Genomic DNA, 57,671 nt, shown 5'->3' on the forward strand with positions numbered 1-57,671 from the left:
CACAAGAACAATAAAGATTGCAAGTTATTTAATTCTCATTCCTAAGAGCGCGTTCGGCTTCGCCTTCGCGGTTTATTCGATTTTAAGCTGTTGCGGCATTTAATTCTATATCAAAAAAAATTAAACAATGAGTAGGGTGTCCCGCCTGCGGAGAATATGCAGTTTAAATGCCGCAACAGCATAGTTTTTCCCAGGTTTTTATGTTTTGGTATTTTTCGGTCAATCTTCTTCGGCAAAAAAGCTTTTGTAAGCAATCAAAGCAATTACCCCAACTATCAGTGCAGTTGCTAACCAAGATGCGATGCGAACTGTAATTACAACAGTAATAACAATGCCTGTAAATTGAGCGGCGGCTAATATCTTTCGGCGACGCTGTTTGATTTGACTGTTAGGTTTGCTATCTTGTTCTTCGTCGTAGTTGCTGGTTAGATATGCTGGCACTGAACGGTCGATTTCTGCTGCTAATTCGCTGAGCAAAAACTCTTGTTGGCGCTTCCGCATTTCTTGTTTTTTGTGCCGGAGTTCTCGGGCTTTTTGGTCGGGGTAATTCATAAAATTTACCCGGTTTTCCAGGAGTTATTATTAATATTGTGCCGCTATAAGTGCGGTAGCATCTCAATTTGGGGCTGAAATTCAGAACTTTTGAGGTGCTTGCAAGACTCGCCAGCACCTCAAAAGTTCTTATGCTCGCACTCGGAAAAAATATGTTTTACCAAAATTAGATATTTCCATAGGTTATATACAACTGTAACTCACTTTTTCAGCGGTGTCGAGAGATGTTAAGAATATTTTAAAATGGCGGTTGCTGAAGAGGGATAGCTGTGCGGCGGGCACTAGCCGATCGCCCAACTGCGGCGCTGCGAGTCGTCAATATCCTTCGGGGCTGATGGTAGTGCGATCGCACTCAGCTTCCGACAAATCAGCCAAGCGCGATCGAAATAAGTTGCAGCCAGCTAATTGAGCTTTAGTTAACTTTGCTTTCTCCAAATTAGCTCTGCTCAAATCGGCATTGCTCAAATCGGCATTGCTCAAATCGGCATTGTACAAATCCGCACCTTGTAAATTAGCTTTTTGCAAATTAGCACCTTGCAAATTTGCGTGGCGCAAATTTGCTCTAGATAAATTTGCTCCTGACAAATTAGCTTCCGATAAGTTTGCTTGATAAAGTTGAATGTCGCCCAATTCAGCATCCTGCAACTGTGTTTTGTAAAGATTGGCTTGACTCAGATTTCCGTAGGGCAAATAAGCTTGCCTCAAAACGCTACCAGAAAGGTTTATTTCTGCCAAATCTGCTTGAAATAAATTATTTTCACTGAGGTCAACTGCGTCAAAATTTCGCTTGCCTTCAGCATACTGACCGAGCAATTGCTCAGCGCTTAGCTTTTGCATTTTCATCTTTTTATGAGGACAGCTATTGCAGCCAATCTAGAATAATAATTAATGACGATCGCATTTGCGTATTTATACCTAAGCATTTTCTCATGTTAAGCTTGTGTAACAGCGAGCGCATTTTTTCTAAGATTTTTTTTATATTTGTAAATTTCTGCCTTGCTCGGTCAGTAAGCCGTCAGTAATGTCAAGATCGATAAAGAAACCACAGCCAATCCTCTACTGAAATATGCCAGAACTTCCTGTTTCCATTGCTGAACACTACCACCAACAGACGAAATACGACCCTGAAACCATTGCTGCCAAAAGCAGACAGCTAGATTGGACAGAGCAGCCAGTGCCGTTCAAAGAATATAAAATTGGGGCGTATTTTGACCTTAAGCCTTATCTAAAAGACCCCTCGGACGATCGCGACAGCGCGGCTGATGCCGGTTGGTGGCACCGCTTGTCGAGCTTGTTGCTGTGCAGCTACGGGTTGACGGCGAAGGTGCAGACGGTAGATGAGAGCTATTTGTATTTGCGTGCGGCACCGTCGGCGGGCGGGCTCTACCCAGCCGAGGTTTATTTAATCTCCCGCGGCACACCGCATTTGCCTGCCGGACTCTACAATTATCAGTGCAGAACTCATTCACTTGTTCATTTTTGGGACAGTCAAGTTTGGTCGGCGCTCCAAGCTGCTTGTTTCGGCTCGCCGGCGCTAGAAAATACTCAACTGGCGATCGCCATTACCACTGTTTTCTTCCGTTCTTCTTGGCGTTACGAAGACCGAGCATACCGCAGGATTTTCCTCGACACAGGTCATTTATTGAGTAATATCGAGTTAGCTTGCGCCATCAACGATTACCGACCTCACTTGATTGGAGGATTCGCCGACGCAGCTATCAATGAATTACTGTACATCGACTCGGAGCAAGAAGGAGGGATTTGTGTAGTTGCGTTAGCCGACTTGCTAGATATCGACCAAAATTTACCCAAATTTAAAACAGCTTTGCCGGGAAAAACGACGACAGATTACCCGAAATTTTCGGAGGGTCAACTGTTGGGACACCTCCACAAAGCGACACAGTTAGAATCAGATCCCACCGCTGCGGATGGCTGGAAATTTGATGAAAATGAAGGTGATTTAGAGGATAAATACAACTTTCCATTTTGTACTAAAGTTTCTACGGTAACTCCTTCAATTCCTTGGGGAGTCAACCTGGAAACTTTAGAAACCACTATGCTCAAAAGGCGTTCTACTCGTGCTTATACAGGTGCTTCTTTGAGCTTTGGCGAACTGCTAGCCTTGCTGGATTTTACTTACCAGCCGCAGCACTATATCGACCAAGGATTAGACGGTTATCCGGATTATTTCGATCTGAGTTTAATCGAGACTTTTATTGCGGTTTCGGGCGTGAACGGGTTGGAAGAAGGCTGTTATTATTACGCTCCGAAAGCTCAAGAATTGCGGCAAATTCGGTTTAAAAATTTCCGCAGGGATCTGCATTTTTTGTGTTTGGGGCAAGATTTGGGCAGAGATGCGGGGGCGCTGTTGTTTCACACGGCGGATTTGAACAGGGCTGTAGCAAAATATGGCGATCGAGTTTACCGATATTTGCACATGGACGCGGGTCATTTGGGCCAGCGGTTGAATTTAGCAGCGATTCAACTGCGTTTGGGTGTCAGCGGTATTGCGGGCTTTTTTGACGATCGCGTCAATGACGTTCTCGGTATTCCTGCGAGCGAGGCCGTGCTTTATATTACAACTCTTGGAAGACCGCGATCGTGAGGATTAGTCAGTTGTTAGTTGTTATTTGTCAGTAGTATGGCTTCACTGAGTCTAGGCGCATCTAAATTTTACAGTCAAGTTTGATGAAATTAACATCTTGCACCATTTCCACAAGGAGTGAAATTATTGTGGGGTGTCGGGTGCGCCCTAAAAATACAACTTAAATGCGAGACAGCTTACCTATTCAATTTACTCTTTTTCCCATTGCTATTTCCCAATGCAAAATCTACTAAAAATTCTATCCAACACTGATTCTGTTACTTCTTCCCCCGTAACTTCTCCCAATGCTTGAATTGCACCGCGCAAATCTATTGTCCAAAAATCTAAGGGCAATTTGTTGCTAATAGTATCCGTGCACTGTTCCAGAGAAATTTTGGCTCTGGTTAAGGCTGCTGCTTGCCGCTGGTTGATTGCTAAATCGGAGTTTGCGGCTTGCAAATTTCCCCGGCTGACGGCGTCTAAGATGGCTGTTTCTAAGTCTTCTATGCCTCGTTCTAGGGCGGCGGATGCGGTGACTGTAGGGTAAATTTTCGAGGAAAAAGGTAGTTCGGGGATTGTTTTTACTAGGTCGATTTTGTTGATGATTATAATTAGTTGGCGGTGTTTTACTTGTTCGTGAATTTCCCAATCGCCTTCTGTCCAACCAGATTCTGCGTCTATTGTCAATAATACTAAATCGGCTTGTTTTGCTGCGGCGCGCGATCGCTCTACGCCAATTTTTTCTACCTTGTCTTCGGTTTCTCGAATTCCGGCAGTATCGAGCACTTGCACCGGAATGCCGCCCACAACTAGCTGCGATTCTACCACATCCCGGGTCGTTCCGGGCAAATCTGTGACGATCGCCCGATCGCTCTTACTCCACGCATTCAACAAACTCGACTTTCCCACATTCGGGCGACCCACTATCGCCACTTTCAAACCACTTCTCAACAATTCTCCGCGATCCGCCGTCGCCAAAATTGTTGACAAGTCCGCCAAAACATGATTTATTTCCAAGCAAGTTTTAGCTTCATCTAAAGGCGGCAAATCTTCCTCAAAATCAATTCTCGCCTCAATTTCTGCCAGCAAGTCCAAACAAGTTGTTCTTAATTTGCGAATCGGCTGAGCTAATTTTCCTTGCAACCCCGCCAAAGCACTTTGTGCAGCAGCCGGAGATTTGGCTCCTACCAAATCTGAAATGCTTTCAGCCTGAGTTAAATCGAGCCTCCCGTTTAAAAAAGCTCGCAGGGAAAACTCTCCCGGCTGTGCCAATCTCGCCCCGCTTTCCAAACACAACTGCAAGACTTGTTGGACTGCAATAATGCCGCCGTGACAGTGAAATTCCACTACATCTTCGCGAGTGAATGAACGAGGCGCTTTCATAATTAACAGCAAAGCTTCATCGACTAATTCTTGAGTTTTGGGGTGGCGGATGTGGCCGTAAATAATGCGGTGAGAGTCCCAAATTTGCTTTCCTGGACTGCGAAACAGAGTTTCGGCAATTTTTAAGGCTGCGGAACCGGAAACTCGTACAATGCCGACGCTGCCTTGTTGGGGAACTATGGCGGTGGCGATCGCTGCGATCGTTCCTCCTTTGGTTAGTGATTCTGACATTTTTATTGTTCACAGATTGAAAAGTTGTCTCAATTTCCTGTTTTTGAGTATCAGGCAATTGCTTCTCGGTGTTCGAGGGTATAAATCAATACGGTGCAAAACGGGCAGATCCTGCCGGATTTTTGCTGCATACTCCCATTAAAAAAAGGGAGGACAAAAAGTTTATCTGGCGTCAACCCCTACTGCCGGAGGGATCGGGGGATGAGAGGGGGATGAGAGGGGGAATAAACAATTTTAACAATCGTGTATTAGGATATAAATATCTCGTTTGTAATTCAAGAAATCAAAACTACGGCCCTTTAGGAGAAGCGGCACGAGTTGCTGACTTGAAGGGTAGGGAATATTTTTTAAAATTTTTCCGGCGCTTAATTCCTCGCCGACTTCGAGAGACGGGATAACTTGAATTAAGGATTCAACCAGTTGTAAGTTTGTGTTAGTCAATCTGCGACCAGGTTGTTAAATTATACATATCTCATTAACAGGATAAACAATTTCAGCGAGTTTTTGCCAAGATATTAGAAGAGGGCGGCCGTCGCCCTTGACGCCCGATCGCTAATCCGTTAGCGAATCTTGCAGAATACGATCGCCCGTTGACCCCCTGTCGGGGCGCGATCGAACTTAAATTACTTAGCCAAAAGTTTTGGCTATCCTGATTTCATGCGATAATCGAACATTAACAGGGTAGAGGGCAGAGCATGATTGGTCAACTTCTCGACAGACGTTACCGCATCATTAAAGTCACAGACTCAAGTGAGGTGGGAAACACTTATTTAGCAGCAGATACTCACCGTCCCGGGTATCCGCAATGCACGGTTAGAGAAATGCGGCTTGCCGGCACAAGTTCGCAAACTCCAGAATTAGTCAAAGTTATATTTCAAAGAAACGCAGAAATAATTGAAGAATTGGGTAAATACGACAAAATCCCCGAATTATTGGCGTATTTTGAGGAAAATCAAAGTTTATACTTAATTCAAGAATTTATTGCCGGCTCGCCTTTAAGTCAAGAACTGATCCCGGGTGAAGCTTGGGCAGAAGATGAAGTAATTCCTCTGCTATCATCCATATTAGAAATTTTGGTGTTGATTCACTCCCAGGGCTTCATTCACCGCAAAATTCAACCAGACAGAACTATTAGGCGCGAGTCAGACGGGAAATTTGTGTTGGTTGACTTTAGCCTAGACAAAGAAATTAACCCGGAAGTGGCTAATTGTGATTTGCTGCTGGCGCAAACTTCGCCGAACTCTGTTAAATCGTCTTTGGGAAAAAAAGAAAAGTTGGGGGTGCGGTCGCTATACGTGCCGATCGAACAATTGGAAGGCAACCCCCGTTACAATAGCGACATCTACGCTCTAGGTACGATCGCCCAGCTTGCAGTGACGGGACTTTCGCCCGAGGAACTCAGTGCCCTGAGAAAAAACAACACAGAAATTTCCTGGCGCAACCGGGCAAATTGTTCGGCGGCTCTAGCAGATACGATCGATCGCATGGTGCACTCCGACTGCGAAGAACGCTATCAGGAAGCAGCCGAAGTTTTGGCAGACATCAAACAAATTGCCGTAGAATTCGAGGCTGTTCCTTCGCCGGTCACCATCATCACTGACGCCTTGAGTAAACAGCCGAGACAGCGCCAAACCAGACTGCTGCTGTTGGCTGCAACGGCCGGGGCCTTAATTTTGACAGCAGGGATCGTTTACTTTTGGCAGAGTCAAAGTCCGGCGAGGGCAAAAGAATTGTTCGTCCGCGGCGTTGGAAAGGCGCAGCAAGGTGACAAAACAGGCGCGATCGCCGATTATACCCAAGCCATCGCCCTGAATGCCAGCGATGCCGAAACTTTCTACAAGCGCGCTAACGCTCGCTACGACACGGGCGCAACCGACCAAGCAATACAGGATTACACCGAAGCAATTAAAGTCAATCCCAGCCACGCCAAAGCCATCTACAATCGAGGTCTGGCGCGCCTCGAAACCGGCGACAAGCGGGGGGCTGCGGAGGATTTTACCCAAGTATTGCGGCTGAGCCCTAGCGACGGCGATGCCTACTATCAGCGGGGTTTAGCTTACTACGATTTGGCAGACTACCCCCTGGCAATTGAAGACTACACTCAAGCAATTCGGCTCAATCCCAAGGATGCTACAGCTTACAGCAATCGGGGTTTAGCTCGATCGGCATCAGGCGACAAAACCGGAGCAATGGCAGATTTTACCCAAGCGATTCAAATTAGCCCCGAACAAGCTAGCGTTTACTACAGTCGCGGTCGATCGCGGTTTAATTTGGCAGATTATCAAGGAGCGATGGAAGATTATAGTAAGGCGATCGAATTGGAACCAGAACAAGCCGATGCTTATACCAATCGGTGCAGCGCTTACTTAAATTTGGCAACCTACGACAAAGCGATTGAAGATTGTAGCCGAGCAATTCGCCTCGATCCCAAAGATGAAGCAGCTTACAACAACCGCTGCATTGCTTATCTGAATTTAAAACAATTTCAAAAGGCCGGTGAAGATTGCAGTTTGGCGATCGGACTTAACGCCAACAATCCCAAAGCATACAGCAATCGAGGCTTAGCTCGCGAGGCTTCGGGAGACAAACTCGGGGCTGTGGAAGATTTTACTCAAGCAATTCGGCTCAATCCCAGCGATTCCGTAGCTTACAGCAATCGCGCTACCCTCTACTCCGAACAAAAAAATTACCCTTTAGCGGTTGAAGATTTCGCTCAGTCGCTACGGCTCAACCCCAACAATGCTAGTGCTTTTTACAGCCGAGGCCTCGTCCGCCGCCAACTCAAAGATCCGGCTGGGGCGATCGAAGATTTTCAGAAAGCTGCAACGCTGTTTCTAGAACAAGGAAGAGCCGATGGTTACCAAAACGCACAAGCACAAATGAACGACCCTAAATAAACTATTAATCATCAGCGAGCAGTCATCAGTCATCAGCCATTATAAAAAATGAAAAAACCTGAAGGAAGAAGCAAGAAGCCAAAATTAAAACTTCCCCATTCCCCATTGCCCATTCCCCATTACCCATTCCCAATTATCGATATGAACATGGTTGGTCAACTTTTAGACAGGCGCTATCGCGTAGTGCAAATTCTAAGTTCAGGAGCTTTCGGACAAACTTATTTAGCTGTCGATACTCGCCGTCCCGGCCACCCTCAATGTGTAGTCAAACAACTGCGCCCTCCCAGCAACACTTCCTCAGTCCTCAAAACAGCTTACCGCTTATTTAAACAAGAAGCAGAAATATTAGAAAAACTGGGAAAACACAATCAGATTCCATTTTTGCTCGCTTATTTTGAAGAAGGAAATCAATTTTATTTGGTGGAAGAGTTTATTCCCGGACACGCCCTAAATCGGGAAATTATGGCGGGTCAACCTTGGCGGGAAGAACGAGTAGTGTCTTTGTTGGAAGAAGTGTTACAACTGCTCGCATTCGTACACTCTCAAGGAGTGATTCACCGCGATGTTAATCCCTCCAACTTAATCCGCCGCAAACCAGACGGTAAATTAGTTTTAATTGACTTCGGCTCGGTTAAAGAAGTTGCCAATCACGTTACCGAGTATGATACAGAATTTCCGCGTACCATTGCGACGGGAACTCCGGCTTATATGCCGATCGAACAATTTCAAGGCAACCCCCAATTTAGCAGCGATCTTTATGCAGTAGGGATGATGGCGATCCAAGCTATCACGGGTTTGCCCGGTACCGATTTGCCAAAATTGCAAGATCCGAATCCTTCTCACACGGGGGAAATTGTTTGGCGAAACCGATCTCAATGTTCTCCGGGACTGGCAAATATCATTGACAAAATGGTATGTCACCAATTTGGCAAACGCTATCAATCGGCTGACGAAGTTTTGGCAGCTCTCGGCAAGCTGACGCACCGCCAAGAGCCTCATACGGCTCAAAAGAAAAGTATGGCTCCTAGTTTACTCTTTGCTCATAGTTTTGCGTCACGTTTGGGAAGTCGGTTTTGGTGGGCGATCTTGGCTGGATTGGGGGCGATCGCTCTGGTATTTATGTTTAATTATTGCAGCCGCCCGAATCCAACTAAAGCTAAGGAATATTACGAACTGGGAGTAGAAAAATCTCGCAATCAAGATGCGGCGGCAGCTTTGGAGGCTTTTAATAGATCAATTAAATTAAATCCTAACAATCCTGATAGCTTTTATCGGCGGGGGAATGCTAATTACGATTTAAAAAAATATCAAGAAGCAATTGCCGATTATTCTCGGGCGATCGCTCTCGATCCTAAAAATTTTAAGGCTTATTTTAACCGGGGGCTAGCCCGTAACGATTTTAACGACAAGCGCGGGGCGATTGAGGATTACACTCAGGTACTGAATCTACAGCCCAACGATGTTGAGACATATTATGAAAGAGGAGTTACATATTTAGAACTGCAAGATTACAAAATGGCAATTCAGGATTTTACTGAAGTAATTCGGCTGCAGCCAAAGCTTGTTAAAGCTTATCATTCGCGGGGGTTGGCTCGCGCTGGTAACGCAGATTTGCAGGGGGCGATTGGAGATTATACTGAAGCAATTAAACTCGACGATCAAAATGTTGATGCTTTTTACAGTCGGGGGAGAGCTCGCTTTCACCTAGGAGATTATCAGGGAGCTTTGGCGGATTATTCTCAGGTAATTGCGATCGATCCCAAGAGTGGAGATGCTTACGCTAATCGTTGCAGCACGCAGTTGAATTTGGGAGCGCATCAAGCGGCAATTGACGATTGCACTCAGGCTATTTCGCTGAGCGAGGAAGATGGGATTCCTTACAACAATCGCTGCATTGCTTATTTAAATTTGAAGGATTATCCGAAAGCAATTGCCGATTGCACTCAAGCGGTGACAATAAATCCGAACAATTATAATGCTTTGAGCAATCGCGGTTTGGCTCGTAACGCAGGGGGAGATGCCCAGGGGGCGATCGCCGATTTTACCGCAGCAATCGGCCTCAATCCCAACGATGCAGAAGCTTACGCCAATCGGGCGAAGGTTTACCAACAGTTAAATAATTACAATAGTGCGATCGGCGATTACGTACAAGCAATTCGGCTCAATCCGAATTATGCAGCAGCTTACTACGGTAGAGGAATGGTTCGCCGCTCCTTGGGAGACAAAGCAGGAGCAATTAGCGACTTTGAAAAAGCGGGCAAAATTTTTCTCGATCAAGGACTTACCGGCGGTTACAAAGACGCACAATTTGAAATTGAAAAACTAAAATAATCATCAGTCATTAGTCATTAGTCATTAGTTGTTTGTTATTGGTTATTGGTTATTGGTTATTTGTTGTTTGTTACGAATTTCCAATTTCCAATTTCCAATTCTCAATTGCCAATAACAAATAACAGCTAACAGTCAACAGTCAACAATGCCCCATGCCCCATCCCTCCGCTTCGCGCTCGCCCAATTCCCTTTAAGAATTTTGAATTCGCTCAACCAAATCATAAAACGGTTGCCAATTATCCTCAAGGGCGATGGGTTCCCAAACAGCCTCAATCGTCGGCCTCAACAGCGATTGTTCGGGATTGTGCTGGCGCAACCTCTGGGCCATCTCATCCATATCGTCCGCCGACAAACTTTGCAAAACGTGACAATAAAACTGCCGCCAATGTGCTAACAAATCCGCAGGTTCCGCCTCGCTAAAAATTTGATTGACATCATCTCGCCAAGTGCGATCGAACTGTCGGCGCAATTCCCAAAAGAAATCGTGATAATCTACTTGAGACTCCGCCAGCATCTTAATTGTCAGCTTCAAAAGCTCATCGCCATCAGCTTCTGGCAAATCCTCAAATCCCAATCTATTCAGCATCAACTTGCGGTAAGCTGCATTATAATAATCGCCAAACTTTGCCAAACCAGCATCCATATCAGCTTGAGGAATCGCCGCTGCTAGCGGTTGCTGGAGCTTTTCTAAATTCCCCTTGCAAATAAACGGTTGATTCCCGTAACAATAAAGACCGTAATGGTCGAAATAAGCTGCTGTAAATTCCGGCTTGTAAGTTGGGATAAAAGCAAAAGGCCCGTAATCAAAACTTTCTCCCGTAATCGACATATTATCAGTATTCAGCACCGCATGGCAAAAACCTGCCGCCATCCACTGAGCGACTAATTCGGCTACACGGTTGACTAATTCTGCATAAAATAGCGCATACTTTTCCGCAGGCGCAACAGCCGCATTGCTTGCTGCTAAATGCAATTCAGGATAGTAATATTCAATTACAAAATCTAAAAGTTTTTTAGTTAAATCCGGGCGTCGGATATAATGCAGTCTTTCAAAAGTGCCAAACCGAATGTGAGAGTGACTGAAACGCACCATTACGGACGATCGCGTCGGAGAAGGTTCGTCGCCCCGCCACAAAGCATCGCCCGTTTCAACTAAACTAAAACAGCGAGATGTCCGAACTCCCAATCGGTGCAAAGCTTCGGCGGCTAAAACTTCGCGAACTCCCCCTTTGAGAGTGAGTCTACCATCAGCGTGCCGCGAGTAAGGAGTGCGGCCGGAACCTTTAGTACCGAAGTCATAAAGTCTGCCGTCAGTACCCCGAACTTGACCGTACAAAAAGCCTCTACCGTCGCCTAAATTCGGGTTGTATTCGTTGAATTGATAGCCGTGGTAGCGGAGTGCGAGAAAGGGACGGACACAGTGAAATTTGCCGAATGCTTCGATGAAATGTTGGTCGGTTACTTGTGCGGGATCTAAACCCAATGTCGGCAATAATTGGTCGTTGCGAAAGCGGAGTATGTGCTGCGGAAAATCTGCCGCCGGGACTTCATCAAAGTAGTCGCCACCGAGGGATTCGAGGGCGGGTTCGTAGTTGAGGGAAAGCAAAGGATTTGACATTGTTTGATTTTATCTTGCAATTGGCGATCGCTCTTAATATTTTAGTTATGGTAGGGTGCGTCAGTAAAAATTGTTAAGGAGCAACAGATCATCTGCGGCTGACGCACCCTAGGGTTAGTTATGGTAGGGTGCGTCAGTAAAAATTGTTAAGGATAAACAGATCATCTGCGGCTGACGCACCCTAGGGTTAGTTATGGTAGGGTGCGTCAGTAAAAATTGTTAAGGAGCAACAGATCATCTGCGGCTGACGCACCCTACGGACTCATTACTCGTGACCAATATCTGCCGGAATATATGGGATGTCATTTGAGCCCCAATCTTCAGGATAAATGCTTTCGGCAACAAATCGATGGAAGCTAGAATATTGCCAATCTTTGGGGGACTGGCATAAACCATGTTTGACTGGATTGTAATGAATATAATTGCAATGATTAGCATAGTCTGTTTCATCTCTAATTAAATGTTCCCAAAATCTGCGCTGCCAAAGATTTCTTTCTTTCCGTTTTTGTCTAGATTTGCTAATTTTGGCTTTAATTCCTAATTTATCAGCGCATTCATAGGTGACAAAGGTTTTAATGAATCGCCAGCGAGTTGCATAATCGCGATCGCCCTTTGGTAGTGTCCAAATACAATGTATGTGATTTGGCAATAAAACAATTGCATCAATTGAAAATGGGTAAAGTAGCTGGACTCGCCTCAGTGATTTTCTTAAAGATTCGCGAGCAATATCTCTACACAGCCAAGGAATTCTCTGATAAGTGACTTGGGTGAAAAAGTAGGTTGCTCCTGGTATGGTGGATCTCCGGTACTTCGACATAATCTTGAGTTAGTAGTCGTTAGTTATTGTCTGGTGCGTCTGGACTGAATCTTTTCTGACATTGCTGATTTTTTCGCCTGAGGCACCCTACGCATAATTTATTGTAGTTAGTCTGGTGCGTCAGGACTGAATCTTTTCTGACATTGCTGATTTTTTCGGCTGAGGCACCCTACGCATAATTTATTGTAGGGTGCGTTAGTTATTGTAGGGTGCGTCAGTAAAAATTATTAAGGATCAACAGATAATCTGCGGCTGACGCACCCTAGGGTTGGTTATTGTAGGGTGCGTCAGGCCTGAATCTTTTGACGACAGACAGATAGTTTTCGCCTGACGCACCCTACCCTGATTTTACTGCTTGCTATTTAAACTGCAACCACAGTCGGCTCCAAAGTTGCCACTAATTTGAGATTGTACTCATCTTCAAAACACGGTTTTTTATAATCCAAACTCCACATTTCCAGAGCGCAATCGTCTCCGGAATCGAGCGGTTGCAGCCGCATATGAAACTCTCGAATTTCTGGGCGGTGTTCGCATTTAAAATCAGCAATCGCGCCAATTTGCCTCCTGTCTAAAGCCACAGCTAACCGCAAAAAAGGATGGAGTTTACTCACGACTTCCCGGTATTTCTTGGGCAGATTTACGAAATTTTCATGTTTCTTTTTCGGAGGACTTTTACGGTGGTAGCGAGCTAAATTGGCGATTACTTCAATCTCAGTTTCAGTATATCCCAATAACTCACCATTGCGAATTAAATAGTAAGAATGTTTGTGGTGCGCTGAATGACTGATGTACAAACCGCAGTTGTGCAGAATCGCGGCGGCCCACAGCAACTCCCGTTCTTCGGTTCCCCAATTGTGCAACATTCCTTGGGTTTGGTCGAACAATTTGAGGGAAAATTCTGCGGTTCTTTCGCTTTCTTCTGTATTGACTTGATATTTGTCGGCCATCAGCCCAATGCTGCGCTGGCGGATTGAACCTTGATAGCGCAAGCGGTTTTCTATTAAACCGTGACTCAGCATCCAGTCAACAATGACGCCTTCTCTCAGAGATCGATCGCACACAGTGAGCGATTCCATTCCTAATAGTATCATCGCTTCCTGCAAAATCAAAGCGCCGGCGAGAATAATTTCCGCCCGCTTGTCCGACATTCCCGGAATTGCCAGTCTTTCGGCATAAGAAAGTTTGCGAAAGCGGTTGACTAAATCGCGCAAATCCTTTAAACTTAATTCATAGCCCGTCAGGGGACTCGGAACACTTCCAAAATTTTCGCGAGCGTTAATGGCAGCTAGAGTTTCGATGGTTCCAGCAGTACCAATTAAACGCAGAGTTTCGCCAGCCTTGAAGTGCGATCGCAATTCGTCGATCGGTCTTTCGAGGGAAATCCGAATATAAGCTTGCAAATAGGCAAATTCTTCCCGGCTAATCGGGTCAGTTTTGACAAATTCTCCTGTTAATCGTACAGCACCGATTTTGGTACTGGTGAGACAGCGCGGCTCAGAACTATCTCCTAAAATTAATTCGGTAGAACCGCCCCCAATGTCAATAATTACCTGGGATTGATTGTTGAATTCCATACCAGAAAGTACGCCGAGATAAATTCTGCGCGCCTCTTCCTGACCGGAAATTAAACTAACATTCAAGTCTAATTCGTCAGCAACTCGTTTGAGAAAATCCCGCCCGTTGGGGGCTTCTCGAACGGCACTGGTAGCTACAGCGATTACTTGTTCGGCATTGGAAGTTTTAGCAATATCTAGAAAACGGCTCAGAGTGGCGATCGCCCTTTCCATAACCTCAGACTTCAAGCAGCCTGTTTTAGCCTCCGAATCGCCCAACCGTACCGTATCTTTTTCTCTAGCAATAATCGCAAAGGCGGGCAATTTTGGATCGATCCGCGCCACCACCATGTGAAACGAGTTAGTACCCATATCAATGGCAGCAATAATGCGATTTGATTCCGTAGAAGCAATTGAATTAACCATTGGAGTGTCTCGGGGTTGACAGATATTTATAATTATTTCATAAATCCAGTTAGGCGCGATATTCGATCGGCAAAAATCGGGAATTAGGCCATAGGCCCGCGCCCAGCAGTCACTGAGCCGTTGAGTCGAAGTGTCCCAAGCATCTTGGCGGTTGTTATAGTAAGTGATTTTGCCTAAAATTTGATAAGATTAAATGTTAAAAATCTAAAATCTAGAATTAAAATGGTTACTCAGTCCGATCGCCCAACCGAATCTACACTACTTACTATCATCCGGCTTTTGAGATGGGACAAACCAGCAGGAAGGCTTATTTTAATGATTCCAGCCCTCTGGGCCGTGTTTTTAGCAGCAGACGGGAAACCGCCCTCGGCATTAGTTGGCGTAATAGTGTTAGGAACCTTAGCCACCAGTGCGGCGGGATGCGTCATCAACGACTTGTGGGATCGCGATATCGATCCCGAAGTAGAAAGAACGCGATCGCGCCCCCTAGCATCCCGCGCCCTGAAAGTGCAAACTGGCATCGGAGTTGCCTTAATTTCCTTTGCTTGCGCCGCCATTCTCGCCTTTTATCTCAATCCCTTAAGCTTCTGGCTGTGTGTCGCCGCCGTACCAGTAATTATCTGCTATCCCCTAGCAAAAAGATTCTTTCCAGTCCCGCAATTAGTGTTATCAATTGCGTGGGGATTTGCAGTTTTAATTAGTTGGAGCGCCGCCGTTGAAAAACTAGAATTAGCGACTTGGCTGCTGTGGGGGGCAGTCGTGTTTTGGACGATGGGATTTGATACAGTTTATGCGATGAGCGACAGAGAAGATGATTTGCGTTTGGGTGTTAATTCTAGTGCGATATTTTTCGGGAATTATGCGGCTAATGCTGTGGGTTTTTTCTTTGTTGGGACAGTGGGTTTGTTAGCAGCAATGGGAATTAATTTGCATTTGCATATTGGTTTTTGGATCGCAATTTGTGCGGCAGCGATTCTGTGGCTTTTGCAGTATAGTGAATTGCGAAAAGCGGATATTCCGAATCCCGTTTACGGTCAAATTTTCCGCCAAAATGTTTGGGTGGGGTTTGTGATATTGGCGGGGATGATTGCTGGGGAGATTTTTTAAGAGACATCTTCAATAATTTTTGTAAAACAGGCATCTTGCCTGTTCAAAAAGTGATATTAGTAATTAGGGGATGACTGTTGGGGAGATTTTTTAAGAGACATCTTCAATAATTATTGTAAAACAGGCATCTTGCCTGTTCAAAAAGCGATATTAGTAATTATCTGGTAAAAAACCCGGTTTCTTTGTCAGAGTGGGTAAGTCCTGACTTAAACAGGAACGCGCCAAATTTTGACAGTAGCATCGGCACTCCCGCTGACCAAAGTTTTGCCATCATAACTAAAAACAACAGACTGGACTGGGCCGAGATGTTCCAGAGTTTCCAACAACTCTCCTGTGTGAAAATTCCAAATCCGAATCGTGTTGTCAGCACCCCCGCTGGCAAGAGTTTCACCATCGGGGCTAAAGGCAAGAGTATAAACACTATCTGAGTGTTCTGTAAAAGTACGCAGCAGCCTCCCATTTTCAGTATTCCAAAGTTGAATTGGCTGTTGGGAACCGCTAGCGGCGACTGTTTTACCGTCCGGGCTAATCGCCACACACCAAATTATCCCAACAGAAGAATCGAACCAAGAGGCTACGGCACCGAAAAAATCTACTGGTCGAATGAGAGTGTGCAGCAACTCTTTTCTATGCCAATTCCAGATTTTAACTGCACCATCTAAACCGCCGCTAACTAAAATGCGCCCGTCTTTGCTAAAGGCTAGGCAATTAACTTCCCAAACGTGTCCCCAGAGAGTTTTTTCTATTCTACTTCTTTTCAGATTCCAGATATCAATTGTACCACCCATCAGTGTAGTACCAATGTGACCGTTTGCTAGGGTTTGTTCGTCTGGACTGAAAGCTAAACAGCTTGTCCGCAGGGCTAACAAGGTATTTCCCAGACTTTGTTTAAATTGCTTGTTTGCTACATCCCACAACTTGATACTGCCATCAAAAAATTCGTGGTTGCTGGCACTGGCAAGGGTTTTTCCGTCGGGGCTGAAAGCAACATCAATTACCCCACTACTATGTCCGGTGAAGGTGTGGAGTAATTCTCCTGTACAAAGGTTCCAAAGTTTGATGGTTTTGTCCAAACTGCCGCTGGCAATAATGTTTTGATTGGGACTAATGGCGACGGAATTAACAATATCTGCATGACCTTTGAGAGTGTGCAGGCATTTCCAATTGAGCAACTGTTTCCAGATTAGCGGTTCCACAGCGGGGTTTTGACAAATTACGGGCAGCCAGCTAATACCAGGAAATAGTTTATTTTTCGCATCTTCCAACTTTCGTCTCGCTTCTCGTACTGATGCGTACAAAGATTGGTTATTGGCAAATGCGGTGAGGAAATTCTGCAAAAAATTCTGTGCGGCTTCGTCTGCTACTACTTCCCGCATGACAATACTTTGAGGCAAGTACAATTTGGCTAGCTGGTTGGCTATCCCCAAGCCGTCGCAGGAGTTGAAAATTGCTAACTGCAACCCTTGGGCGATCGCAATTTTCATGGCATTTTTTAAATCGTCAATACTTATACTCTCAGCATCGCCGATCTCAAACTCACCAATTTGACCGTCGGGCAGGGTTGAACTGTGACCGGCAAAAAAGAAAATGTGCCACCCTTGTTCGTCCCGCAAACATTCCAGCAATGTGGATTTATTGGGCTTATTTAAAGGTGTAATTGCAGCACCGCGTTCGGCTAAACTATCCAACACTTGACGGTCAAAGCTAATATCAATTCCGTCATTTTTGCCAAATACGGCTAAAATTCTTACCGCTGATTTCCGACAGTCAGATTTTTTAAAGCTTGGCGGTTTAACAGTTAAGGTACTTAAAGAAATTTCCGAATAATCATAAGTTTCAGAAAAGAAATTCCATGCCGGCCAAGGTAGTCTCCGCAAGTTAGCATCGTCTGTTTGCAAAATAACTCGAATTTCATCGTTTGGCTGCAAGTGCTGCTGCAATCCATCCAGTATTTGTCTCCAGGATTTTTCGCTGGAACTCAGCCATTGATTGATGTTGGATGCCAGGTTTTCTGCCGCTTGTTCGTTAAATACTTTCGTTCCTTCCCCTTGAACTTTGATGCGCGATGTGCAGCCATCATTCTTCCTGGAAAAATTTGACTGCCAATCCTTCAAGGAATCAAGAATTTCAATATCGCCTAGGGCTGGCAGTCTGCCAACATTTCCCCAGATTAAGCTAAATGGCGTTACATCTTCTCGAATTTCTACGTTAACCGGAAATCCTTGCTCAAAACTTCCTTCCATGATGGTGAGGATGACTTGTTTTTTCATAGGTGGCGCGAGAATTTTTAATTCTTAAAAAGTTTCTGTGACGCTGGCATCTCCTAGAAGGAGTTTAACACTAAATTGTTCTCCAGGAGCGAGGCTAAAGGTTAGTAAAACAGCGTTATCTGTAGTGCCAGTTTGTTTTTGCAACTGAGGAACCGCATCTCCAAATTCATCTAAGACTGTTATTTGTAAACCAACTGGCAGGTAAACTGCCTCGCCGCATGGATCGATCCATATTTTAGTGTCACTTTCTTCGTCTTTTGGTGTGAGTTCAACCGTCAAATTAACCGATTGATTTGTACCAAAATTAATTTGTTTTGCTCTTGCTACAGATTCTGAGTTTTCTGGGTTCGGCCCTCGCGATCGGTTGCGTTGATTGCGAGTCAATATCAAGGCTACTGGCTGATAGCCTTCACCGAAGATACTTTCATACATTTGTCTCACATAAATTAGCAGCGAATCCTGCGGAATTTGCCCTAAATCGCTAACGGTGACTTTTAATAATTCGCCGAGGCGATCCGATCTGTAAAGTGCTTCTATGCGATCGTATTCGGAGCGATCGCTTTCAAAAACCAGCAATGTACTGCCTTGGTCTATTTTTTGTACTATCAAAGGTTTTTCTAGAACCGAGCCGAGGCGGTTGACAATTGCTTGTAATTGCAAGTTGTCTGGATTGTCAAGCTCGATCGTAATGCGCCACCAAACCCGATCGGTTTCTCTTGGTTGCTCAAGTGGGTTTATTCTGAAATTTCTATTAGCTAGTTCATCAGGAATATTGATAGATCGAATGTCTTGTACTTCACTATAGTTAAGCAGTTTCTTGATATAACGATATAAACGAGTTAGTTGATTTCTGACGTTGTTAGGATTTTTGTCGTAGATTTGCGCTATCTCTGCTGGATTTTTACGATCTAGAATCCCATATAAATACTTGACTTCTTCCCGCGTTAAAGTTCGGTAGCAGGTAATTACATCCTCTGCCATCAAAACAGCCATTTTCGCTTGATTTAAAGCTGACAATAGTTGGTCTAAATTCCAATTTTTTCCGGCTTTTTCTTTCAGTTCTTCAGGAGTCATATTTTTGTCATAAATTAAGTCACATTGATTGTCATATGGCTGTCTTTATAAGCTGACGAGCATAAATCTAGTTAGCTTGGAGACAAGAGTATGAATTGCAAAGTATTGATTTCACCCCTTTTGATTGGCTCGATCGCACTTAGCAACACCACATTGGTACTAGCAGCAGTTTCAGGCGCTTCAATCGCTCGGATAGAGCTTCAGTCAGCCACGAATAATCTAACCCGAATTTGTATTGACAGACATGGTAACGAATACCCCTGTCCTTGATTCCTAGCAAAAATCTGGGGAAAGGGCGATCGCACTTTCCCCTAAATCCCGCTTACTTGAGACGCTGACGTGCTTTACCAATGTAAAAATCTTCATCTCGCTCAGCGGAATTACCGTATTCGAGACAGTTTTTCCACGCTTCCAAAGCTTCTGCACGATTGCCGAGATTTTCTTGCACCTCTGCCATGATGCCATAGGTTAAACCGCGATCGCTATCTAGTTTAACAGACTTTTGCAGCATTTCCAAAGCTTCTTCAAAACGTCCTTGTTCCTTCCAAGCCAAAGCCAGGTAAATTAACAAAGCTGCTTTGACTATTTTGTCATCCTCAACTTTCTCCGTTTCAACCAGCTTTAAACCGTACCCGATTTTTTGAACAGCTTTCGGCAAATCTTTATATTCAATGATGAACAAACGGGCTAAATTGCAGTAAGCAGCAGCAAAACCCCGGAATGCCGCTTGCTGATAATGTTCGATCGCCCGATCGACATTTCCGGCTTCTTCGTACATCAATGCCATATTGTAATAACTTGCTGCATTATCAGGGTTGATTTTAATAGCTATATCAAATTGTTTCCTAGCTGCCACTAATTCCCCCGCTTCTTTGAATCTCGACCCCCGATTGTTTGCTACTATCTCCAAATTGAGAGAAGTTTCTGCATCTTGAATTTCGCTCAATTCGGGAACATCGGGCAGTTTTAGTCTGCGACGCTCCCATTCTCCTTGTTTGTCTCCTTTACCAAACAGCCACTCCAAATTTTCTTCCTTGATTGGATTCGGAAACTTCAATAAAAAACTCCACTTGTCCGAGCCTGTCTTTGTTTTGGCGCTCGTTACCTCCCGCTGATCTTCCATAATTTTCAATCTTTCTAAGCAAAGAAGGGCATTGCGGATTTGCTCTTTCTCTAAAGATTTGCCGTATTTCTGTGTCAGATAAACCAGATCCTGCAACCTTGTTTGTTTCACCCACAGGTTAGTTCCTTGCCAACGGCTATCAATAATTTTTTTGAGGCTGTCATAGGGATTAATTGTTTCCAAATCCGCATCAGTGAAGGAGTACAACGCCTCAATTAATATTTTTGCAGCATCTTTACCTTTTTTCCAGGTAAGGTTCCGACGACTATTATTCCCCATGAGCAAGTCCCGAAAATTGTTGAAAAAACCTTGGGAATCCCGAGGTTTTTGTTTTCCCAAGCTGGTAAACGCGATTATAGCAAGTTTTCAGCCACCTTGTGCAAATTTGCTTGGGCTAATTTAATCCTTTATTTTAGTGGGTAAGTCAAAAAACTGACCCAAGACGAGTTTGTTGCCAGATTTTTTATTGATTTCGACTTGCATACACTTCTTTGAGGAGGGCGATGATGAAGCACGTAGATAAATTGAAATTGGTACTTCAACGATATTCCGATCGCACTCCTCAAGACGAATTGTTATGCAGGCTAATTTTAGGAATTTGCTCGGAATCGCTGGATAGCCCGCAGCGTCGAAAATTGCTCAATCGGTTATTGCGGCAACTGCAACTCTTACCCAAACTGTCAAAAGTTGCTCATCCCTATTATTGGGAAGCGCTGAATAAAACTTGGGAATGGTTAGACAGTAACCTTCACGAGTTTGAACCTCGACGTTCTCCTATTCAAGACAGTCTCACTTATTGGATCAACGGTCATCTCAGGTATCGAATTATAGATTTATATGCCAAAAAAAACCAAAAAAATGGTTGCTTAGAGTATTTAGAAAATCGCAGATACGAGATTGAGTGTTTGGATGGTTTGGAGGCGGAGATTGAACGGATCGATCGCGAAAAAAACCAAGCTTTGGCAAGGGCGATCGCACAATACATCGATCGCGATCCCGACAAAAAACTTCGCAACTGCCATCCTCGCAACCGTCCCGACTGCAACTGTCAGTCGATCGTGCAAAAACTGTTCTTGGAGGAGTCGCCCCAAAAAATGTCCGCCATCGCCCGACAGTTGAATATCAATACACAGACTATTAACTCTTTTTGGAAAAGGAAGGGATTTACCAAAGTGCAAGAAATAGCCAGACAAATTGCTCAAAAAAACTCTGAGGTGACAGCAGATTGCTGATTGTCTGCGGTGCCGCCCGCAGCGTCTTTCCCAGCGGGATCATCTGGGGCTTGTTGGCAAAAAACATTTTTTATTCAGCGGGCGATCGCCCATTAATGCAAAACAGAGATGCTCCGTTACTTAAGCTGTGCTTGATTTAAATTGTATATTTTCGGTAAAAAGGGGACGAGCGATCGCTTGTTCCTCTTTTTTGGGTTCAATACAACTACATATATTTAGAAATAAGCCAATTGGCCTAGACGTTCTAGACATATTGCTGATGTGCTGGTTTATGAAAAATAATATTATTCTTGTGAATCAAACAAAATTTGACTAAATAAATGAGTATCAAAAACTACGCCACTGTGCAAGGGATCTAGAAAATTGAGCGGTGTAAATTTTATAGGGCCAAAATAAAATTGCCACAGTGCCTCGTGCTACGGGCGATCGCAGCCTTTGTGTAAAGTTATATTACAAAAACAGAAACTTTGCATAAAAACTCCGACGCACTCCAGATAGATAGCGGCGGAAATTTCAGCGAGTTTAACCCAGACCCTGTGTGAAGTTATATTACAAAACGCATAAAAACTCCGACGCACTTCAGATAGATACATATCAGCCCAAATTTATCGAATTAATCAAGGTGTAAAATGTCTACTACTTCTATCGGCAATCTAAGCGACAACTATATCTCGATCGACTTCGCGGGTAAAACTGACCCCACAGACACCTATCGTTTCGATCGGCTAAATCCAGGCAGCTTTCGAGTTACGGCTGAAGGATTTAGTTCCGGTATCGGGATGCAGCTTCTCGACACTCAGGGAAAAGTCGTCAAAGACATCGCCACCGACGGCACAAATTCAGGAACATTTAGCATCGATAACTTGGGCGCAACAAATTATGCACTCAAAATTTCTGCCCCAGCGCGCGATACAAATTATCAAGTTAGTTTAACACCAGACGGCAAAGTTGACCCGCTGACAGGTTTAGGCGTTACATCCGGTTTCTTCACAACCGATTCAACCGGTCAAGTTGGCTTTGACTGGCTGCACGACGGCGGCAATTATCAAGGTGAAGTTGCCGTTTTCAGCGTGCAGGGAATGGAGGATTTCGATCCTAGTTCCGAGGACTTTATCAAAGAATCAGCAAGACGAGCTTTGAGCAATTCTTTATTCGGTCACGTCGTAATTTCTGACCCCATAGAAGGTGCAAATCCGCTATTTAACGGCAGTTTAGGAGAAGACAATTATAACGGAGGACAGTACAGCGGGCCGAAAACATTTTTCATGAAACCGGGAGAAGCTTTTGCGGTGATGCTGGTGCCGAACGGTACGGTGCAAGATGTGTTTAACAATCCCGGTGCTGGGGGTGACAAACGCCCGCTGCTGTCCTTATCTAGCTTGAATCCAGATGATGCTTTTTTGTCCGGTCAAATAGCAGATGTCACTGGCAAAGGTAAGGCTTTTGCGATGGAAGATCAGCGCGTCGATCAGGGTTCTGATAAAGATTACAACGATTTGGTTTTCAATTTAACAGGTGCGACGGGCAAGGCAGTGTCGATCGACAAAGTGATCGATCCGAATAAAGATTGGACTAAACTTGATGGCGGCAAAAAACTCATCGATTATGTCGCATCAAAGCAGCCGGTGCCAGAACCGCCGGTTGCTGTAACGCCGCCAGTTGAGACAACTCCGCCTGCTGCAACAATTCCGCCTGTACCAACAACTCCGCCAGTGACTGTGGAACCGCCTGCTGCAACAATTCCGCCAGTTAAGACAACTCCGCCAGTGGCTGTGGAACCGCCTGCTGCAACAATTCCGCCAGTTGAGACAATTCCGCCAGTGACTGTGGAACCGCCTGCTGCAACAATTCCGCCAGTTGAGACAATTCCGCCAGTGGCGACAATTCCACCAATTGAGCAAAAATTCCCTGTAGAACGCCCGATCGCCCTTGCACCCCCGATCGAATCAAAATTGCCTGTAGAACCGCCTGCGATCGAGGATATGCCACAGCCGATCGCCCCGGAATCACCTGTTGAACCCGATTTACCGATTATTCCGCCGCCAGAAAAACGCGCATTTATCGGCATCATCGATACTGGGTTTGCGCCGAACAATCCCGATTTGGATTACTCTCAAGTGACGTTGGGGCGCGATCGTATTGACAAAGACAGCAATCCGTTGTTTGCTGCGGGAGAAGGTAACGAACACGGCACATTTAGCTGGGGTTTGGTGAGTGCAATTCAAGGCAACGATAAAGGCATTGATGGCTATAACGATAAGGCGAATGTTTATCTAAGTCGGGCAATTGGTTCTGGGGAATGGGATTTAGCTTTAACTGATTTTGTGGGTGAGGCGAAGGCACAAAAGAAAAAGAATGCGATCGCCCTTTTACCCCTCGATTTAACTCAAAAGAATGCTGACGGCAGCATTACCACTCGTTACGAGTTTACACCCCGAGAACGGGCAGCTTTAGAAAATGCGCGGCAGAGTGGAGTGCTGTTAGTTGTAGCGGCGGGAAATGACGGCGGTGTGATGTCTGTTTTGGGTCAATCTTCGCAAGAGTTTGAGAATATTCTCACGGTTGGTTCGTCTGATGGATTTGGGCGATCGGATTATTCCAGCTATGGCTATGGTTTGGATATTTTAGTGCCCGGAGGTGCGATCGAGAATCCGACTTTATCGACAGTTGGCGATGATATTGGTCAGATGGCGGGTACTTCGGCATCGGCGGCGATTGCTGCGGGGATGGCATCTAAGGTTTGGGAAAGTAACCCGGATTTGAATCCTACTCAAATCATTGATATTTTGACTGGAAGTGCGATCGATTTGAAGGAGCCCGGATGGGATCAGGAAACGGGTTTTGGGGTGGTGAATTTGAATAAAGCTGTGCAAGTGGCGAAGGAAACAGCACCGCAAGCTTATATTCCGACACCTTTCTCGAATCCGACAACTTGGGGTTTAGAAGGACAAGTTACTCCTGCGGAACGAGAGGCGCAAACTTTAAATACTTCTGGTTCGGGACGGATCAAGTATGTAGGATGGTTAGATAGTTCTAATTCTTCGGATCGTTTCGAGTTTACGGTCAATCAAACGGTTCCCAACTTTCAATTTTCTCTAAAATTTCCTCAAGGAAATGCGGCATTGTATGACAGTAATACAATTCTCTACAACAGCAATGGAACTGCGATATCTACTCTCAGCTATAACCCGGCATTATTATATGACGGGCTATTCGCTTCAACTCCCTTAAGCCCTGGTAATTACTACGTGGTAGTGAATAAGGGAAATCAAGCTACTATAGACCCTTATGAGATGGTTTTGAATTTTACGGGTTTAAGTGGGGAGGTACAAGAACTCAATGACACGATTACTCTGCCACGTCAAATTATTCAGCCTCCGGCTGACACTCAGAATCCGCCACCAATTAGCATTGTAGTTCAAGGAGAGATTGGCAAGAAATATAATAGTATGGGTGGTGAAACCAGTTGGTTAGGAAAGCCTTTGAACAATGCTATTTCATTAGGCAATGGAGTGATTCAACAAAATTTTGCCGATGGCTACATTATCTACAATGGAAAAACTGCTGTAGCTTACTTAGTTGGGAATGGTAAACCGAATGTAACTGCCCCTTCATCCCAACCTACTGCTAATTTTGTTTCGCCTCAGAACTGGAAGGCAGAATTTATCAACCGCACTCCAAGTAATGCAGGAGATATCAACTTTAATCTTGACCGAAAAGATGGTCAAAAAGGAGTTTTTGCTGACATTCCTAGTCGTGTTGATGTGAAAGATTTAGGTTCTCAAGCTGCTCAATGGCCCGTTAAGGCAAAATTAAATGTGGATTTTGGCTTGAATAGTCCTACTAACACGGGCAAAGTTCAAGCGGATAATTTTGGAATGTTGGCATCAACTGAAGTACCTTTAGAATCTGGTAAAACTTACAAGTTAACGACTAAATCTGATGATGGTAGCGCCTTCAATTTAAAGAATCTCACAACAGGTCAATGGATAGAACCAAAAGATATTCTAGTCGATCCAACGTTTACAGATAATACGGATTGGCGCAATCGCAGTTATGAAGAGCCGTCAAAAACTGTGTTATTCACTGTGCCACAGTCAGGCAAATATCAGCTAATGTTTAAACTCTACGATGGGACTGGATCAGCCCGAATTGATGCCAAAGTTGAGGAAGTGTTCCAAGATAAGATTAACGACATTTCCAAAGAATGGCAACTAGAGGTTTATAAGTGGGATCAAGGCCAAACTACTCAACCCTCTCCCGATATTCAGACTGCAACTACAGCAGGAAACGGCTTAGAATACATTGGTCGTGTCAGTGCTGGTTCTAATACTCGTCCTGATGGCACAAAAGGCACTCTCCAAGATGGAGCATGGAATTGGGGTAAAGGCAGTCCTAATCACAATGACCCGCGTTTTCCGAATGATAAGTTTGTGATGAAAGGCGTTACAGAGGCTGATTTTAAGGCGAATCAAACTTACAAATTTACAGTCCGTGCGGATGATGGGTATCAGCTATATGCTCGGTATCAGGATGGAACGAAAGAACCTATCACTCCTGACAATCAATGGATGAATGCTTATAGTTCCCAGACTATTGATTTCATTCCGAAAAAAACTGGAACGTACAAAGTTGTTGCCTATATGTTTGAAAACACGGGTGACGCTTTATTTGACTTGTCTTGGAAGGAAGTTTTGCCACCGATTTCTTCAGGAAATTACTATCCCGAGCTTTCATCATTAACAAATGACCGATGGAATCAAGAAACTGCTGATAATACTCGATTTGATTACGGCTGGCCAGATTACAGAGATGAGCGTTATCTAACACTAGATTCCATTGAGCAAATTTACACCGAACTGTCCAATACAATTTTTGGAAGACGAGTCCCAGTAACGGCAGGCTACCTCCTCGATCCAGGCTATCGTCAAGGGATAGGAAAATGGCACTCTGGCATTGATATGAGTACCCCAATCGAAGAGACGGTTAAAGTTCCTGTGGGAGGAACTATTGTTCGAGGAATACAAGAGACATCAGGCAACTACTTCATTGGTGTTCGATCTGATGACGGTAAACTTTGGATATATGGTCATCTTGGCAGTGTGTCTGTTCCTTCAGGAAGGATAGAAGCTGGGCAGATAATCGGTCGTGTAGGCTCTCTCAAGCACTTGCACCTTGAGGTTCAAGCAGGCCCCAACTACCTCTCTTCTCAAAGTTCCAATCAAAATACTGTCAGGAATGCAACACTTAATCCCATCAAATCATTTTGGGAATTGAGAAACCGCTGATTTTATCCTCTGACCGAGAAGTCGATCGCCCTTTTCCCCCTATCCGAAAATAGCGATCGCCCTTCTTGCATCCGCGTTAATCTGCGTCCATCTGCGGTCAAAAAAGAGCGATCGCCCTTTCTAATAATTCAGAAGGGCGATCGCTCCTCATACAATGATCCTGCTGTGATCTTGTATATCTTTTAGTAAGAAAGCCTAAATTATGACATAATCAATATGTTTTATATCCGCTCAATTTATGACCGGAATCAACCGCGAACTAAGCATCGACACCAAACACGTTGCTAAACATCTACCCGACACTCCTCAAATGCAAAAGCTACTCAAACAAGAAGGTAGCGTTCATGTCTTTAACGATCGAGCTACAATGGAAATGGTAGCTGAAGCTATTATTGCCAATGGAGAGTTTATAGGCATAATTCGCGGTCACGATCGTTATGGTCTATATTTTGCTGACCCCATTGGCTACAGACTTGACAGCAACAATAGTAAAATACCACTTAAATATGGAGAAATTAAAATCAAAGGAGATAAATACCATGTCATCCCCAGAACTAAACCTAGCCGATAACTGGGAATTCACAGAATTATGGGTAGATCCGACAGCCTCACCACCTTACGTTCTAATTTTACTCGGTGATGGTTCAGGTAATAGCTGTGTCTACGATCCTGCTCAAAATTATCAGATTGTATTTTCCAGTTCAGATTATGAAGAAGCTAAACTTTGGTTGCTAGAAGATGAATACGAACGAGTAGAACGTCGGTTGCAATTGGAAGCAGCATGACCCCTATTTTTCAGAAAATGGGGAAGATCGATCGCCTTTCTCAGGATAATCCAGAAAGGCGATCGCTATTTGGAATGAATTCGCGATCGGTTTTTTGTTAAAAGGGCGATCGCTTCTACTTGTAGGATGGAATAACCGCTTCCATCTCCCAATTTCCATGACCAACCCCATCCAGCAAGAAGCCCGCCAAATTCTCGACACTCTCGCCTTTACCCCCTTCGATCAGTGCCATCCCCTCAGCCACGACTTCGACACAATTCCTGGTAAAGTTGGTTTATACGCCTTTCGACATCGCATTCAAGGATTGCTCTACATCGGCAAAGCCAAGAACCTCCGCGATCGACTGCGAGGCGGTCACAAAGCCTTTCTCTGGGGCTGGCTCGCTCGCTACGATCCTGATGATGTGAGGATCGCCTTCGTTACCCTCAACCAATGGCAAAAACCAGGGTTATCATGTCACTGACCCAGGGCTGAAGCCACTGGGCTTGCAAGAGAAAGACTAACCGCCTTTCAAATGTGGGACTAAAACAGTGTCTAGCCATTAACTGAACTGTCTGAGCGTGGTAGCTCGATAGACGTTAAGAATGCCTCCCTAGTTTTCAACCTCTCTGACAGTCAGTGGCGAAGGGATATACACACTTCTAGCAATAGGAGATTTACGATCAAATGTTCGTACCAGTAGTTGACCAAAATAACTATCCTCTGATGCCAACCACCCCAAGTAGGGCAAGAGGTTGGATTAAATCAGGCAAGGCTACACCATTTTTTAAAAAAGGAGTTTTTTGTGTTCGATTAAATCAAGAACCATCGAGGAGAAATATTCAACCAGTTGCTGTTGGAATTGACCCAGGAAGCAAACGTGAAGGTTATACAGTAAAGTCAAAAGCATACACTTACCTAAACATCCAAGCTCACGCGGTTGATTGGGTAAAAGACCATGTATAAGTTAGGCGCAATATGCGACGTGCCAGAAGATTTCGCAATACTCCGTGCCGTCAAAACCGGAAAAACCGACTGGTAAATCAACAAAAATTACCGCCATCGACTAAAGCTAGATGGCAATGGAAACTACGTATTTGCAAGTGGTTGACGCTGATGTTCCCTGTATCTACTTTTGTGGTTGAAGACATAAAAGCAAAAACCTGGAAAGGTGCAAAAAAGTGGAATGTAATGTTTAGCCCATTAGAAGTTGGTAAAAAGTGGTTCTATTGCGAGCTAGAAAAACTTGCTAACTTAGAAACGAGGACAGGCAACGATACTTATTCTGGGCGTCAGAAGCTGGGGTTGAAAAAATCTAAAAACAAGCTATCTAACAAGTTTGAAGCACATTGTGTTGACTCTTGGGTGCTAGCAAACTGGTTTGTAGGTGGGCATAAAAAGCCAGACAATATACAGCTAATTGAGGTGATCCCACTAGAGTTTCATCGCCGTCAGTTGCACCGATTACAGCACTCGGCTGGACATATTAGGTCTAGATATGGTGGAACAATTAGCGCCGGATTTAAGCGCGGTTCAGTAGTAAAACATCCTAAGCTCGGGTTTTGTTATGTGGGTGGTTGGCAAGAATCACCAACCAAAAAAGACCCAAGCCGAAAAACAATTAGCTTGCACAATCTAATCACAGGTAAGCGATTAACTCAAAATGCAATTCCTAAAGATTGTCAATTCAAAACTTACGGTTCATGGAGGATATCCACGGCGACTTTAGTCGCTTGAGTCTTGTTTCCTCTCAGCGCTGAAGCGACTAAGTTTCCACACATCCCATGAGGTTTTATGAATTAGAAACCCTCATCCTTCAAGCTACAAATCCTCCCTACAACGTTAAAATTCCCAGAGAACAATGAATCATACCCTCAACATCCAACACTTGCCACCATCCGCTATTCATTCGCTGATGACCCATTTGCCGGACTATGTGAAAGTCGCCCTGATGGAAAAAGCAACGCAGCTAGAATGTTCTCTGGAAGCTGCGATCGAAATGGCGATCGCTAGTTTTCTAGACTCAGAAGCTTTCAGCTTTGAAGATTGCCTATTATCGCAACGTCTTCAGGAATCAGAACTGGTAGAATCTCCCTAAAGGAAATAGGGTGCGATCGCCCATAATTCATCAAAAGAGCGATCGCCCTTCTTGCATCCGCGTTAATCTGCGTCCATCTGCGGTTAAAAAAGAGCGAGATCCCTTTCTAATAATTCATAAGGGCGATCGCCCTTATTTTGCATTCAACTAACAAAAAACAGAAATACGCAAAATCCAACCTATATTAGTGATTTCTGGTACGCTGTTAGTCTAAAATCTATAGCGTACATCTCACACAAGTAGACATGGCAAAACTGCCCATCGAAATTGCCGAAACCATCGATCGCTTAAAACGGCAATTATTGGATATTATCGATGATGCTACAAAAGCTGAATACACTCTCTTTGAGCAATTTGGAGAAACCGACAGAACAATTGACTATTTAGATCAGCTAAAAAATGTAGCACAGCAAGCAGATGAGCGGTTTTCCCAATTTTCTCTATTGCAACGACGCTTGGCTAATGCACAACCCATAGCAAGTTCTGATATGCTAAGCTTGATGACAGAAGTAATTACTTATACCCAAGCCAGACTTCCAGCATGGGAACGCAGCATTGAAGAAATTAAAATTGAGTGGAGATTATGATGAACGAACCAGGATATATGCCACCTCCAGATGTCGATTTACGACTCCTTGCAAACTTACGTCGCAGTCGCTTGGAAATGGAAGAACTAGGTTGTAAATTAGAAGAAGTTATTGCTAAATTAGACGAAGATCATCGACAAGTTAAACAAAAACGGTTACAAATACATCTCAACAGTCAGTAGTTATCATGTCATCCCCAGAACTAAACCTAGCCGATAACTGGGAATTCACAGAATTATGGGTAGATCCGACAGCTTCACCACCTTACGTCCTAATTTTACTCGGTGATGGTTCAGGTAATAGCTGTGTCTACGATCCTGCTCAAAATTATCAGATTGTATTTTCCAGTTCAGATTATCAAGAAGCTAAACTTTGGTTGCTAGAAGATGAATACGAACGAGTAGAACGTCGGTTGCAATTGGAAGCAGCATGACCCCTATTTTTCAGAAAATGGGGAATATCGAGATCCCTTTCTAATAATTCAGAAGGGAGCTCGCTCTTCAACTTCCCACCTCAAGAGTAAAGATTTATTCATTCTCATCAACATTATCAAAAATATCTTCGATGTCCCGTGCTCCGTGAATCACGCGCAAAATTTATACCTCTGAGTCTATGAGACGGTAGAAAATCAGATATCTTCTAAAACCTTTAATAGCTTGTTGTCGCACATCGATTAAATTCGGATGAGCAAATTGACAGCGTTTTCCCATTTTCGGCGTTTGTGCCAATTGTTTAAAGGTTGCTTCCGCCGCGACAAGAAAGCGATCGGAAGCATCCATATTATCTTCCGCAATGTAAGTTGCTAATTCAATTAAATCGCGGATAACTTGCGGACGTTTTTGGATCGAGGTCATTTTTCTTCCTGCAACCCCTGATTCTGGGAAATACGCGATCGCACAGCTTGACGAATCTCCATCCAATTTTCCTCCGTCATCGCCGTAGGATTTCCCGATTCCAAACCCTCTAATAACATCGCTTCCAAACGTTCTGAAGCTTTGCGTTTTTGGTCTTGGCGAATTAACTCACGAAAATACTCGCTAGCTGTACTATAACCACCTTGAGCTACCTGTGCTTCTATATAAGTTCGCATTGAGTCAGGTAGAGAAATATTCATGCTTGTCACGTGTATTACTTACCTCATTTAACTCGTTATCTTATTATGGCAGATTTTGCCATTATTTGTCAAGCCTCACACAACCTGTAATTTTGTAATCAAAAATTGGGAAGGGCGAGATCCCTTCCTGCATCTGCGTTAATCTGCGTCCATCTGCGGTTAAAAAAAGATCGAGATCCCTTTCTAATAATCCAGAAGGGATCTCGCTTCTGCTGAATTTATGATACGATTACCTATAAGTTACAGCTACACTTGCCCACTTCTTTTGATATAAAGGAGTAAAGCCCGTGAAAATAGAAGAATTACTGCAAAGAAAAGGAATTATTCACCGCGATCCAGAAATTATGAGCGGTGTCCCCGTATTTGTCGGCAGCCGCGTCCCTTTAAAGACTTTTTTTGACTACCTGGAAGGTGAAAGCGGTTTCGCAGAATTTATTAATGATTTTCCTTACCTAGAAAGTCAGGCAATTAAAGTGCTAGAAAATCTCACTAAGATGATGCTCTCGCTAGAAAATCATTCAAATGCTTATACTGCTTGATGAAAATCTGTTGAGTCAAAAAATCAAGCAGCCTTTCTTAGACAAGGGTCATTCAATCAGCAATGTGTATGACATGGGGTGGAGAGGGCTAAAAGACAGGGAAATTCTGGATCGATCGGAGAATCATCCTTTTGATGTTTTTATCACGGCTGATAAAAATCTTCCCTATCAACAAAATCTAGCAAATCGTGTTATTAGAATTGTGGTCTTAGATTCTAGCAGTACGAGACCAGACCATCTTGTACCTTTGATGAGACAAGTTAGCACTATGATATCGTCGCTACCAGCAGGTTCCGCAGTTCGGATTAATGATGCTGGGGATGTTGTTTCCATTAGTCCTTGATCGATCGCCCTTCTTGCATCCGCGTTAATCTGCGTCCATCTGCGGTCAAAAAAGATCGAGATCCCTTTCTAATAATTCAGAAGGGATCTCGCCCGTTTTATAATCATGAAGGGCGATCGATCTCTCAGTATTCCCGCACCCAAAATCCAATTTCCATGAACTATGTCATCAGGTAACATCCTAACTGTCACAGATGTTCTTAATTTCCTTGTCAGTGGAATCGATAAAATCACCCTCGAAACAGAACTTACTGCTTCGGGTTGGATATCCACTCCAGCTAGAGGAGGCTCAAAAAGCGGTGCTGGTACAATTTGGACAAGCCCAAACACTCAATACAGTGTCAGAATTATGACTCAACCTGATGGTTCATCCTATGCTCGCGTTTACAATGGCCCAGGAGGTGGCGCACCCGCAGAACAACCCCTAAACGCATCAGGAAAACCCGGAAGTCGTGGAGACACACACTTTATTCTCCTTCCTTAACCCCATTTATTCATCAGACTATGAACTTTGAAGAAATTTGGCAACAATACGATTTTACCGAATCAGAACTGCTATCGATGGGGTGGCAATTTCCCTATGATTATGTCCTCAATCTCAATTACTATTGGCAACTCAATTCAACTAATTCTACTTCTGAAGTTGCTACCAATGACCAATTTTTAAACATTATTCTCAAAACCTGCATTCGACTGGATGTACAACTCAACCCCAATTCTGATGAGTTAAATGAAAAACCGGCGAACCTCGGTACAATCGTCGGCTGGGAGCAAGTTACTCCCTCTCCTTGGTTAGAAAATCTATCCCTTTCTCCTAATGAGTGGCTGCATCTGTTATTTGAAATTGGTGGAAATAATAAAATTGAAGCTGTTTGTCGATCGCTAGTTGTCGAACAATTGGTCAAACAACCCTTAGCACTCAGTTCATAAGTACCAAAAATACCGATCGCCTCTTAACCTATTGATTATTTCTTCTTTAAAAAGCTTGAAAATTACAAAGCAAACACGATTCTGAGAGCTAGATCAATTTTGACAATCGCCTCTGGTTCAAGTTCACCTCGGATATCTACTCCACGAGAACTATAATCAATAGGCCGCGTTTGCAAACAATCAGCAATAGATTTTTTTGTTAATCCATTTCTTTCAGATGGTTCAATCTCCACATTACTTTTAATCTTGGCTTTTTTTTCACTCCAAGCAGTAATTGGAACAACCTGGATTACAGGAACTCGCTCATTATAAGTATTGTTGGTCACCACAACACAAGGTCTAATTTTTCCCGTTTCAGAACCCTTTGTTGGAGCGAGATTAACTTCAATAATTAAACCGCGTTTCAATTTTATAGCTTCAGCCATTCTTCTAAACCTAATTCCGTCAATTCTTGCAAGTCTGTATCTTCCTTATAGATTTCTGCATAGAGAGCCGCAGATTCTTCCAATTGCTCGTCATATTCCGTGTCCTCTGGGTTGTCCCAAATTTTAGCAAAAGCTGGTTCTGAGAGTTTAGTCGCAGTATCAACCAGAACATCAGCTTCACTGCGCGTTAATAGGAAGTCGATAAAATCTTCTAATACCGTGATTTTATCGGGCGGTAAACTGCGGATTTTTTCGATCAGCTTTGTTTCAGGGTTTTGGGCGCTACTCATTTTATTTGACCTGTTTAATAAAAAAATAACACACATTCTTCCCAACCAGATACTCATCCATAAAATATGAAAAAAACCATCATTGGCATCATGGGCCCCGGCGAAAGTGCCACGTCAACTGACTTAGAAAACGCCTATCAACTCGGACAACTCATCGCCGAAGCAGGATGGATATTGCTAACTGGCGGCAGAAATGTCGGCGTGATGGATGCCGCCAACAAAGGTGCAAAATCAGCTAACGGTTTAACAATCGGCATCCTTCCGGGAAACGATACTCGCGGCATTTCTGAAGCTGTAGATATTGCGATCGTCACCGATATGGGAAACGCCAGAAATAACATTAACATTCTTTCTTCCGATGTCATCATTGCCTGCGGTATGGGTGCGGGCACAGCGTCGGAAATTGCCCTCGCTCTGAAAGCTAACAAACAAGTTATATTGTTAAATAACAGCGCCGAAAGTCAAGTTTTCTTTAAAAATTTAGCACAATTTAACATCTTTGTGGTAAACAATGCTGTAGAGGCTATGAATCAAGCTCGCGAAATCCTAGTAAATTAAAGATGAAATCCAAGATGAGACTAAGTAAATTCAATTTTTGTGCGATCGGCATTTTCCTAACTTTGGGCATTTTCGGCAGTACGAAAGCAGATGGAGGAATTGCACAGTTCAGTTTCAGCAATAAATCGACTCAAACTTTAGCACAAACCCTCCCTCCACCTCCTCCGCCCCCTTCGGTACAGCCTGTTACCGAACCAGAAGCGCCACCGATTCTTAGCGAATCCGTACCCGATCAAATAGCTTTAGCAACCCATTTGCAGATGATCAAAGCTAGAATGTACGGTGCTTACTGGTGTCCTCACTGTCACACCCAACAAGAACTTTTCGGCAAAGAAGCATTTACCGCGATTACTTACATTGAGTGCGATCCCAGGGGGAAAGATGCTCAACCGGATTTGTGCAAAGCTGCCAATATTAAAGCTTATCCCACTTGGGAAATTAGGGGAAAATATTATACGGGTAGGCAATCTTTGGAAAAACTTGCTCTCTTATCCGGTTATAAAGGTAGCAGCAATTTTGTGCCACCACTTCCCTCTCCTTAAATATATCTAAATTAGTTCGATCGCACTCGCGGACTAAGAAACCGGGTTTTTGAACCGAGATTGACGGTTGTGAGCAATTATTTTGCTTGAAAACCCGGTTTCTGGCCGCCCGTGCGTCTAGGAGTCTCAATGTAAGGTGCAGAAGCACCTTACATTTATGACTTTTATGAATCCAACTTCTGAATAATATGAATTGACGCGAGAGCAAGCTGGTTATTTAATTGTAATTAGGCGGACATATCTATTGAAATTTTTGATTGGCAATTATTCAGGAGACTGAAACGATGCAATTACAATCTAGCAAAAAACAAATAATTTTTACCAGTTTGCTGTGCTTCTCGGCAATTGCCTTTCCGGTAGCGAGTCAAGCTATAACAGTACAAGAAGTACCGAATCCCCGACAAGTAAATAACACTTGGGTAACAGATAAAGCGAATATTCTCAGTGACAGCACAGAAACTCAGCTAAATCAGATGATTGCAGAGTTGGAGGCAAAAAATGGCTCGGAAATTGCTGTTGTGACAGTGCCGGATACTAAACCATCTGCAACACCAAAAGCATTTGCTACAGAATTATTTAACTTTTGGGGGATTGGCAAAAAAAATACAAATAACGGAGTTTTGTTGTTGATTTCGTCGGGTGAACGCCGCGTTCAAATTGAGACTGGTTCGGGGATTCAAAGTATTTTACCCGATGCACGGGTAGTGAGTATTATTCAAACTGAAATTACGCCCAGATTTAAACAGCAGGACTTTGACGGGGGGACATTGGCGGGGACAAAGGCGTTAGTTAATGTTTTACAAACTCCGATCGCAAATGTGGAATATCAAACCGCACTGCCTTTGGCTCCCATAGTACCACGGCAAGGAGTACAACCCTCTGCAACTCAATCTCAAAATACGCCACTTGTGCCTCCAACAGTACAAAGTCTAGGGGTAATACCGTCGCCAATACCTGCTCAATCGCCAGTTGTTGTGCATGATAATTCCCCTGTTGGCTGGTTAATATTTTTATTAATCCTTGCCTTGCCTGTGTTATTGATAGGATGGATAATTCGGTCTATTATTTCTAGTTTGCGTTCCTCTCCTAATAGTAGCAGTCGCAATCACAATAATCGCAGGCATAATTACGATAGTAGTGGCAGCACCGATTACAGTAGCGGCAGTAGCGATTACAGTAGCAGCAGTAGCGACTCCGGCGGTAGCTTTGGTGGTGGTGACTCTGGGGGTGGTGGTGGCGGTGGAGATTACTGATAGTTGTAAGGTACTCTTTGGCGCACCCTATTCGCTCGTGAATTATCTAATTTTCCCTAGAATGACCACAATCATATTGGTTTGTAGTGAGGACTTTAGTCCTATGATGGATGCGGACTAAAGTCCTCACTACAAACCAATTTTATGATTACTTTTTAGTCATAAAAATACTCTTCAACTATTTTCAAAATCCGCGAGGCTGCCAAACCGTCCCCAAAGGGATTAATTGCCATTGCCATTGCGTCGTAAGCCACAGAATTGCTCAGCAATTCTGTGGCTGCTGCGGTAATTATATCAGAATTTGTACCGACAAGTTTAGCGGTTCCGGCAGAAATTGCTTCTGGTCTTTCTGTGGTTTCTCGTAATACTAAAACTGGCTTGCCCAAACTAGGTGCTTCCTCTTGCAAGCCACCGGAATCTGTGAGGATTAAATGACATCTCTGAATCGCTCCTACTAATTCTGCGTAATCTAACGGTTCTGTTAAAAATATTCTCGGATGGTCGCCCAAAAGAGATTTTAAGGGTTCCCGAACTGTCGGATTTCTGTGCAGCGGTAAGAGCAAGGCTGTATCGGGAAATTTATCGATAATTTGGATGAATGCTCTGGCAATTCCTGCTAGTGGTTTTCCCCAATTTTCCCGGCGGTGAACTGTTGCTAAAATAGTGCGGTGTTTGCTCCAGTCTAAGTTGGGAATGTTGCATTCTGGTTGGCGTTTGGCGACGGAAAGCAAAGCGTCGATTACTGTGTTGCCCGTACAGTGAATTTCTCCTAAAATGCCCGATCGCCCTAAATTCTCAGCAGCCAGCGCTGTCGGGGCAAAATGCAGCCTTGTGAGCTGAGATATCAACCGTCGGTTAGCTTCTTCGGGATAGGGATTGAACAAATCGTCCGTCCTCAATCCGGCTTCTACGTGACCTACTGGTATTTTTTGGTAAAATGCTGCCAAAGCTGCTGCAAATGCTGTTGTTGTATCGCCCTGCACTAATACGATTTCTGGCTGCAAATCTTTAAAGCAGGCTTCCAAACCCTGCAAACTGCGGGATGTAATATCCGTCAGGGTTTGCTGGTGCTGCATAATTTCTAAATCGCGATCGGCTTTGAGGTCGAACATTCGCATTACTTGCTCGACCATTTCTCGGTGCTGACCTGTTAAAATTACTTGGGTGTCAAAAGATGGCGAGTTTTTGAACTGTTGAATTACTGGGGCTAGTTTAATTGCTTCTGGGCGTGTTCCTAAGACGATGCAAATGCGGTGTGTAGCTTGGGGCATGGTAAAGTTGGGTAGTTGAGATTTGTGAGGTTTTTAAAGGATGAAGATTTTATGGCAGGTTTGAATCGTTGGTTGATAAGATTTATTTTTTTGTGAACCGCAGAGGGCGCAGAGGGCGCGGAGGACAGAGGAGAGATAGAAGGTGTTTTTTGGGGGAGTTATATGGTTTCTGCTTGCACTGTTGGTACATTTTTATTTTTTAATTGGTCATGCCCTATCGCTACATTCTATTTTACAAACCTTACGATGTTTTAACTCAGTTTACTGACAATTCCAGCGAGACTAAACGCAGTACCCTGAAAGATTATATTCCGATTCCTGATGTTTATGCGGTGGGAAGGCTCGATCGCGATAGTGAAGGTTTGTTGCTGTTAACCGATGACGGACAAATGCAGCACCGCTTCAGTCACCCGAAATTTGCTCATCCCCGTACTTACTTGGTTCAGGTGGAAGGGGTTCCCGATGCAGGCGCGATCGCCCTTTTGCAAACTGGTGTCACAATTCAAGATTATCGGACTCGATCGGCAAAAGTGCAATTATTATCAGCAGAACCCCAATTGGCGCCCCGCGAACCCCCGATTCGATTTCGCAAAAACATTCCCACAGCTTGGCTGCAAATGACTCTCACAGAAGGCCGCAACCGTCAAGTGCGCCGGATGACTGCAGCAGTAGGGTTTCCGACGCTGCGGCTGGTGAGAAGCGCGATCGGGCATTTGCAACTAAATGACTTGAAACCGGGTGAATGGCGCGAACTAACTCAATCTGATTTGAGATTTGAGATTTGAGATTGCAGAATTACAGTCAACAGTCAACAGTTAACAGTTAACAATCAATAATCAACTACTTTCTGGGCGGCAAAATAAAACTTTCTTTTCCATCTTTATCTTTTTGCACCTGAACTCCCAACTTGACAAGAGCTTGTTTCGCCCTTTGTCGCACCAACTTATCGGTTGTTTGATAATAAACCGTACTCCAAGCGTTAAACCGCACCTGCACGCTATCGGGATCTCGGCGCAAATAGTCAGCAGTTGCTCGAAAAATTGGCGCTAATTTCGGCCCGTCGGGCGTTTTTTCTACCCACTCAGCGGCCATTTCGTGAGAGCGAATTGACTCGGGAATATCTCCCAACAGCAGCAATTCATCAATACCTTTGGTTCGCCACACTATCCACGCTTGGGGATGAGTTTGCCGCGAAAGGGCGTTAGTACCGCGCTCGATCAATTTAACGGCAGTTTCCGGCTTTCCTTGATAAAAAGAAACGGCAGTGGACAGAAACAGATAAATGTCAGCCCACTTGGGGTCGCGCCGCGTAATTATGTCAAAATAATCTTCGCTGAGATTGTAGCCTGTCACGTCTCGCGCTTCGTCGTCGCCAAAATACTCCAAAAATTTGAGAAATGTCCAGTCGGAAATTAAATTGTCAAACCCAAAACTAGGAACTGTTTTGAGCATTTTCAGCCTCCGGCCTTCTTGCTGGGCGGCTTGCTTGAAACTGGCAGCGGACATTGCAGAGAGCGGCCCGGGCCCCTGAACGCTAGCTGGGGGCATTCCGCCCAACTGCTCGATCGACTGCATGGCAATCACGGACGCCAGCGCTGCTGTACCGATAACTCCATTGACGAGCAGGCTTAACCACTTATTACGGGAAAATTGTTCGATTTTAGCTTCCACGGCACATTCAAATCCAAGTTTTAAATTAAGTTTATTAAAATACAGTAATAATTGGTTGGCGATCGGCTGTGAATCTCGTTAAACTATCCACAGGGATTGTGGAGCCTCCACACAATAGTTTAAATGGTAGTTTGAGATTTTTTAGCAATATAAAATCTCAAATCAAAAATCTAAAATCGAATTGAGCCAAATTCAATGAATCAAGCCCGCAGACGCTTTTCTAAGTTACAGGCAGCCCTGTTCACTGGGGCGATGGCCACAACCGCTTCGATATCTTTACTCGTTCCAGGCCTGAGTCAATCAGTCCGCGCCGAGCTTCAAGATAGCCCCAAAGCTGTCTTAGACGAAGCTTGGCAAATTGTCAACCGGGAGTACGTCGATGGCAGCTTTAACAAGACTGATTGGCAAGTGGCCCGCCAAGAGTTGCTCAGCACAAATTATACCTCTCGCGAAGCTGCCTACACCGCCCTCCGCAAAGCCCTAGAGAAATTAAATGACCCCTACACGCGCTTCATGGACCCGAAGCAGTACGAAGCGCTGACGAATCAAACCTCCGGGGAACTCACAGGAGTGGGGATGCGGCTGGAACAAGACGAGAAAACTAAGGCGATTAGAGTCGTCGAACCGATGGAAAATTCCCCTGCCCTCAAAGCAGGGATTCAAGCGGGCGATACGATTTTGGCGATTGATGGCAAAACTACCACAGGCATGACTGTCTCGGATGCGGCTCAGATAATTCGGGGCGACGAAGGCACGAAAGTCTCGCTGCGGATGGCTCGTCAGGGCAAAAGTGAGTTTGAGATCACTCTGACTAGGGCGAGAATTGAGGTAGCTGCGGTTCGCTACAGCCTCAAGAATGAGGGGGGCGAGAAAGTTGGTTACATCCGCTTGCAAGAGTTTAGTTCCCACGCGGGCGAACAAATGGAGGCGGCGATTAAAAAGCTCTCGGCTCAAAAAGCTGATGCTTTTGTGTTGGATTTGCGGGGGAATCCCGGCGGGCTGCTGCGGGTGAGCATTGATATTGCCCGGATGTGGATGAATACTGGGGCGATCGTCCGTACAGTCGATCGCGTTGGGGATTCTCAGGAAATGAAGGCAAACCGCACTGCAATCACTGACAAGCCTTTGGTAGTCCTCGTGGACGACAACTCGGCCAGCGCCAGCGAGATTTTGGCCGGTGCTCTCAAGGACAACAAGCGCGCAACTGTGATGGGCGGCCAAACTTTTGGCAAAGCTTTGGTGCAGTCGGTGCATTCCTTGGCTGATGGTTCGGGATTAGCGGTGACGATCGCACACTACTATACTCCCAACGGTACTGATATCAGCCACAAGGGCGTTACTCCCGATGTTAAAGTCCTAGTAAGCGACGCAGAAAAGCTGAAATTAGCTAACAAACCGATGTTGGTTGCGACTAAGGACGATCCTGTTTACGCGCAGGCGATCGCACTTTTGAAAACTACCGCTTCGTCAACTCGTCCCGTTGCTGCTAACGAGGTCCTTGTTCCTAAGAAGTAGTTGAAACCGTAAGTTATTAACAATTAGCTTTAAGATGAAACCCGCGCCGGCGGGTTTTATTTTGTGACAAGGCTGGATTGCTATATGTGCCACTTTGATGTTTAATCACTAATGTCAACTATTCGAGCGAGTAAAGCGACGCAATGTTTCAAGAATTACTGTCAGAAATTGCCATTTTTAATGAGAATAGTTTTGTTCTAGTCGATATCGGTGCATCAGGCGAACCTCACCGCATCTGGCAGGAAATTGCTTTGTTTTCCTACTACATTGGCTTCGACCCAGATTCAAGAGAATTGAATGAGGAAAATTCTTGGAATTTCCAAAAATTCACTATTATCAAAAAAATCGTAACAGATGATTCCTCTAGTCAGGTCAAGTTTGTCCTAACCTCCTATCCCTACTGTTCGAGTACGCTTCAACCCAAATTCGAGAATTGCCAGCAGTATAGCTTTACAGAAACATTTGACGTTGAGAGCTACGTAGAATTACCCGCGACGCGCCTAGATGAAGTTATTAGAGAGCTGAAAATTCATGGAATTGATTGGTTGAAACTCGATTCCCAAGGTCGGGACTTAGATCTATTTTTGAGTATCGATAAATCGGTCAGAGATCGGATATTGGCGATCGATGTTGAACCAGGAATCCTCGCTTTCTATGAAGGAGAAAACACGTTCGATCTAGTTCACAAATCTTTAATTGAGGAAGGGTTTTGGCTGTCGAGTGTCAACTTTCAGAGTTTTCCTAGGGTCATGCAGAGTACGCGGAAAGCCCTCTCTAGTCAACTCGATCGGCAACAGATCGAACGATTACCGGGGAGTCCGACAGCCGCTGAAGCCAGATACTTCAGAACCCTCGATCATCTTAAATTAGTTGATTCTAGTTTGCGCGACTACGTGAGTCTTTGGGCTTTTGCGCTTTTGGATGGCAAGGTGGGTTTTGCCCTGGATATCGCCTTACACATCGCAGACTCCTATGGGACAGATTCTGTGGGTGATGCATTGCTGGATAAAACGATCGAACTGGCGAAAGATCATAAATAGGCAATAGGGAACAGGCGATCCGCAAGAAAATATAGCACAATTCATGTAAACTGCCTATACTAAGCAATCTATTAACAATCTTGAGTTAAGATTAAATCAACCTTAAATTGATAGGAAATTTCAAGAATCATGTTTTCTCAGCTTCAGTGGAAACCTCAACTAATTCACAATGACGTATCAAGTCGAGTCGCGGTCTTTCCGTCATCGCTGACCTGGCATCAGACCACCTTTACTGGAATTTGGTTTGGTTGCTTTGAGTCCGACAATCGCGTTCAAGATCATCCTGTCACCATGCTGACTCGCTTCGATCCGGGTGGCTTTTTCCCGCTACACGGACATCCGGGTGGAGAAGAAATTTTGGTACTCCAGGGTAACTTCGCTGATGAAACTGGTGTCTATCCTCCAGGATCTTATATGCTCAATCCGGAAGGGTTTATCCATCGTCCTTATAGCGATGAAGGTTGCCTGACATTTGTTAAATTACGGCAACATGGTGGAGCCACTCGCCAGCGGGTGAAAACAAATATTTACGAGTTGTCTTGGCAGCCCGGTGCTATTCCCCAAATAGAGGTAAAGCCACTTTATGAGCAAGACAGTTTTGCTGAAAAAGTGTGGGTGGAACGCTGGCAACCGGGCGCAGCTTTGTCGAACGTCGTTGAATCTGAAGTGAAAGAAATCTTTGTCATCGAAGGCTCTTGGAGTGATGAGTTAGGAGATTACCCAACAGGCTCTTGGCTGCGGTATTCACCCAATTCTCCCTATAGTCCGTCGTCAGCAACCGGTTGTCTGCTGTATGTTAAGACTTATCCTTCAGATTCAACGCGATTTATTGTTGGAAAAGACTTCCGACAACCTTTTGAGATCGCTGAGTCTTCTAGCTAAGGATTAGCGGTGTGAATTCAAAGAATATAAATGACTAATGACTACTGAACCTCATTAGTCATTCATCCGCCGGATAAACTCTAGAGGCAAACCATCAGTATCGGCAATAAAAGCTACTTCGTAAACATTATTTCCGATCGCCTGTTGAGTCGGTTCTAATAAAACTTTCAGCGGTAGAAACTGACTTTGTTCCTCGGAGGCTGCTTCCTGAAACCGTTCTTTTAGAGACTGCAACCAACTAGGCAAGTCAGTTGTCGCCTCAGTTAAATCGAAGGATAGATGATAGTATCCAACATAATGCTCGTCACCGAAAGCATCAGGTGCGGGTTTTGGTTCCGGGATTTGAATGAGTTCGATGCGTCCGTTGAGACCTTCCATCCAACAGGCTAGGGTGTAACCTGTGGTAAAGCGATCGCTGACAGTAAATCCTAACTGTTCGTAAAAGGCGATCGCCCGGTGAATGTTAGCAGTGCGAATCGAGGCGTGGTGCATTCAATTTTGGCAGTTGGCAGTTGGCAGTTGACAGTTGGCAGATGGCAGTTGGCAGTTGATAGTTGGCAGTAGGCAGTAGTTAACAGTCAACAGTTAACAGTTAACAGTAGGCAGTAGTTAACTGTCAACAGTTAACAGCTAACAATTCCCTAATAACCAACAACAAATAACCAATAACCAATAACTACTGATTATTCAAACAACCGAAAATAGGGATATCTAGTAGGAACTCCCGGCTCTTTTTCCAAATCAAAATTAATCACTTCCCAGCAAGGTACCTCTTGGGGATCGGGGCTAAAATCCACCGGCAAACCGTACAGTTTCGGGCGCGACGACGATTCCGACTGGCCCCGCCAAGGCGTGCTGCGTTCCAAATAAGTGCTGATTAAGTCCCGATAGCGTTGGGCAACGATCACGCGAGTTGCTCGATAGCCTTGAGTATAAAGTCGATCGAGCGCTTCGTGAATTTCAAACCGAATCCCGTCGGGGTGGGTGTGCTGGCGATACCATTCAGCCTCCCAGCGGCGCCAGTGCCGCCCTGACTGAAGGTGAACCAGTTCCCCGGTTTTTGGATCTGCCTCAAATGCCCCGTGACGCGGACACAAATAGGTATCCGTCAGCGTTAGAGCCGGAATTGTTTGGCGACAGTGGGGACACTGAATTTCCGGGCCAAACATCGGGTATTGCAAGGCAACTTCAATCATTTATTGCATCCCAGCATATTTATCTGCAAAAGTGGCAAATAGTCTTATTATATCCCGTATCAACAACCAGCTAATCTGCTAGAAGTATAACGATCGACCAACAAATGAGCAATCTCAACGAACCTCTGCCTGCACTTCCTGCTTATTGGCCAGCGCCGGATCTTTCCCAAGCTGCTTTTGTCGCTTTTGGTGCTGTTGTCATCGGCAGGGTAGAGGTGGCAGCCGGTGCTAGTATCTGGTACGGGGCGGTGGTGCGGGGGGATGTCGAGCGAATTGCGATCGGTAAAAGTACCAATATCCAAGATGGAGCAATTCTGCACGGCGATCCGGGAAAACCGACTGTTTTGGAAGATTTCGTGACTGTCGGACACCGAGCGGTGATTCATTCAGCTTACATTGAACGGGGGTGTTTGATCGGGATTGGGGCGATCGTCCTGGACGGAGTCAGGGTGGGCACAGGCTCGATCGTCGGTGCGGGGGCGGTTGTGACGAAGGACGTTCCCCCTCACACGCTGGTTGCGGGAGTGCCTGCCAAGCCGCTGCGAGATGTCTCACAGGAGGAATCTGCGGAGTTGGTGGAACACGCTAAGCGTTACGAAAAGTTGGCTTTGGTTCACGCGGGGAAAGGTTCTGATTTGGGATTTGCGTAAGGAAGGGCGATCGGGTTTTCCTTAAAACTGTCACATATCATATTGAAATATAGAATTAACGCTGTCCCGAAAAATGGGATAAAGCGCGATCAATTCTTCTGTTATGTGAAAACAATGCTTGTCTAAAGGCAAAACGATAATTTTGTCTTCTACTAAAATCGCCAAAAAATATTGTAATAAGGAAATACTACGAGGAATTTGCCTGCTTGGTGTTGAATTAACTTTTTTTCTGATAGATTTAATAACTTCTTGAACTTTGTCCTCTTTGTTAGCGCTCACAATGACACCATATAAGTTATCGCAAAAACGAGTTATATCTTTTGGTTGAAGTTCTTGGGGAATTTTTTGTTGAGCAAATAGCTCTTGAGTAGCAACAGCTATTTGACACTTTCTTTTGATTTCAGGATAATCATTATCTTGCATAGTAAGAGCTATTTGGTCAAATGCCATAATTACTGTATCTAGTTGTTCAACAGTAGCTTTAATTTGTGCAGCTAAGCGAACTCTTTTCCAATCAACTTTAGAACCTTTATAAACTAAATCATGGGTTGAAACTGCCCAAGCGTGTTCAAAAGCACTTTTTATTTGAATTTCAAATACAATGTCAAATATACTTAAAAACTTATCTAAATCTGTATCTTCTGCTCTTCTTAACTGAACATAGATTCTGGTTGAATCAAATATAAAAGTATCTGGAGATTTTTTATTCTGTCCTCTTTTTACTATTTTCTTGAGATTAAAAGTATTTTGACAAAATTCAATCACTTCTTGTTCTTGTGATAGACTTGGTATAATGACTGTACAAGCAAATAAATCATTTAATTCAGACCATTTCTTGAATCTACCTGTCTCAATTTTCTCCGCTAGAGATTCAATAGTTTTAATTCTAGAAGTCAGTGCATATCCTTTATGATCGCAAAAATTCAGCATCGTTGATTTGACTCGCTTTGCAACTTCTTCAACCAGGGGATGATATTGTTGATACTGGCGGTCTAAGATAGGAGGATAAATCATAAGTTTGATAATTTACCAGTTAATTATAGATTGATAGTTCCTGAAAGCACTGATTTTAAAATATTAATTCTGGCTTTATTTTTCTCAATTCCTGCTGAACCTAATAATGAGGTTGAAATGGCATCACAATAATCTTGAACTGCGGAAATAGTTATCCTTGTTTCAGGAGAATCTAATGATTTCAAAAAAACATCTATTCTATTACAAACCTCTGAAGTAATTTGTAATTGTGAGTCAGTATTTAATTCTGATACTGCACCAAACAATGAATAAAAATCTGCTTGATTTTTTAGTCGTGTTTTACATAGATTTATATTGGAAGGACATTGATTTAAAAGCTCTTTTATTAATTCAATGACTTTTTTAAATTGAGCTTCTATTTCATCTCGTTCTTCCCACACTAAATCTCTTTCATTGAAAGCTTTATCCAAATCGTCTTGACGATATGATTTGACTCCTTCCTCTAAGAAAAGTAAAAGTAGAGTTACAAATTCTACATCTTTCATTTGTTGTCTTGCTTTAAGAGGAATTGAAGGAAAATTTTGTGGTAGAACGGAAATCATCCAGTCAGTTAAATCTTCTGCCGTAGTAATAAATACTCCACTAAACTTGGCGTGACGAAGTTCTTGAGGTGTTAATTTACTAACATTACGATTAATACGATCAAATATATTATTGATAATTACTTCATCGTCGGATTGGACATATTCAACAGCAAATTGATATTTCCAAAATTTTTGCTTGAACTCATTCTCTAAATCTGTGAAATATTTTCCTCTGATTCGTGTTATAGTTGCTGTTTCACTTACTGGAAACTTTTTTTCAGCAAAGCTAAATAAAGTGGATAACCTTTGCTTTCCATCGACCACACCATACTTAGAGACGCCTTCGGGAGTTATTTCTTGATACAAAAAAATTGCGGGAGCAGGATACTCATTAAGTACAGTATCAATAAAAAAGTCTTTGTATTCTTGATTCCAAACACTGCGTCTTTGATAAGGTGGCTCAAGATCGAGCAGATGTCTTGTATAAAGATCCCAAAACCAAGAAACTGTCTGAAAATTAATGGTTCTACTCATCTAATTTTTTTGTAATAGGCTGAACTGATAATTTGTATTATACACTATATTCATTGAGCACAAGAGCAGATTTGGCTAAAAAGCTAAATTTATTAACAATTAGGATTGTTAAGCCCGATCGCGCTAAGATTAATCCCATGAATAACGATCGCACATTTAACCCAAACATCCCTCCACACACCTGGAAACGCCCGATCGGACTCGGTTGGGACAATCCCTACACAGTCCGCTACGCCAGCAATCTCGACGACGGCCCCTGGCACGGAATGCCCCTAGGCGGGTTCGGTGCAGGCTGCATCGGGCGATCGCCCCGAGGGGATTTCAACCTGTGGCACATCGACGGCGGCGAACACATTTTTCGCAATTTGCCCGCTTGTCAATTCAGCGTTTTTGAAGAATATGGCGGCAAAAAACAAGCTTTTGCACTGTGTACTGAAGCGCCGACAGATGGCAGCTTATCTAGTTGGAAATGGTATCCAAAAGAAGGAAGAAGGAAGAAGGAAGAAGGAAGAAGGGAAGAGAAGGAAGAAGGGATAGGAGAAAAGTCTAATTCGGGGACTTATCATGCTTTGTATCCGCGCAGTTGGTTTGTTTACGAAAATGTGTTTCAGACTCAATTAAGCTGCGAGCAATTTTCGCCAATTTTGCCCAACAATTATCAGGAAAGCAGTTATCCAGTTGCCATGTTTGAATGGGTAGCGCACAATCCTACAGATGCGCCGATTACTCTTAGCATCATGTTAACTTGGGAAAATATTGTTGGTTGGTTTACTAATGCTAACAAGTCGCCGGAAGTGATGGTGCGAGATGATGGCAGTCCATTTTATGATTATCAATCCCGGTGGGGAGAAAGTGCCGACAATTTGAACTTATTGGTGGAAGATTTTCACCGGATCGGTTGCGTGATGACGCGGTTGACTGCTGATGACGAACCGCAAGAGGGAGATGGACAATGGGCGATCGCAACTATTACTAATCCGGCGGTAGAAGTATTCTATCAAACTCGCTGGAACCCGGCGGGGAACGGCGAAGATATTTGGCGCAACTTTTCGGCTGAAGGTTTCTTGTTGGATGACAGAGACGAGACAGCCGCAGCCTCTGGAGAAAGATCGGCTTGTGCGATCGCCGTTCGGTTTACAATTCGACCGGGTAAAACTCGCAAAATCCCCTTTATCATAGCTTGGGATTTGCCCGTTACTGAATTTGCATCGGGAATTTCTTACTACCGCCGTTATACCGATTTCTTCGGGCGCAATGGCAAAAATGTTTGGCCGATGATTCGTACCGCGATGAAGCATTCCGATACTTGGCGCGAAAGTATTGAAGCTTGGCAAAAACCGATTTTAGAACGGACAGATTTGTCAGATAGTTTCAAAATGGCTTTGTTTAATGAATTGTACATCCTAACAGACGGCGGTACGCTTTGGACTGCGGCTGACGAACGCGATCCCAAGGGTCAATTTGGAGTTTTGGAGTGCATTGATTACCGCTGGTACGAAAGTTTGGACGTGCGTCTTTACGGTTCTTTTGCTTTGTTGATGCTGTGGCCGGAATTAGAAAAATCGGTAATGATTGCTTTTGCGCGGGCAATTTCTGCGGGTGACGATACGCCGAGAATTGTGGGCTGGAATCAAGCTTCGGCTATTAGAAAAGCTGTTGGGGCGACGCCGCACGATTTGGGTGCTCCCAACGAACATCCTTGGGAGAAAACGAATTATACTAGCTATCAAGATTGCAATTTGTGGAAGGATTTACCTTGCGATTTTGTGTTGCAGGTTTATCGGGATTTCCTATTGACTGGCTGCACAGATTGTGAGTTTCTGCAAGAGTGTTGGCCGGCAATTGTTGAAGCTTTGGCTTATCTGAAAACTTTTGATGAGGATGGGGACGGCATTCCTGAGAATTCTGGAGCACCGGATCAGACGTTTGATGATTGGCAAATGCGGGGGATAAGTGCGTATTGCGGGGGTTTGTGGTTGGCGGCGCTGGAGAGTGCGATCGCGATCGGCGAAATCTTAGAAGATGCAGCACCTGAGATAATTCCCAATCCCCAAGAGAAGATTGCATTATATCACAGTTGGCTGTTACAAGCAAGACCTAGCTATCAAGAAAAACTCTGGAACGGTCAATATTACCGTTTGGACAGCGAGAGTAAATCGGAAGTGGTGATGGCAGACCAATTGTGCGGTCAATTTTACGCGAAGCTGTTACGATTGCCGGATATTGTACCGCCAGAATGTGCAGTCAGTGCTTTAGAAACTGTGTACGATTCTTGCTTTTTGAAGTTCAATGACGGCGAGTTTGGCGCGGCGAATGGGGTAATGCTGAATGGTTCGCCGGAAAATCCCAATGCAACTCATCCTTTGGAAGTTTGGACGGGGATTAATTTTGGGTTGGCTGCTTTTTTGGTGCAGATGGGAATGGAGGATAAAGCTTTTAAATTGACGGATGCGGTGGTGAAGCAAGTTTATGAGAATGGGTTGCAGTTTCGGACGCCGGAAGCGATTACGGCGGGGGGGACTTTTCGGGCGAGTCACTATTTGCGGGCGATGGCTATTTGGGCGATTTACTATGTTTTGAATCAGAAAACCGCAGATGTTGGCAGGTGAACGCCGATTAACGCAGATAATATCTGATTTATTGATCTCTCTTTTGTGGAGACTCTGCGTCATCAGCATCAAGAGTGGTTCGATCGTTCAACAGCAACCGTAAACTATGCGATCGCGGATAGGTAGTAAGATTAAATGAACCGCGAAGGCGCTTTAGGCGAAGCCGCGCCTCAGCGCTCTGATCGCGAAGGAAGAGAAAGAAGAAGATGCCACGCGCTTTTGGCGGATTGGCGGTTTAATCGTTCCGATGAGACCGGATTTGGTATTAAATTATGGTAAAGTCTTGTATGCCGATCGCACTTGCTGACACTCCACTCAGAACCGCCAGAATTTGACCTGTACTGGCTATCTTAATTGAGGTAGTATTTTTTTCTTGACGGATGCTGAGGCGATCGAACTTCAAACCATTTGTTAAAACTAGCAAGTCTTCGCCCTCGGTAAAATCTGCAATTACATCATCGCCTTCTCCCGCAGTCAAGAAAAAGTAATCGCGTCCGCTTCCACCTTGCAGCGTATCGTTTCCTAAGTCTCCCGTCAGCCAGTCATCGCCAATTCCGCCAGTCAAAAAATCGTCACCTTTGCCCCCGTACAGAGTATCATTGCCTTCGCCACCACACAGTTTATCCGCGCCGTCATTGCCAAAAATTAAGTCGCTGCCGCTACCGCCGCAGAGTTCATCTTTTTGACTGCTAGCGTCGGTGGCAATGTTGTCAATACCTCCAAAAATTGTATCGTCTCCTTCGCCGCCGCAAATGCTGTCATTTCCCAAGTCTCCAAACAGCAAATCGTTGCCGGAATCGCCCAAGATTAGATCGCTATTTTTGCCGCCGTGTAGGGTATCATTGTCCTCGCCGCCCGAAAGAGTATCTTCGCTTTCTTGCCCGTATAAAATATCGTTGCCGTTATTGCCAAAAAGCAAATCTTTTCCTGTCAAGTCGCCGTCAGACGCATCAGAATTGCCGCCAAATAAACTGTCATTACCTCGATCGCCAAACAGGGTATCATTGCCTTTATCGCCCCAGATTAAATCGTCATCTTTGCCTGCGATCGCCACATCGTTATCTTTACCTGCATAAATAATATCATTGCCAGCGTGACCGATGATATAGTCGTTGTTTTCGTTGCCAAATATTGTATCGCTGTCTGTATCCGCTGCGACAGAAATGCGGCCAGGAAACCCACCGTAGATATTGTCGCTGCCTTGGAGTCCGCTCAGCAAGTCGCTACCGTTTAAACCGTTGATGCTGTCGTTAAGATTACTGCCGGTTAATCTATCTTTGCCGTCAGTACCGCTGAGAGTATTTTGAGTAGTATTGGGTGCGGGAATGGAAGTGCGATCGGGTAAAATAGTGCGATCGCAAATGCAGATTTCCGAAAAGATGCTGGCATTCCCCGCATCAAAATCAGTCGGTGTTTCCCCAATAATTTGTATGCGCCCTGTCCCCGTGTCCGCCCCCACTGGAGTCGCCCTGTCCCCAGGTATCGGAGTCGGAGTGGCTGTCGGAGTAGGAATTACCCCAGGAGTCGGCGTCGCAATCGGCGTCGAACTTCCCGAAGGAGTTGGCGTCGGAGTTGGCGAAGGCGTCGCAATCGGAGTCGAACTTCCCGAAGGAGTTGGCGTCGGAGTTGGCGTCGGAGTCGAACTTTCCGAAGGAGTTGGCGTCGGAGTTGGCGTCGGAGTCGAACTTCCCGAAGGAGTTGGCGAAGGCGTCGCAGTCGGCGTCGAACTTCCCGAAGGAGTTGGCGTCGGAGTTTCCGAAGGCGTCGGAGTTTCCGAAGGCGTCGGAGTTGGCGTCGGAGTTGGCGTAGCAGTGGTATCAACAATAGTTAAAACAGCACTAGAAACCGATCCTAAATCGAATCCGTTAGTGGGATTGTTGAGACTTAAATTAACAGTTTGATCGCCTTCTATTTCCGAATCATCAATAATTGGTATCGAGAATGTTTGAGATGTTTCGCCAACACCAAAATTTAAGGTTCCTGCTGTTTGATTGTAGTCGCTGCGATCGCTAGCAGTGCCATCACTGGTGCTGTAACTGACCTCAGCCGGATTGTCTGCATCGGTACGAGTAACAGTAATTGTGGCAAAATTACCGTTTTCATTAACTATGTAATTGGCAGCACTAAATTTAAATGTACCTGCCTTGGTAACGTTGATATTTGCTGCTGCTGAGGCGGTAGCAACTCCATCGCTGACGCTGTAGGTGAAGCTGTCGAGTCCAAAAAAGCCGGGATTTGGAGTATAAATAAAAGAGCCGTCATTATTAAATGCGATCGTCCCGCTGTTGGGATTGGCGACTAAATTTGCTGTCAACAAATCTTTGTCCAAATCGCTGTCGTTGGCTAAAACTCCGGTAGCAGCAGGCACGTTAAAAACGTTACCGTGAAGGGTGTTGTAGGTGTCAATTTGTGCGATCGGTTCATTGTTAATAACATCGATCGCAAATGTTTGATTGGCTGAAGTATCGACGCCGCCGTTATCTGTACCGCCACTATCTTTGAGGTTTACAGTAATAGTTGCACTGCCTCTAGCACCTGCTACAGGAGTAAAAGTTAGTTGTCCCGAAGGGTCGATCGCTGGTAGTACGCTAAACAAAGCAGCGTTGTCATTCCCCACCACTTGAAAGTTTACTGTTTGTGCTGACTCGTTGGCGGGGCCTGGAGAAATCGCCGTCGCCCATCCGGGGAAGGTTTGAGACAAGTTGCGACCCACGGTGCGATCGAGCCCTTTGACAAACGACGGCGCATCATTGACTGGATTAACTGGAAGCCTGTAAGTAATCGAATTAGTGCTAAACGGTGTACTTCCCCCGGTAACAGAAGCATTGACACCCGCTGTACCGCTAACAACTCCGTTACTTCCATCCCATGCCCGAAAGGTAATTGTCGGTTCGCTACCGTTTGTACTGTAATAGTCCGGGTTTGGTACGAAGCGGACTTTCGCAGGAGTTTGCAGCGAAACTCGCGTTAGGTTGATGTTAGCTTGGGCCGCAGTATTATTGTCACCGAGGAATATAAAGTTAGGAATTTCGTAAGGATCGATCGCACCGCTAAATGCCGCATAATCTCGCAGTGGCCCCGTGAGTATAATATCGCTCTCGTTAGAAAGAAAGTAAGAGTCGCCTTGAATTCTGAGATTATAATTAGTAGCAATATTGGTGTTGTAAGAAATATTTTCCTCTGCTAAAAACAAACTGTTGAGCTGTCCTGCCGGATTGGCAGTAATGCCGTCTCCCTGTGCAAAAATATTGCCGGAAGTTGGAGATAGCTGTTGAAAACCGATTTCAATTGCTTTGCGATCGCTCGTAACGGCAACAATGCTAAAACCCGCTCGATTGGAATTAGTTCGGGCTTCCGATATAATTTGGAGATTAAAATCTAAGCCAAATCCAGAAGTGCGATCGAGCGGTGGAAATGACTGACTTAAAGGATTATTTGTATAGCCCGCATAGATATTATTGGCAGCAGTGCTGTTTAAATTAACTCCATTACCGCTAAATATTTCCGAAGCAACAGTAGTAGGAGAAATAATATTTAAGTTCCTTAGAGACAGCCAATTTTGGACACTGGGAGTGCTGCCAACCAAGCCGTTGTAAAGAGGTATCGGGCCGAGTAAAGTTGCGGAAATGTCAGACACCGCACCGAAATTTGTCCAAGTAGTGCCATTCGTTGAAAATTGCCAGTTGCCGTTAGTATTGTCTGCTGCTGTGACTGCGACGCCCAAAGGATCGCCATTTGCATCGCTGCCTAACTCTGCTGGAATACTGAAAATACTAAAGCCGGTGTTAGCTGCACTGGCTGTACCTTCATTAATTGCGGTCAAACTATTACTATTAGGATTTAGCAAAGTTGGAGCTCTGTTGACCTGCGGGTTGCGGAGGCTGTTAATATAAATAGTATTAATTCCACCGTTGGGCAGGCCGATCGAACCAGGACTGTTGACAGCATAATTAGCTCTTTGGTTGAGACCGCCAACCGCGCTGATAAATTCGACATTAGCACCGTTACTAGGAGCAGAAATTTGTACCTTAGCTTCAGTGCCAAATGTTCCCAAACCTGTTGTCGGCCAGGCAATCGAATCAACAGAAGTAGTTCCCGTACTGCTAGTATCTACCCACACCATATCTGATGCCGCAAAATCTCCTCCGAAGGCGTTGGAACCGACTAAAACATTATTGAGGTAAGTACCGCCAGCACCGTTATTTAGTAGCAATTGAATGTTCCAATCAGAATCATTTCCGCCCGGTACGGGATTGTAGGTAGTATCGTTTGCTGGAATTACACTTGAACCGCCGATCGCAATTATTGTTCCTGCCTTAAATACAGGAGCAATACTCGTCATATCCCTGAACTGATAAGCCGAAAGATTTTGTGTTGTTGTACCGTTAGAATCGCCTACAAAAAAAGTTTCGAGTTGAGATGTTGTTAAATCTTCAGTCAACAGCAGTTCTACGTATTCGTTCCCCTGAAATTGACCGTTCCTCCGGAACTCGTTAATAATTATTTGTCCCATGTAGATGCACCTAAAATTTCAATAAAAAATACAGCAGATGCGAGATCGATTAAGGGCACACAAGAACACGCCAGTGCCGTGTCCCTACACCCGTCGCGATTGCTAGGAGATGGCAGTGCCGTGTCCCTACAAACCTTGAATGCGCTGTAGTTTTGTTATCATGATCGCTGCCACCCTAAAACCAGCAATCTAAATTAATTTTTTATGGGCTTGTTTGTGCAACTATATCATGTCCGGTCGATCGACCCCAATGAGATTAGTTCCCGGATTGCGGACTGAAGTCCGCAATCCGGGAGCCGACTTCAGTCGGCACCAAAAACCGTTTTTGGAAAATAGAGCCGACTTCAGTCGGCACTACAAACCGTTTTTGTTATGGTAATCTACAGGACATCATATTAGAAAATAGTAAAATCATCCAGTCCGATCGCACTTGCTTGTACTCCACTCAGAACAGCCAGAAGTTGACCTGTATTGGCAATCTTGATGAAAGTTGCACTGTTTTGTTGAACGAAGCTGAGCCGATCGACAGTCAATCCTCCTGTTAAAATCAGCACATCTTCCCCTTTAGTAAAATCAACAATTAGATCGCTGCCTTGTCCCGCACTCAACAAAAAGTAATCGCGGCCGCTTCCCCCTCGCAGCGTATCGTTTCCTAAATCTCCAATCAGCCAGTCATCGCCAATTCCACCAGCCACAGTATCGTCTCCGTCGCCGCCGCACACAGTATCAGCACCGCGATCGCCAAACAATAGATCGTCGCCCGTACCCCCGCCTGCGGCGGCTGATTTGTGACATTAATAACTATCACAGCAGACGCTGATGTGAAAGTTCCGTCGCTGACACTGTAGCTGAATTACTCCAACCCAACAAAACCGGGATTGGGAGTATAGCTGAAGGAACCGTCGCTGTTGAAATTGATCTTGCCAAAGTTGGGGGCGGATACCAGTTTGGCCGTCAATGTGTCGCCGTCGGGGTCGATGTCATTGGCTAGGACTCCGGGGGCTGGCAGATTGAATACCTTGTCGTGGGGAATGCTGTAACTGTCGGGTTGTGCCACTGGTTGCTGGTTGGTGACGTTAATGACGAAAGCTGGGTAGCCGAAGTATCGATACGACCATTGTCTCTGAGGTTTAAACTAATAGTAGCACGGCCGATCGCAGCGCCCGCCGACGTAAAAATCAGTTGTCCTAAAGAGTTACGATCGCCAGTGGTACGCTGAATAAACCAGTATTGTCAAGTTTAGGTCGATCGCGCTTAGTTGCAAACTTGCGGGGCGGCCGTGGGAGAGAATGCACGAAGTTCTGCATCGTCTTAGCCTTGAGGTTAAACTTGTGCAATGTCAAACTTCATTAATGTTGTCAGCATCGATCGACAATAGTAGTACCGTATAGTCAGGAGACCAATAAAATCAACAATCGAGAGTGATATTAATTTTCCTTGAAACTGCAATAGATTTAGCTTGTAGAGGTGCATTTAGCAATTCATTCATTTCAAAAACCGACTATTCCAGTACACAAATCGCCTTTTTAAGGTTCGATCGCTAACAGTTCTTGTGCAACTAATCCTTTCTGAATTGCCAGGACAGCAGCTTGAGTGCGATCGCGCACTTCTAACTTTTGCAAAATTGCGTGAACGTGAACCCGCACAGTCCCCGGCGCAATGTACAATATTTGTGCAATTTCCTGATTGCTTTTTCCCCCCGCAACTAAAGCCAAAATTTCCTGTTCTCGCTTTGTCAGCGGATTGTCTAAAACTTCCGATTTTGAGCCAACTTTCACAGGTTCGGGATTAACAAAAACCGCCCGAATTTCCGCAGTTGCGCCCTTATCCCACCAAGAAGCGCCCGACGCTACCGATCGAATTGCCAACACCAAAGTTTCCGCCGCAATTCCCTTGAGACAATATCCGTGAGCTCCCGCAGCCATCAACCTTTCAATTAACGATTTTTGCGAATGAGATGTTAAAATTAAAACGGGAATTTCTGGATGTCGCTGTTTTATTTGGCGACAAGCTTCTATGCCGCCAATTCCCGGCAAACCTACATCCAAAACCACCACATCCGGTAAGTGTTCCTGAGTCAATTCTACCGCAGTTTCGCCATCTTCGGCCTCGGCAATTATTTGCAAGCAACTTTCCTGCTGCAATCGAGTTTGCAGTCCCAACCGAAATAGTTCGTCGTCTTCAACTAGGAGAATTCGTAAGGGAAAATTAGGTTTCATTGGCGGAGATGGCTGGTAGTCGGAATCCAAACAAAGCACCGTGGGGCAATTTGTTTTCTGCCCAAATTATACCGCCGTGCGCGTCAATAATTTGGCGAGATAAGTATAATCCCAATCCCGATCCTTTAGCTTGTCGATCGCCGTTTCCTTGATAAAAACGCTCGAACAAGTGCGGCAGTTCGTCTGCTGTAATTCCCAACCCGCTATCAATAACTTTCACGATCTGATAACTTGAATGAGATGCCATCACAATTTCTACTTTGCCGCCTCGGGGAGAATGGTTGAGCGCGTTTGTTAGCAAATTAACAAAAACGCGCTGGAGTTGGACTGCATCGCCGTTTACCCACAAAGAGCGGCGGAAATCTGACTCTCCGTAACTTGTACTAATATAAACTCGGCGCGCCGCCGATAAATCTGCGAGTGTGGCAATTACCTCTGTTGCTAAAGCTACTAAATTTACAGGAGCAAGTTGCAGTTTCAAACCTTCAGTATCGTTGCGGTAAACATCCAACAGGGTTTCTACTAATTGTAGCGACATTTTGTGCGATCGCGTCATGGTTTCCAAAACTTTTTGCTGAGTAGAAGTCACATCGCCAAATTTGGCTTGTTTAAAAGCTTTAATAGTCTCGATCGCCCCCAGCATCGGCGTTTTCAAGTCGTGAGTCAAAGTAGAGACAAAATCTTCTCGGATGCTAGCCAATTGTTGCTGGGACTGCAATTGCGCTTTGGTAAGGGCGATCGCCTCTTGGTACTGCTGATTGCGATCGCTCAAATAGCCTGTCACCCCCAAAGCCATGACAGCGATCGCCCTATTTGCTACAGTTGCTAGGGCGATCTTTTCTCCATAAGGAACAAACAAATTCAACACAGTCAAAGCTACTGCTAGCAGCGTAATTTGCAACTTAGCCAACCGACTCAGGCGCGAGTTTGCCATTAAAATCGGCCCTGTATACAAATAGCCAAATAAATACTCTGACGGCGTGCTAAATTCTAGTGCTACCACAATGGTAAATAAAATAGCGATCGACCATCGCCCCCGCCAACATTTCTCTCTCAGAGCCAAGTCTTCCTTGATTTTAAAGATTTTTTTTAAGATCATTAATTAATCCATATTTTAGCGGTATATTTCATTTATTTTGACGCAAGATACCCGCGTTTAGAGCAAAAATATATCTCTAAGTATAGGTAGTTTAAAAAATCTAAACATTCGTCTACTACTAAAACATATAGCAGTTATACATAATGGGTAAACAGCAACTTATACCTGGGGGTTAATTATCAACCACCCTAACTTCAAGTATATTGATTATTAAAAGTAAACTACACTTTTAAGAAAGTATCGACTCCCTTATGATTGAAGGATTAATTCAAATCGCCTTAACGCTAATCATAGTAGTAGCGATCGCCCCGGTTTTTGGCAATTACATGGCACGAGTATACATGGGAGAAGCAACCATCCTCGATCGTGCCATTAAACCCCTAGAACAACTCATCTATCAAGTTGGCAATATTCGCTCGGCAGATTCAATGACAGGTTGGCAATATGCGCGATCGGTATTCTACAGCAATATCGCCATGGGCATATTTGTGTTCCTCATTTTCATGCTTCAAGGATTTCTCCCTTTAAATGCTACAGGCTTAGGTACACCAACCTGGGATACCGCCCTGCACACAACTATTTCATTCCTCACCAATACCGACCAACAGCATTACTCCGGCGAGACAACATTTACTTACTTATCCCAGTTAACTTTGGGCTTTTTAATGTTCACCTCAGCCGCCACCGGTTTAGCAGTAGGCATTGCCTTTATTCGAGGATTAACAGGTAGACCCCTAGGCAACTTTTACATCGATTTAATTCAATCAATCACCCGTATTTTGCTACCACTTTCGTTAATACTTGGCTTGCTTCTACTAATTAATGGCGTACCAGAAACCCTAGCAGGTCCAGCAGTTGCCACCACCTTAGAAGGCAGCACCCAAGTAATAGCCCGCGGCCCGGTTGCTCACTTTGAAAGCATCAAACAACTAGGAGAAAACGGCGGCGGATTCTTTGCCATTAACTCGGCTCACCCCTATGAAAA

Annotated in this window: 53 protein-coding genes and 2 pseudogenes (1 of these 55 running past the window's edge); 29 read left to right on the forward strand and 26 right to left on the reverse strand. The window is 44.5% G+C overall.

Annotation, left to right across the window (positions count from 1 at the left end):
• Positions 1 to 219: 219 nt before the first annotated feature.
• Positions 220 to 552, reverse strand: a complete 333-nt coding sequence (locus IQ270_RS00810; RefSeq protein WP_193971046.1) for a hypothetical protein — start codon at positions 550 to 552, stop codon at positions 220 to 222.
• Between the two features lie 315 nt (positions 553 to 867).
• A complete protein-coding gene (locus tag IQ270_RS00815) occupies positions 868 to 1,389 on the reverse strand; it encodes a pentapeptide repeat-containing protein (protein WP_193971048.1) in 522 nt (173 codons plus the stop codon).
• A 229-nt stretch (positions 1,390 to 1,618) separates the two neighbouring features.
• On the opposite strand from IQ270_RS00815, the gene IQ270_RS00820 reads away from it, so the two are divergent.
• Positions 1,619 to 3,157 carry a SagB/ThcOx family dehydrogenase gene (locus IQ270_RS00820; protein ID WP_193971050.1) on the forward strand — a complete coding sequence of 513 codons (1,539 nt, stop codon included), beginning with the start codon at positions 1,619 to 1,621 and terminating at the stop codon, positions 3,155 to 3,157.
• A 207-nt stretch (positions 3,158 to 3,364) separates the two neighbouring features.
• On the opposite strand, the gene mnmE is transcribed toward IQ270_RS00820, so the two are convergent.
• Positions 3,365 to 4,750, reverse strand: a complete 1,386-nt coding sequence (mnmE, locus tag IQ270_RS00825) for a tRNA uridine-5-carboxymethylaminomethyl(34) synthesis GTPase MnmE (protein WP_193971052.1) — start codon at positions 4,748 to 4,750, stop codon at positions 3,365 to 3,367.
• 695 nt (positions 4,751 to 5,445) lie between these two features.
• Between mnmE and IQ270_RS00830 the strand changes: the two genes are divergently transcribed.
• Both IQ270_RS00830 and IQ270_RS00835 read left to right on the forward strand, forming a co-directional pair.
• Positions 5,446 to 7,647, forward strand: a complete 2,202-nt coding sequence (locus IQ270_RS00830) for a tetratricopeptide repeat protein (RefSeq protein WP_193971054.1) — start codon at positions 5,446 to 5,448, stop codon at positions 7,645 to 7,647.
• A gap of 147 nt (positions 7,648 to 7,794) precedes the next feature.
• The gene (locus tag IQ270_RS00835) at positions 7,795 to 9,978 is read left to right on the forward strand and encodes a serine/threonine-protein kinase (RefSeq protein WP_228055982.1); all 2,184 of its coding nucleotides are present in this window, start codon (positions 7,795 to 7,797) and stop codon (positions 9,976 to 9,978) included.
• 190 nt (positions 9,979 to 10,168) lie between these two features.
• Here the strand turns inward: IQ270_RS00835 and IQ270_RS00840 are convergent, their stop codons facing one another.
• The 3 genes from IQ270_RS00840 to IQ270_RS00850 form a co-directional block, all read right to left on the reverse strand.
• Positions 10,169 to 11,596: a YdiU family protein gene (locus IQ270_RS00840; RefSeq protein WP_193971059.1), complete on the reverse strand. Its 1,428-nt coding sequence runs from the start codon at positions 11,594 to 11,596 to the stop codon at positions 10,169 to 10,171.
• Positions 11,597 to 11,861: 265 nt separating this feature from the next.
• Positions 11,862 to 12,413: a transposase gene (locus tag IQ270_RS00845; protein WP_193971061.1), complete on the reverse strand. Its 552-nt coding sequence runs from the start codon at positions 12,411 to 12,413 to the stop codon at positions 11,862 to 11,864.
• A 362-nt stretch (positions 12,414 to 12,775) separates the two neighbouring features.
• Complete coding sequence (locus tag IQ270_RS00850; protein ID WP_193971063.1) at positions 12,776 to 14,392, reverse strand: Ppx/GppA phosphatase family protein; 1,617 nt, start codon at positions 14,390 to 14,392, stop codon at positions 12,776 to 12,778.
• 222 nt (positions 14,393 to 14,614) lie between these two features.
• On the opposite strand from IQ270_RS00850, the gene IQ270_RS00855 reads away from it, so the two are divergent.
• On the forward strand, positions 14,615 to 15,499 hold the full coding sequence (locus IQ270_RS00855; protein WP_193971064.1) for a 4-hydroxybenzoate solanesyltransferase: 885 nt from the start codon (positions 14,615 to 14,617) through the stop codon (positions 15,497 to 15,499).
• A gap of 206 nt (positions 15,500 to 15,705) precedes the next feature.
• On the opposite strand, the gene IQ270_RS00860 is transcribed toward IQ270_RS00855, so the two are convergent.
• The 3 genes from IQ270_RS00860 to IQ270_RS00870 form a co-directional block, all read right to left on the reverse strand.
• A complete protein-coding gene (locus tag IQ270_RS00860) occupies positions 15,706 to 17,769 on the reverse strand; it encodes a CHAT domain-containing protein (protein WP_193971065.1) in 2,064 nt (687 codons plus the stop codon).
• A 24-nt stretch (positions 17,770 to 17,793) separates the two neighbouring features.
• Complete coding sequence (locus tag IQ270_RS00865; protein WP_193971066.1) at positions 17,794 to 18,843, reverse strand: DUF1822 family protein; 1,050 nt, start codon at positions 18,841 to 18,843, stop codon at positions 17,794 to 17,796.
• A gap of 322 nt (positions 18,844 to 19,165) precedes the next feature.
• Positions 19,166 to 20,245 carry a tetratricopeptide repeat protein gene (locus IQ270_RS00870; protein ID WP_193971067.1) on the reverse strand — a complete coding sequence of 360 codons (1,080 nt, stop codon included), beginning with the start codon at positions 20,243 to 20,245 and terminating at the stop codon, positions 19,166 to 19,168.
• Positions 20,246 to 20,469: 224 nt separating this feature from the next.
• Here IQ270_RS00870 and IQ270_RS00875 point away from each other — a divergent pair, with 224 nt between their 5' ends.
• The 4 genes from IQ270_RS00875 (at position 20,470) to IQ270_RS00890 (ending at position 27,271) form a co-directional block, all read left to right on the forward strand.
• Positions 20,470 to 21,198 carry a hypothetical protein gene (locus IQ270_RS00875; RefSeq protein ID WP_193971068.1) on the forward strand — a complete coding sequence of 243 codons (729 nt, stop codon included), beginning with the start codon at positions 20,470 to 20,472 and terminating at the stop codon, positions 21,196 to 21,198.
• A gap of 629 nt (positions 21,199 to 21,827) precedes the next feature.
• Complete coding sequence (locus tag IQ270_RS00880; RefSeq protein WP_193971069.1) at positions 21,828 to 26,486, forward strand: S8 family serine peptidase; 4,659 nt, start codon at positions 21,828 to 21,830, stop codon at positions 26,484 to 26,486.
• 238 nt (positions 26,487 to 26,724) lie between these two features.
• On the forward strand, positions 26,725 to 27,057 hold the full coding sequence (locus IQ270_RS00885) for a hypothetical protein (RefSeq protein ID WP_193971070.1): 333 nt from the start codon (positions 26,725 to 26,727) through the stop codon (positions 27,055 to 27,057).
• Entirely contained in the window at positions 27,026 to 27,271 is a 246-nt protein-coding gene (locus IQ270_RS00890; protein ID WP_193971071.1) for a hypothetical protein, read from the forward strand. The genes IQ270_RS00885 and IQ270_RS00890 overlap by 32 nt, the downstream gene beginning before the upstream one ends.
• Positions 27,272 to 27,274: 3 nt before the next feature.
• Here the strand turns inward: IQ270_RS00890 and IQ270_RS00895 are convergent, their stop codons facing one another.
• Positions 27,275 to 27,430 carry a hypothetical protein gene (locus IQ270_RS00895; protein WP_193971072.1) on the reverse strand — a complete coding sequence of 52 codons (156 nt, stop codon included), beginning with the start codon at positions 27,428 to 27,430 and terminating at the stop codon, positions 27,275 to 27,277.
• On the opposite strand from IQ270_RS00895, the gene IQ270_RS00900 reads away from it, so the two are divergent.
• From IQ270_RS00900 to IQ270_RS00925, 6 genes and pseudogenes are all read left to right on the forward strand, one after another.
• Entirely contained in the window at positions 27,429 to 27,734 is a 306-nt protein-coding gene (locus IQ270_RS00900; RefSeq protein WP_193971073.1) for a GIY-YIG nuclease family protein, read from the forward strand. The two genes, IQ270_RS00895 and IQ270_RS00900, sit on opposite strands and share 2 nt — an antisense overlap.
• A 203-nt stretch (positions 27,735 to 27,937) precedes the next feature.
• Positions 27,938 to 28,987 (forward strand): annotated as a pseudogene (locus IQ270_RS00905) (RRXRR domain-containing protein).
• A 124-nt stretch (positions 28,988 to 29,111) separates the two neighbouring features.
• On the forward strand, positions 29,112 to 29,348 hold the full coding sequence (locus IQ270_RS00910; protein WP_193971074.1) for a hypothetical protein: 237 nt from the start codon (positions 29,112 to 29,114) through the stop codon (positions 29,346 to 29,348).
• A gap of 245 nt (positions 29,349 to 29,593) precedes the next feature.
• Entirely contained in the window at positions 29,594 to 29,935 is a 342-nt protein-coding gene (locus IQ270_RS00915; RefSeq protein ID WP_193971075.1) for a hypothetical protein, read from the forward strand.
• Entirely contained in the window at positions 29,932 to 30,117 is a 186-nt protein-coding gene (locus tag IQ270_RS00920) for a hypothetical protein (RefSeq protein ID WP_193971076.1), read from the forward strand. The genes IQ270_RS00915 and IQ270_RS00920 overlap by 4 nt, the downstream gene beginning before the upstream one ends.
• 5 nt (positions 30,118 to 30,122) lie before the next feature.
• Positions 30,123 to 30,368: a hypothetical protein gene (locus tag IQ270_RS00925; protein ID WP_193971077.1), complete on the forward strand. Its 246-nt coding sequence runs from the start codon at positions 30,123 to 30,125 to the stop codon at positions 30,366 to 30,368.
• 163 nt (positions 30,369 to 30,531) lie between these two features.
• Here IQ270_RS00925 and IQ270_RS00930 read toward each other — a convergent pair whose 3' ends face one another.
• Together IQ270_RS00930 and IQ270_RS00935 are read right to left on the reverse strand one after the other, a co-directional pair.
• Positions 30,532 to 30,789: a type II toxin-antitoxin system RelE/ParE family toxin gene (locus tag IQ270_RS00930; RefSeq protein ID WP_193971078.1), complete on the reverse strand. Its 258-nt coding sequence runs from the start codon at positions 30,787 to 30,789 to the stop codon at positions 30,532 to 30,534.
• Positions 30,786 to 31,049 (reverse strand): type II toxin-antitoxin system ParD family antitoxin, encoded by a 264-nt coding sequence (locus tag IQ270_RS00935; protein ID WP_228055978.1) that lies wholly within the window; start codon positions 31,047 to 31,049, stop codon positions 30,786 to 30,788. Before IQ270_RS00935 ends, IQ270_RS00930 begins: the two co-directional genes overlap by 4 nt.
• 287 nt (positions 31,050 to 31,336) lie before the next feature.
• Here IQ270_RS00935 and IQ270_RS00940 point away from each other — a divergent pair, with 287 nt between their 5' ends.
• The 4 genes from IQ270_RS00940 to IQ270_RS00955 all read left to right on the forward strand — a co-directional run bounded on the left by IQ270_RS00940 (position 31,337) and on the right by IQ270_RS00955 (position 32,860).
• Positions 31,337 to 31,588, forward strand: a complete 252-nt coding sequence (locus IQ270_RS00940; protein WP_193971080.1) for a DUF433 domain-containing protein — start codon at positions 31,337 to 31,339, stop codon at positions 31,586 to 31,588.
• Positions 31,572 to 31,931, forward strand: a complete 360-nt coding sequence (locus tag IQ270_RS00945) for a DUF5615 family PIN-like protein (RefSeq protein ID WP_193971081.1) — start codon at positions 31,572 to 31,574, stop codon at positions 31,929 to 31,931. Before IQ270_RS00940 ends, IQ270_RS00945 begins: the two co-directional genes overlap by 17 nt.
• Before the next feature lie 162 nt (positions 31,932 to 32,093).
• Positions 32,094 to 32,414 (forward strand): hypothetical protein, encoded by a 321-nt coding sequence (locus IQ270_RS00950; protein ID WP_106151198.1) that lies wholly within the window; start codon positions 32,094 to 32,096, stop codon positions 32,412 to 32,414.
• A gap of 20 nt (positions 32,415 to 32,434) precedes the next feature.
• A complete protein-coding gene (locus IQ270_RS00955) occupies positions 32,435 to 32,860 on the forward strand; it encodes a hypothetical protein (protein WP_106151197.1) in 426 nt (141 codons plus the stop codon).
• Positions 32,861 to 32,922: 62 nt separating this feature from the next.
• On the opposite strand, the gene IQ270_RS00960 is transcribed toward IQ270_RS00955, so the two are convergent.
• Together IQ270_RS00960 and IQ270_RS00965 are read right to left on the reverse strand one after the other, a co-directional pair.
• Positions 32,923 to 33,285, reverse strand: a complete 363-nt coding sequence (locus IQ270_RS00960) for a type II toxin-antitoxin system PemK/MazF family toxin (protein WP_193971082.1) — start codon at positions 33,283 to 33,285, stop codon at positions 32,923 to 32,925.
• Positions 33,270 to 33,575: a hypothetical protein gene (locus IQ270_RS00965; protein WP_228055979.1), complete on the reverse strand. Its 306-nt coding sequence runs from the start codon at positions 33,573 to 33,575 to the stop codon at positions 33,270 to 33,272. Before IQ270_RS00965 ends, IQ270_RS00960 begins: the two co-directional genes overlap by 16 nt.
• Positions 33,576 to 33,641: 66 nt before the next feature.
• Between IQ270_RS00965 and IQ270_RS00970 the strand changes: the two genes are divergently transcribed.
• The 3 genes from IQ270_RS00970 to IQ270_RS00980 all read left to right on the forward strand — a co-directional run bounded on the left by IQ270_RS00970 (position 33,642) and on the right by IQ270_RS00980 (position 35,928).
• Entirely contained in the window at positions 33,642 to 34,133 is a 492-nt protein-coding gene (locus IQ270_RS00970; protein ID WP_193971083.1) for a TIGR00725 family protein, read from the forward strand.
• A gap of 2 nt (positions 34,134 to 34,135) precedes the next feature.
• Positions 34,136 to 34,675 carry a hypothetical protein gene (locus IQ270_RS00975; protein ID WP_228055980.1) on the forward strand — a complete coding sequence of 180 codons (540 nt, stop codon included), beginning with the start codon at positions 34,136 to 34,138 and terminating at the stop codon, positions 34,673 to 34,675.
• A gap of 284 nt (positions 34,676 to 34,959) precedes the next feature.
• Entirely contained in the window at positions 34,960 to 35,928 is a 969-nt protein-coding gene (locus tag IQ270_RS00980) for a YgcG family protein (RefSeq protein ID WP_193971084.1), read from the forward strand.
• Positions 35,929 to 36,083: 155 nt separating this feature from the next.
• Here IQ270_RS00980 and wecB read toward each other — a convergent pair whose 3' ends face one another.
• Entirely contained in the window at positions 36,084 to 37,199 is a 1,116-nt protein-coding gene (gene wecB / locus IQ270_RS00985) for a non-hydrolyzing UDP-N-acetylglucosamine 2-epimerase (RefSeq protein ID WP_193971086.1), read from the reverse strand.
• Positions 37,200 to 37,408: 209 nt separating this feature from the next.
• On the opposite strand from wecB, the gene IQ270_RS00990 reads away from it, so the two are divergent.
• Entirely contained in the window at positions 37,409 to 37,984 is a 576-nt protein-coding gene (locus tag IQ270_RS00990; protein WP_193971087.1) for a pseudouridine synthase, read from the forward strand.
• 55 nt (positions 37,985 to 38,039) lie between these two features.
• Here IQ270_RS00990 and IQ270_RS00995 read toward each other — a convergent pair whose 3' ends face one another.
• Complete coding sequence (locus tag IQ270_RS00995) at positions 38,040 to 38,870, reverse strand: hypothetical protein (RefSeq protein WP_193971088.1); 831 nt, start codon at positions 38,868 to 38,870, stop codon at positions 38,040 to 38,042.
• A 195-nt stretch (positions 38,871 to 39,065) separates the two neighbouring features.
• Here IQ270_RS00995 and ctpB point away from each other — a divergent pair, with 195 nt between their 5' ends.
• The 3 genes from ctpB to IQ270_RS01010 all read left to right on the forward strand — a co-directional run bounded on the left by ctpB (position 39,066) and on the right by IQ270_RS01010 (position 42,307).
• Entirely contained in the window at positions 39,066 to 40,385 is a 1,320-nt protein-coding gene (ctpB, locus tag IQ270_RS01000; protein ID WP_193971089.1) for a carboxyl-terminal processing protease CtpB, read from the forward strand.
• A gap of 143 nt (positions 40,386 to 40,528) precedes the next feature.
• Entirely contained in the window at positions 40,529 to 41,425 is an 897-nt protein-coding gene (locus tag IQ270_RS01005; RefSeq protein WP_193971090.1) for an FkbM family methyltransferase, read from the forward strand.
• A 129-nt stretch (positions 41,426 to 41,554) separates the two neighbouring features.
• A complete protein-coding gene (locus IQ270_RS01010) occupies positions 41,555 to 42,307 on the forward strand; it encodes a cupin domain-containing protein (RefSeq protein WP_193971091.1) in 753 nt (250 codons plus the stop codon).
• Positions 42,308 to 42,361: 54 nt separating this feature from the next.
• Here IQ270_RS01010 and IQ270_RS01015 read toward each other — a convergent pair whose 3' ends face one another.
• A complete protein-coding gene (locus tag IQ270_RS01015) occupies positions 42,362 to 42,799 on the reverse strand; it encodes a VOC family protein (protein WP_193971092.1) in 438 nt (145 codons plus the stop codon).
• A 191-nt stretch (positions 42,800 to 42,990) separates the two neighbouring features.
• Positions 42,991 to 43,503: a TIGR02652 family protein gene (locus IQ270_RS01020; RefSeq protein WP_193971094.1), complete on the reverse strand. Its 513-nt coding sequence runs from the start codon at positions 43,501 to 43,503 to the stop codon at positions 42,991 to 42,993.
• A 104-nt stretch (positions 43,504 to 43,607) separates the two neighbouring features.
• Between IQ270_RS01020 and IQ270_RS01025 the strand changes: the two genes are divergently transcribed.
• Complete coding sequence (locus IQ270_RS01025) at positions 43,608 to 44,153, forward strand: gamma carbonic anhydrase family protein (RefSeq protein WP_193971096.1); 546 nt, start codon at positions 43,608 to 43,610, stop codon at positions 44,151 to 44,153.
• Positions 44,154 to 44,183: 30 nt separating this feature from the next.
• Here the strand turns inward: IQ270_RS01025 and IQ270_RS01030 are convergent, their stop codons facing one another.
• Both IQ270_RS01030 and IQ270_RS01035 read right to left on the reverse strand, forming a co-directional pair.
• Positions 44,184 to 45,167 carry a hypothetical protein gene (locus IQ270_RS01030; RefSeq protein ID WP_193971098.1) on the reverse strand — a complete coding sequence of 328 codons (984 nt, stop codon included), beginning with the start codon at positions 45,165 to 45,167 and terminating at the stop codon, positions 44,184 to 44,186.
• Between the two features lie 23 nt (positions 45,168 to 45,190).
• A complete protein-coding gene (locus tag IQ270_RS01035) occupies positions 45,191 to 46,246 on the reverse strand; it encodes a DUF262 domain-containing protein (RefSeq protein WP_193971100.1) in 1,056 nt (351 codons plus the stop codon).
• Between the two features lie 137 nt (positions 46,247 to 46,383).
• On the opposite strand from IQ270_RS01035, the gene IQ270_RS01040 reads away from it, so the two are divergent.
• Positions 46,384 to 48,855 carry a GH116 family glycosyl hydrolase gene (locus IQ270_RS01040; RefSeq protein ID WP_193971142.1) on the forward strand — a complete coding sequence of 824 codons (2,472 nt, stop codon included), beginning with the start codon at positions 46,384 to 46,386 and terminating at the stop codon, positions 48,853 to 48,855.
• A 265-nt stretch (positions 48,856 to 49,120) separates the two neighbouring features.
• Here the strand turns inward: IQ270_RS01040 and IQ270_RS01045 are convergent, their stop codons facing one another.
• The gene (locus tag IQ270_RS01045) at positions 49,121 to 53,368 is read right to left on the reverse strand and encodes an Ig-like domain-containing protein (RefSeq protein ID WP_193971102.1); all 4,248 of its coding nucleotides are present in this window, start codon (positions 53,366 to 53,368) and stop codon (positions 49,121 to 49,123) included.
• Positions 53,369 to 53,618: 250 nt separating this feature from the next.
• On the opposite strand from IQ270_RS01045, the gene IQ270_RS31725 reads away from it, so the two are divergent.
• A complete protein-coding gene (locus IQ270_RS31725; protein ID WP_255532340.1) occupies positions 53,619 to 53,747 on the forward strand; it encodes a hypothetical protein in 129 nt (42 codons plus the stop codon).
• A gap of 16 nt (positions 53,748 to 53,763) precedes the next feature.
• Here IQ270_RS31725 and IQ270_RS01050 read toward each other — a convergent pair whose 3' ends face one another.
• From IQ270_RS01050 to IQ270_RS01065, 5 genes and pseudogenes are all read right to left on the reverse strand, one after another.
• On the reverse strand, positions 53,764 to 54,090 hold the full coding sequence (locus IQ270_RS01050) for a hypothetical protein (protein WP_339384164.1): 327 nt from the start codon (positions 54,088 to 54,090) through the stop codon (positions 53,764 to 53,766).
• Positions 54,073 to 54,126 (reverse strand): annotated as a pseudogene (locus tag IQ270_RS32170) (hypothetical protein); the annotation flags it as partial. The gene IQ270_RS01050 and the pseudogene IQ270_RS32170, both read right to left, overlap by 18 nt.
• A 95-nt stretch (positions 54,127 to 54,221) precedes the next feature.
• Positions 54,222 to 54,449 carry an Ig-like domain-containing protein gene (locus tag IQ270_RS01055; protein WP_339384165.1) on the reverse strand — a complete coding sequence of 76 codons (228 nt, stop codon included), beginning with the start codon at positions 54,447 to 54,449 and terminating at the stop codon, positions 54,222 to 54,224.
• Between the two features lie 445 nt (positions 54,450 to 54,894).
• On the reverse strand, positions 54,895 to 55,587 hold the full coding sequence (locus IQ270_RS01060; RefSeq protein ID WP_193971108.1) for a response regulator transcription factor: 693 nt from the start codon (positions 55,585 to 55,587) through the stop codon (positions 54,895 to 54,897).
• On the reverse strand, positions 55,577 to 56,686 hold the full coding sequence (locus IQ270_RS01065; protein WP_193971110.1) for a sensor histidine kinase KdpD: 1,110 nt from the start codon (positions 56,684 to 56,686) through the stop codon (positions 55,577 to 55,579). Before IQ270_RS01065 ends, IQ270_RS01060 begins: the two co-directional genes overlap by 11 nt.
• A gap of 251 nt (positions 56,687 to 56,937) precedes the next feature.
• Here IQ270_RS01065 and kdpA point away from each other — a divergent pair, with 251 nt between their 5' ends.
• Positions 56,938 to 57,671, forward strand: partial view of a potassium-transporting ATPase subunit KdpA gene (gene kdpA / locus IQ270_RS01070; protein ID WP_193971112.1) — the 5' end (the start) only. Its footprint extends 1,027 nt past the window's final position; only the first 734 of its 1,761 coding nucleotides appear in the window; it begins with the start codon at positions 56,938 to 56,940; its stop codon lies beyond the right edge, outside the window.

The sequence above is a fragment of the Microcoleus sp. LEGE 07076 genome, assembly GCF_015207455.1.
Lineage (GTDB): Bacteria > Cyanobacteriota > Cyanobacteriia > Cyanobacteriales > Microcoleaceae > Microcoleus.

Coding starts and splice junctions, on each gene's coding strand:
- IQ270_RS01030 (WP_193971098.1), bottom strand. CDS start 45,167: ATGATTTATCCTCCTATCTTAGACCGCCAGTATCAACAATATCATCCC.
- IQ270_RS01035 (WP_193971100.1), bottom strand. CDS start 46,246: ATGAGTAGAACCATTAATTTTCAGACAGTTTCTTGGTTTTGGGATCTT.
- IQ270_RS00975 (WP_228055980.1), top strand. CDS start 34,136: ATGAAATCCAAGATGAGACTAAGTAAATTCAATTTTTGTGCGATCGGC.
- IQ270_RS00820 (WP_193971050.1), top strand. CDS start 1,619: ATGCCAGAACTTCCTGTTTCCATTGCTGAACACTACCACCAACAGACG.
- IQ270_RS00885 (WP_193971070.1), top strand. CDS start 26,725: ATGACCGGAATCAACCGCGAACTAAGCATCGACACCAAACACGTTGCT.
- IQ270_RS00915 (WP_193971075.1), top strand. CDS start 29,594: ATGGCAAAACTGCCCATCGAAATTGCCGAAACCATCGATCGCTTAAAA.
- IQ270_RS01020 (WP_193971094.1), bottom strand. CDS start 43,503: ATGATTGAAGTTGCCTTGCAATACCCGATGTTTGGCCCGGAAATTCAG.
- IQ270_RS00890 (WP_193971071.1), top strand. CDS start 27,026: ATGTCATCCCCAGAACTAAACCTAGCCGATAACTGGGAATTCACAGAA.
- ctpB (WP_193971089.1), top strand. CDS start 39,066: ATGAATCAAGCCCGCAGACGCTTTTCTAAGTTACAGGCAGCCCTGTTC.
- IQ270_RS00980 (WP_193971084.1), top strand. CDS start 34,960: ATGCAATTACAATCTAGCAAAAAACAAATAATTTTTACCAGTTTGCTG.
- IQ270_RS01045 (WP_193971102.1), bottom strand. CDS start 53,368: ATGGGACAAATAATTATTAACGAGTTCCGGAGGAACGGTCAATTTCAG.
- IQ270_RS00860 (WP_193971065.1), bottom strand. CDS start 17,769: ATGAAAAAACAAGTCATCCTCACCATCATGGAAGGAAGTTTTGAGCAA.
- IQ270_RS00950 (WP_106151198.1), top strand. CDS start 32,094: ATGTCATCAGGTAACATCCTAACTGTCACAGATGTTCTTAATTTCCTT.
- IQ270_RS01025 (WP_193971096.1), top strand. CDS start 43,608: ATGAGCAATCTCAACGAACCTCTGCCTGCACTTCCTGCTTATTGGCCA.
- IQ270_RS00900 (WP_193971073.1), top strand. CDS start 27,429: ATGACCAACCCCATCCAGCAAGAAGCCCGCCAAATTCTCGACACTCTC.
- IQ270_RS00835 (WP_228055982.1), top strand. CDS start 7,795: ATGGTTGGTCAACTTTTAGACAGGCGCTATCGCGTAGTGCAAATTCTA.
- IQ270_RS00875 (WP_193971068.1), top strand. CDS start 20,470: ATGATGAAGCACGTAGATAAATTGAAATTGGTACTTCAACGATATTCC.
- IQ270_RS00895 (WP_193971072.1), bottom strand. CDS start 27,430: ATGGAAATTGGGAGATGGAAGCGGTTATTCCATCCTACAAGTAGAAGC.
- IQ270_RS00870 (WP_193971067.1), bottom strand. CDS start 20,245: ATGGGGAATAATAGTCGTCGGAACCTTACCTGGAAAAAAGGTAAAGAT.
- IQ270_RS00965 (WP_228055979.1), bottom strand. CDS start 33,575: ATGAGTAGCGCCCAAAACCCTGAAACAAAGCTGATCGAAAAAATCCGC.
- IQ270_RS01010 (WP_193971091.1), top strand. CDS start 41,555: ATGTTTTCTCAGCTTCAGTGGAAACCTCAACTAATTCACAATGACGTA.
- mnmE (WP_193971052.1), bottom strand. CDS start 4,750: ATGTCAGAATCACTAACCAAAGGAGGAACGATCGCAGCGATCGCCACC.
- IQ270_RS31725 (WP_255532340.1), top strand. CDS start 53,619: ATGAGATTAGTTCCCGGATTGCGGACTGAAGTCCGCAATCCGGGAGCC.
- IQ270_RS00810 (WP_193971046.1), bottom strand. CDS start 552: ATGAATTACCCCGACCAAAAAGCCCGAGAACTCCGGCACAAAAAACAA.
- IQ270_RS00990 (WP_193971087.1), top strand. CDS start 37,409: ATGCCCTATCGCTACATTCTATTTTACAAACCTTACGATGTTTTAACT.
- IQ270_RS00935 (WP_228055978.1), bottom strand. CDS start 31,049: ATGAATATTTCTCTACCTGACTCAATGCGAACTTATATAGAAGCACAG.
- IQ270_RS00945 (WP_193971081.1), top strand. CDS start 31,572: ATGCTTATACTGCTTGATGAAAATCTGTTGAGTCAAAAAATCAAGCAG.
- IQ270_RS00960 (WP_193971082.1), bottom strand. CDS start 33,285: ATGGCTGAAGCTATAAAATTGAAACGCGGTTTAATTATTGAAGTTAAT.
- IQ270_RS01065 (WP_193971110.1), bottom strand. CDS start 56,686: ATGATCTTAAAAAAAATCTTTAAAATCAAGGAAGACTTGGCTCTGAGA.
- IQ270_RS00815 (WP_193971048.1), bottom strand. CDS start 1,389: ATGCAAAAGCTAAGCGCTGAGCAATTGCTCGGTCAGTATGCTGAAGGC.
- IQ270_RS00920 (WP_193971076.1), top strand. CDS start 29,932: ATGATGAACGAACCAGGATATATGCCACCTCCAGATGTCGATTTACGA.
- IQ270_RS00910 (WP_193971074.1), top strand. CDS start 29,112: ATGAATCATACCCTCAACATCCAACACTTGCCACCATCCGCTATTCAT.
- IQ270_RS01060 (WP_193971108.1), bottom strand. CDS start 55,587: ATGAAACCTAATTTTCCCTTACGAATTCTCCTAGTTGAAGACGACGAA.
- IQ270_RS00955 (WP_106151197.1), top strand. CDS start 32,435: ATGAACTTTGAAGAAATTTGGCAACAATACGATTTTACCGAATCAGAA.
- IQ270_RS00855 (WP_193971064.1), top strand. CDS start 14,615: ATGGTTACTCAGTCCGATCGCCCAACCGAATCTACACTACTTACTATC.
- IQ270_RS00970 (WP_193971083.1), top strand. CDS start 33,642: ATGAAAAAAACCATCATTGGCATCATGGGCCCCGGCGAAAGTGCCACG.
- wecB (WP_193971086.1), bottom strand. CDS start 37,199: ATGCCCCAAGCTACACACCGCATTTGCATCGTCTTAGGAACACGCCCA.
- IQ270_RS00880 (WP_193971069.1), top strand. CDS start 21,828: ATGTCTACTACTTCTATCGGCAATCTAAGCGACAACTATATCTCGATC.
- IQ270_RS00925 (WP_193971077.1), top strand. CDS start 30,123: ATGTCATCCCCAGAACTAAACCTAGCCGATAACTGGGAATTCACAGAA.
- IQ270_RS01040 (WP_193971142.1), top strand. CDS start 46,384: ATGAATAACGATCGCACATTTAACCCAAACATCCCTCCACACACCTGG.
- IQ270_RS01015 (WP_193971092.1), bottom strand. CDS start 42,799: ATGCACCACGCCTCGATTCGCACTGCTAACATTCACCGGGCGATCGCC.
- IQ270_RS00845 (WP_193971061.1), bottom strand. CDS start 12,413: ATGTCGAAGTACCGGAGATCCACCATACCAGGAGCAACCTACTTTTTC.
- IQ270_RS00930 (WP_193971078.1), bottom strand. CDS start 30,789: ATGACCTCGATCCAAAAACGTCCGCAAGTTATCCGCGATTTAATTGAA.
- IQ270_RS00865 (WP_193971066.1), bottom strand. CDS start 18,843: ATGACTCCTGAAGAACTGAAAGAAAAAGCCGGAAAAAATTGGAATTTA.
- IQ270_RS01005 (WP_193971090.1), top strand. CDS start 40,529: ATGTTTCAAGAATTACTGTCAGAAATTGCCATTTTTAATGAGAATAGT.
- IQ270_RS00840 (WP_193971059.1), bottom strand. CDS start 11,596: ATGTCAAATCCTTTGCTTTCCCTCAACTACGAACCCGCCCTCGAATCC.
- IQ270_RS00850 (WP_193971063.1), bottom strand. CDS start 14,392: ATGGTTAATTCAATTGCTTCTACGGAATCAAATCGCATTATTGCTGCC.
- IQ270_RS00830 (WP_193971054.1), top strand. CDS start 5,446: ATGATTGGTCAACTTCTCGACAGACGTTACCGCATCATTAAAGTCACA.